This window comes from Novosphingobium sp. FG90, assembly GCF_057808725.1.
Map to the genome: position 1 here is coordinate 57,672 of NZ_JBMDIO010000001.1, position 57,671 is coordinate 115,342.

The 57,671-nt window shown below is 66.8% G+C and carries 48 protein-coding genes (2 of these 48 cut by a window edge); 34 read left to right on the plus strand and 14 right to left on the minus strand.

All coding sequences use genetic code 11. The features are described 5' to 3' along the window. On the minus strand, positions 1–1,001 hold the start of the coding sequence (locus ACODRZ_RS00220) for a PAS domain S-box protein (protein WP_488969012.1). It extends 2,644 nt beyond the left edge of the window; only the first 1,001 of its 3,645 coding nucleotides appear in the window; its start codon is at positions 999–1,001; the stop codon falls past the left edge of the window. Positions 1,002–1,113: 112 nt separating this feature from the next. Next, a complete protein-coding gene (locus ACODRZ_RS00225; protein WP_488969013.1) occupies positions 1,114–2,268 on the minus strand; it encodes a GGDEF domain-containing protein in 1,155 nt (384 codons plus the stop codon). Between the two features lie 258 nt (positions 2,269–2,526). Here ACODRZ_RS00225 and ACODRZ_RS00230 point away from each other — a divergent pair, with 258 nt between their 5' ends. From ACODRZ_RS00230 to ACODRZ_RS00240, 3 genes are all read left to right on the plus strand, one after another. After that, positions 2,527–3,495 (plus strand): BON domain-containing protein, encoded by a 969-nt coding sequence (locus ACODRZ_RS00230; RefSeq protein ID WP_488969014.1) that lies wholly within the window; start codon positions 2,527–2,529, stop codon positions 3,493–3,495. 218 nt (positions 3,496–3,713) lie between these two features. Further along, a complete protein-coding gene (locus tag ACODRZ_RS00235) occupies positions 3,714–5,087 on the plus strand; it encodes an ATP-grasp domain-containing protein (RefSeq protein ID WP_488969015.1) in 1,374 nt (457 codons plus the stop codon). Beyond that, the gene (locus ACODRZ_RS00240) at positions 5,084–5,872 is read left to right on the plus strand and encodes a sulfite exporter TauE/SafE family protein (protein WP_488969016.1); all 789 of its coding nucleotides are present in this window, start codon (positions 5,084–5,086) and stop codon (positions 5,870–5,872) included. The genes ACODRZ_RS00235 and ACODRZ_RS00240 overlap by 4 nt, the downstream gene beginning before the upstream one ends. A 3-nt stretch (positions 5,873–5,875) precedes the next feature. Here the strand turns inward: ACODRZ_RS00240 and ACODRZ_RS00245 are convergent, their stop codons facing one another. Together ACODRZ_RS00245 and ACODRZ_RS00250 are read right to left on the minus strand one after the other, a co-directional pair. Continuing rightward, positions 5,876–6,937: an acyltransferase family protein gene (locus ACODRZ_RS00245; protein ID WP_488969147.1), complete on the minus strand. Its 1,062-nt coding sequence runs from the start codon at positions 6,935–6,937 to the stop codon at positions 5,876–5,878. A 176-nt stretch (positions 6,938–7,113) separates the two neighbouring features. Beyond that, positions 7,114–8,862: an acyl-CoA dehydrogenase gene (locus ACODRZ_RS00250; RefSeq protein ID WP_488969017.1), complete on the minus strand. Its 1,749-nt coding sequence runs from the start codon at positions 8,860–8,862 to the stop codon at positions 7,114–7,116. 137 nt (positions 8,863–8,999) lie between these two features. Between ACODRZ_RS00250 and ACODRZ_RS00255 the strand changes: the two genes are divergently transcribed. Continuing rightward, positions 9,000–9,575: a TetR/AcrR family transcriptional regulator gene (locus ACODRZ_RS00255; protein ID WP_488969018.1), complete on the plus strand. Its 576-nt coding sequence runs from the start codon at positions 9,000–9,002 to the stop codon at positions 9,573–9,575. Here the strand turns inward: ACODRZ_RS00255 and ACODRZ_RS00260 are convergent. Genes ACODRZ_RS00260 through ACODRZ_RS00280 form a run of 5 tightly spaced genes read right to left on the minus strand, consistent with a single transcriptional unit; the run spans position 9,557 to position 14,337 of the window. Further along, positions 9,557–10,429: an acyl-CoA thioesterase gene (locus ACODRZ_RS00260; protein WP_488969019.1), complete on the minus strand. Its 873-nt coding sequence runs from the start codon at positions 10,427–10,429 to the stop codon at positions 9,557–9,559. The genes ACODRZ_RS00255 and ACODRZ_RS00260 overlap by 19 nt on opposite strands. After that, complete coding sequence (locus ACODRZ_RS00265) at positions 10,422–10,841, minus strand: MerR family transcriptional regulator (RefSeq protein ID WP_488969020.1); 420 nt, start codon at positions 10,839–10,841, stop codon at positions 10,422–10,424. The genes ACODRZ_RS00260 and ACODRZ_RS00265 overlap by 8 nt, the downstream gene beginning before the upstream one ends. Further along, entirely contained in the window at positions 10,838–12,544 is a 1,707-nt protein-coding gene (locus ACODRZ_RS00270) for a long-chain-fatty-acid--CoA ligase (protein ID WP_488969021.1), read from the minus strand. The genes ACODRZ_RS00265 and ACODRZ_RS00270 overlap by 4 nt, the downstream gene beginning before the upstream one ends. Beyond that, complete coding sequence (locus tag ACODRZ_RS00275; RefSeq protein ID WP_488969022.1) at positions 12,544–13,842, minus strand: OmpP1/FadL family transporter; 1,299 nt, start codon at positions 13,840–13,842, stop codon at positions 12,544–12,546. Before ACODRZ_RS00275 ends, ACODRZ_RS00270 begins: the two co-directional genes overlap by 1 nt. Before the next feature lie 54 nt (positions 13,843–13,896). Continuing rightward, on the minus strand, positions 13,897–14,337 hold the full coding sequence (locus ACODRZ_RS00280) for a DUF2147 domain-containing protein (RefSeq protein ID WP_488969023.1): 441 nt from the start codon (positions 14,335–14,337) through the stop codon (positions 13,897–13,899). 219 nt (positions 14,338–14,556) lie between these two features. Here ACODRZ_RS00280 and ACODRZ_RS00285 point away from each other — a divergent pair, with 219 nt between their 5' ends. The 3 genes from ACODRZ_RS00285 (at position 14,557) to ACODRZ_RS00295 (ending at position 20,061) form a co-directional block, all read left to right on the plus strand. Then, a complete protein-coding gene (locus ACODRZ_RS00285; RefSeq protein ID WP_488969024.1) occupies positions 14,557–15,693 on the plus strand; it encodes a thiolase family protein in 1,137 nt (378 codons plus the stop codon). Next, positions 15,690–18,014 (plus strand): 3-hydroxyacyl-CoA dehydrogenase/enoyl-CoA hydratase family protein, encoded by a 2,325-nt coding sequence (locus ACODRZ_RS00290; RefSeq protein ID WP_488969025.1) that lies wholly within the window; start codon positions 15,690–15,692, stop codon positions 18,012–18,014. Before ACODRZ_RS00285 ends, ACODRZ_RS00290 begins: the two co-directional genes overlap by 4 nt. Before the next feature lie 256 nt (positions 18,015–18,270). Next, positions 18,271–20,061, plus strand: a complete 1,791-nt coding sequence (locus ACODRZ_RS00295; protein WP_488969026.1) for an acyl-CoA dehydrogenase C-terminal domain-containing protein — start codon at positions 18,271–18,273, stop codon at positions 20,059–20,061. 202 nt (positions 20,062–20,263) lie between these two features. Here ACODRZ_RS00295 and ACODRZ_RS00300 read toward each other — a convergent pair whose 3' ends face one another. Further along, positions 20,264–21,313, minus strand: coding sequence for a Leu/Phe/Val dehydrogenase (locus ACODRZ_RS00300; protein WP_488969027.1), 1,050 nt, complete (start codon positions 21,311–21,313; stop codon positions 20,264–20,266). 135 nt (positions 21,314–21,448) lie between these two features. Between ACODRZ_RS00300 and ACODRZ_RS00305 the strand changes: the two genes are divergently transcribed. From ACODRZ_RS00305 to ACODRZ_RS00330, 6 genes are all read left to right on the plus strand, one after another. After that, positions 21,449–21,910, plus strand: a complete 462-nt coding sequence (locus ACODRZ_RS00305; RefSeq protein WP_008832262.1) for an Lrp/AsnC family transcriptional regulator — start codon at positions 21,449–21,451, stop codon at positions 21,908–21,910. Positions 21,911–21,984: 74 nt separating this feature from the next. Further along, on the plus strand, positions 21,985–23,295 hold the full coding sequence (locus ACODRZ_RS00310) for an MFS transporter (protein ID WP_488969028.1): 1,311 nt from the start codon (positions 21,985–21,987) through the stop codon (positions 23,293–23,295). 199 nt (positions 23,296–23,494) lie between these two features. Then, positions 23,495–24,133: an aldehyde dehydrogenase iron-sulfur subunit PaoA gene (paoA, locus tag ACODRZ_RS00315; protein WP_488969029.1), complete on the plus strand. Its 639-nt coding sequence runs from the start codon at positions 23,495–23,497 to the stop codon at positions 24,131–24,133. Beyond that, complete coding sequence (locus ACODRZ_RS00320; protein ID WP_488969030.1) at positions 24,130–25,080, plus strand: FAD binding domain-containing protein; 951 nt, start codon at positions 24,130–24,132, stop codon at positions 25,078–25,080. Before paoA ends, ACODRZ_RS00320 begins: the two co-directional genes overlap by 4 nt. Further along, on the plus strand, positions 25,077–27,272 hold the full coding sequence (gene paoC, locus ACODRZ_RS00325) for an aldehyde oxidoreductase molybdenum-binding subunit PaoC (protein ID WP_488969031.1): 2,196 nt from the start codon (positions 25,077–25,079) through the stop codon (positions 27,270–27,272). The genes ACODRZ_RS00320 and paoC overlap by 4 nt, the downstream gene beginning before the upstream one ends. A gap of 191 nt (positions 27,273–27,463) precedes the next feature. Next, entirely contained in the window at positions 27,464–28,369 is a 906-nt protein-coding gene (locus ACODRZ_RS00330) for a LysR family transcriptional regulator (RefSeq protein WP_488969032.1), read from the plus strand. 101 nt (positions 28,370–28,470) lie between these two features. Here ACODRZ_RS00330 and ACODRZ_RS00335 read toward each other — a convergent pair whose 3' ends face one another. Further along, positions 28,471–29,457: an aldo/keto reductase gene (locus ACODRZ_RS00335; protein ID WP_488969033.1), complete on the minus strand. Its 987-nt coding sequence runs from the start codon at positions 29,455–29,457 to the stop codon at positions 28,471–28,473. Between the two features lie 205 nt (positions 29,458–29,662). On the opposite strand from ACODRZ_RS00335, the gene fumC reads away from it, so the two are divergent. The 18 genes from fumC (at position 29,663) to ACODRZ_RS00425 (ending at position 49,915) form a co-directional block, all read left to right on the plus strand. Further along, entirely contained in the window at positions 29,663–31,045 is a 1,383-nt protein-coding gene (gene fumC / locus ACODRZ_RS00340) for a class II fumarate hydratase (protein ID WP_488969034.1), read from the plus strand. Between the two features lie 359 nt (positions 31,046–31,404). After that, a complete protein-coding gene (locus ACODRZ_RS00345) occupies positions 31,405–31,578 on the plus strand; it encodes a hypothetical protein (RefSeq protein WP_488969035.1) in 174 nt (57 codons plus the stop codon). Then, on the plus strand, positions 31,575–32,906 hold the full coding sequence (locus ACODRZ_RS00350; protein ID WP_488969036.1) for an AtzE family amidohydrolase: 1,332 nt from the start codon (positions 31,575–31,577) through the stop codon (positions 32,904–32,906). Before ACODRZ_RS00345 ends, ACODRZ_RS00350 begins: the two co-directional genes overlap by 4 nt. Beyond that, positions 32,903–34,258 carry an NCS2 family permease gene (locus tag ACODRZ_RS00355; RefSeq protein ID WP_488969037.1) on the plus strand — a complete coding sequence of 452 codons (1,356 nt, stop codon included), beginning with the start codon at positions 32,903–32,905 and terminating at the stop codon, positions 34,256–34,258. The genes ACODRZ_RS00350 and ACODRZ_RS00355 overlap by 4 nt, the downstream gene beginning before the upstream one ends. Then, on the plus strand, positions 34,258–35,187 hold the full coding sequence (locus ACODRZ_RS00360; RefSeq protein WP_488969038.1) for a 5'-methylthioadenosine/S-adenosylhomocysteine nucleosidase: 930 nt from the start codon (positions 34,258–34,260) through the stop codon (positions 35,185–35,187). The genes ACODRZ_RS00355 and ACODRZ_RS00360 overlap by 1 nt, the downstream gene beginning before the upstream one ends. Positions 35,188–35,197: 10 nt before the next feature. Beyond that, entirely contained in the window at positions 35,198–36,775 is a 1,578-nt protein-coding gene (locus tag ACODRZ_RS00365; protein WP_488969039.1) for a gamma-glutamyltransferase family protein, read from the plus strand. Positions 36,776–36,926: 151 nt separating this feature from the next. Continuing rightward, complete coding sequence (locus ACODRZ_RS00370; protein ID WP_488969040.1) at positions 36,927–38,171, plus strand: allantoate amidohydrolase; 1,245 nt, start codon at positions 36,927–36,929, stop codon at positions 38,169–38,171. Between the two features lie 43 nt (positions 38,172–38,214). Continuing rightward, entirely contained in the window at positions 38,215–39,396 is a 1,182-nt protein-coding gene (locus ACODRZ_RS00375) for a pyridoxal-phosphate-dependent aminotransferase family protein (RefSeq protein ID WP_488969148.1), read from the plus strand. A 118-nt stretch (positions 39,397–39,514) separates the two neighbouring features. After that, on the plus strand, positions 39,515–40,405 hold the full coding sequence (gene puuE / locus ACODRZ_RS00380) for an allantoinase PuuE (protein ID WP_488969041.1): 891 nt from the start codon (positions 39,515–39,517) through the stop codon (positions 40,403–40,405). Then, positions 40,392–40,772 carry an oxalurate catabolism protein HpxZ gene (gene hpxZ, locus ACODRZ_RS00385; protein ID WP_488969042.1) on the plus strand — a complete coding sequence of 127 codons (381 nt, stop codon included), beginning with the start codon at positions 40,392–40,394 and terminating at the stop codon, positions 40,770–40,772. The genes puuE and hpxZ overlap by 14 nt, the downstream gene beginning before the upstream one ends. Continuing rightward, on the plus strand, positions 40,769–41,209 hold the full coding sequence (uraD, locus tag ACODRZ_RS00390) for a 2-oxo-4-hydroxy-4-carboxy-5-ureidoimidazoline decarboxylase (RefSeq protein ID WP_488969043.1): 441 nt from the start codon (positions 40,769–40,771) through the stop codon (positions 41,207–41,209). The genes hpxZ and uraD overlap by 4 nt, the downstream gene beginning before the upstream one ends. After that, positions 41,206–42,651 carry an FAD-dependent oxidoreductase gene (locus ACODRZ_RS00395; protein WP_488969044.1) on the plus strand — a complete coding sequence of 482 codons (1,446 nt, stop codon included), beginning with the start codon at positions 41,206–41,208 and terminating at the stop codon, positions 42,649–42,651. The genes uraD and ACODRZ_RS00395 overlap by 4 nt, the downstream gene beginning before the upstream one ends. Continuing rightward, positions 42,648–42,980, plus strand: coding sequence for a hydroxyisourate hydrolase (gene uraH / locus ACODRZ_RS00400; protein WP_488969045.1), 333 nt, complete (start codon positions 42,648–42,650; stop codon positions 42,978–42,980). The genes ACODRZ_RS00395 and uraH overlap by 4 nt, the downstream gene beginning before the upstream one ends. Position 42,981: 1 nt before the next feature. Next, positions 42,982–44,400, plus strand: a complete 1,419-nt coding sequence (gene xdhA / locus ACODRZ_RS00405; protein WP_488969046.1) for a xanthine dehydrogenase small subunit — start codon at positions 42,982–42,984, stop codon at positions 44,398–44,400. Then, positions 44,393–46,699: a xanthine dehydrogenase molybdopterin binding subunit gene (gene xdhB, locus ACODRZ_RS00410; RefSeq protein WP_488969047.1), complete on the plus strand. Its 2,307-nt coding sequence runs from the start codon at positions 44,393–44,395 to the stop codon at positions 46,697–46,699. The genes xdhA and xdhB overlap by 8 nt, the downstream gene beginning before the upstream one ends. Next, complete coding sequence (gene xdhC, locus ACODRZ_RS00415) at positions 46,696–47,619, plus strand: xanthine dehydrogenase accessory protein XdhC (RefSeq protein WP_488969048.1); 924 nt, start codon at positions 46,696–46,698, stop codon at positions 47,617–47,619. The genes xdhB and xdhC overlap by 4 nt, the downstream gene beginning before the upstream one ends. Beyond that, the gene (gene guaD, locus ACODRZ_RS00420) at positions 47,619–48,908 is read left to right on the plus strand and encodes a guanine deaminase (RefSeq protein WP_488969049.1); all 1,290 of its coding nucleotides are present in this window, start codon (positions 47,619–47,621) and stop codon (positions 48,906–48,908) included. Before xdhC ends, guaD begins: the two co-directional genes overlap by 1 nt. Next, positions 48,905–49,915, plus strand: a complete 1,011-nt coding sequence (locus ACODRZ_RS00425) for an adenosine deaminase (protein ID WP_488969050.1) — start codon at positions 48,905–48,907, stop codon at positions 49,913–49,915. Before guaD ends, ACODRZ_RS00425 begins: the two co-directional genes overlap by 4 nt. A 211-nt stretch (positions 49,916–50,126) precedes the next feature. On the opposite strand, the gene ACODRZ_RS00430 is transcribed toward ACODRZ_RS00425, so the two are convergent. The 3 genes from ACODRZ_RS00430 to ACODRZ_RS00440 all read right to left on the minus strand — a co-directional run bounded on the left by ACODRZ_RS00430 (position 50,127) and on the right by ACODRZ_RS00440 (position 52,256). Then, positions 50,127–50,705 (minus strand): LOG family protein, encoded by a 579-nt coding sequence (locus ACODRZ_RS00430; RefSeq protein ID WP_008832237.1) that lies wholly within the window; start codon positions 50,703–50,705, stop codon positions 50,127–50,129. Positions 50,706–50,707: 2 nt separating this feature from the next. After that, positions 50,708–51,241 carry a phosphoribosyltransferase gene (locus tag ACODRZ_RS00435; RefSeq protein ID WP_488969051.1) on the minus strand — a complete coding sequence of 178 codons (534 nt, stop codon included), beginning with the start codon at positions 51,239–51,241 and terminating at the stop codon, positions 50,708–50,710. 85 nt (positions 51,242–51,326) lie between these two features. Beyond that, complete coding sequence (locus ACODRZ_RS00440; RefSeq protein WP_488969052.1) at positions 51,327–52,256, minus strand: LysR family transcriptional regulator; 930 nt, start codon at positions 52,254–52,256, stop codon at positions 51,327–51,329. A 292-nt stretch (positions 52,257–52,548) separates the two neighbouring features. On the opposite strand from ACODRZ_RS00440, the gene ACODRZ_RS00445 reads away from it, so the two are divergent. The 3 genes from ACODRZ_RS00445 to ACODRZ_RS00455 form a co-directional block, all read left to right on the plus strand. Further along, the gene (locus ACODRZ_RS00445; protein ID WP_488969053.1) at positions 52,549–53,658 is read left to right on the plus strand and encodes a purine nucleoside permease; all 1,110 of its coding nucleotides are present in this window, start codon (positions 52,549–52,551) and stop codon (positions 53,656–53,658) included. Further along, positions 53,655–55,190, plus strand: a complete 1,536-nt coding sequence (locus tag ACODRZ_RS00450; RefSeq protein WP_488969054.1) for an adenosine deaminase family protein — start codon at positions 53,655–53,657, stop codon at positions 55,188–55,190. The genes ACODRZ_RS00445 and ACODRZ_RS00450 overlap by 4 nt, the downstream gene beginning before the upstream one ends. Positions 55,191–55,335: 145 nt before the next feature. Next, a protein-coding gene (locus ACODRZ_RS00455; RefSeq protein ID WP_488969055.1) for a TonB-dependent siderophore receptor crosses the window boundary here: on the plus strand, positions 55,336–57,671 show its 5' portion. It continues 124 nt past the right edge of the window; 2,336 of the gene's 2,460 nt are visible here — the first part of the coding sequence; it begins with the start codon at positions 55,336–55,338; its stop codon lies off the right edge, out of view.

The window sequence follows — 57,671 nt, forward strand, 5'->3', positions numbered from 1 at the left end:
CCTTCGGCCCCGACACGCTGGATATGCGCCCAGGACCGCTCGGTCACCTCGCGGATGATGCCCAGTTCGTAAGGCGTCCAGTGATGGGGCTTGCGATCATGGATGGCCATCAGCGCGATCAGGTGGCCTTCCTTGACCAGCGGCATGCAGATAGTTGCCGCGATGCCGATGTCCTGGAAGGTCTTCGCCTCTTCCGGCGGAATCTCCGTGGCGTTGTCGTTGATGATCAGCGGGCGCCCGGCATGCAGCTCGCTGACGGCGAGCGCTCCGAAGGCGCCGAGGCTGTAGTGCCCGACTATCGATTGAGCATCCTCGGAATGCCAGTTGCCCCTGATGGTGAACCCGTCCTCGTCGGCGTCCATGTCGGCATAGGCGCAGTTGGAGAGGTTCAGGTGCTGCGCCGTCATGCGGGTCGTGATGGCGAGGATCTCGTCGGCCCCGCGGCAATCCGTTATCGCCTGGGCCAGATCATCGAGAAACTGCAGCTTGGTCTCGCTCTCCTGCAGCGCTGCTCTCGCGTGGTGCGCCTCGGTGATCTCGAAGACGACCGCGATCACGCCCGCAGGCCTGCCGTCGTCACCGGGGACCGGCGAATAGTCGAGGTTCAGCCAGATCTGCTCGGGCCGCCCATGTCGGTGCAGCGTCAGCATGTAGTCGCGATAGCTGAGCGTTCCGCCCGCGAGGCCCACTTCCATGACGTTGGCGTTGAACTCGGCGACTTCCTCCCACCCGTCGAGCACCTTTGAACCCAGCAGGCGGCTGTCGCGCCCGCCGGCGAACTCGGCATAGGCATCGTTGTAGAGCATCACGCCTTCAGGCCCCCAGAGCAGCACCAGCGGCACGCGGGACGGCAGCATCATCGCTACGGTGTGGCGCAGGCTGACCGGCCATGTCTCGATCGGGCCGATGGGGGTGGAGGCCCAGTCGTAAGTGGCGATACGACACGCAAGATCGCCTTCGAGTCCCATGAACCCGTCGCCGTTCACTGCGCTGCGTATCATTCCCCTAACCGATCCCTTCGCGTCGGGCCGACCATCCCCGCCCATGCCCCCGTCTGTGCACACGACAACACATCGCGGGGCGAACGGTTCCCCGTCAATGTGAGGTGAGCGGTTATCCTGCGGCGGCGAAAGGGTAAGGCAGAATTTCGGCCCTTGTTCCCGTGGCGGGGATGCGAGGGGCCAGCGAGGCGCGATTGCGCCCCTTGCTCTTCGCATCGTAGAGGCCCCGGTCCGCCCGCAGCATGGCGGGAGACAGGTCATCCGTTCCCGCAGCGACGGGCGCGCAACCGATGCTGAGAGTGCCGCAGTTTTCCGCGCCCTGCCGGATCGCGAAGCCGGCGCAGAGATCTTCGGCGAGGCCAAGGCTGCGGGCCTCGTCCATTCCAGGCAGGAGCACCACGAACTCGTCGCCGCCGAGGCGCGCGCTGATCGCGGACCCGGGCAGGCGCACCGCGAGGAATGCGGCCAGGTCGACGAGCAGGCGGTCGCCGTCCTGATGGCCGAAGCAGTCGTTGATGGTCTTGAAGTTGTCGATGTCGATGAGCAGCAGCGAGCCGCCCTGTTGCTGGATGTCGCGCGTGCGCGCCTCGAACCCGCGCCGGTTGAGCAGGCCGGTGAGAGGATCGCTTTCCGCAAGGCGCGTGACGCGCTCCTCGCGGCGGCGGCGCAGCGCCCCCGCGATCGACATGGCGAGGGCGACTTCGACGAGGATGCCTTCGAACAGCGAGATCGGGATCAGCACGCCGGAGTAGGAGGACAAGTCCACGAACGCGCCCGGCACGAAGGCGCCGCCCGCCTTGACGGCGTAGAAAGAGCCGTGGACCACGAACGTCGCGACGAGGGTGCGTGTCTCCGAACCGGTGGTGCGGCGCGCTTCTAGCAGAACGCCTGCGGCTCTCAGGCAGAACACCGCCACGAACCCGGCGTTGATCAGCGACATGACCTGGTCGCGGTCGCCAAGCCCCGGGATGGCCATCAGCGCCGAGCAGGCCAGCGGTGCGGCGAACCATGAGCGGTTCAGCTTGCGCCGGGCGAACGAGGCGGCTCCGTGAAGGAACATGAAATGCGCCAGCGGGACCATGGAGTTGGACAGCCACACGCCCAGCAGGAAGTCTCCGCTCTGTCGCAGCGGGGCGAGCGTGCAGCCTACGACGATGCACAGGAAGCCGAGTGCGAAGCTCAGGAGGAATCGCTCGCGCAGCGATCTCCATTCTATGAGAAGAAACGTCGCCGCCACGAACGCGATCGCGTTCGAAAGCAGCAGCATCGTTTGCGCGTCAACCGACATGAAGAACCCGGAACCCCCTTGCCCGGGGGGCTTAGACCAATCTCCTAAACAAATGGTGCACGGCCCGTAAACCATCGGTGCCGACGGGCCTGCGATGGACGCCATGCTGGCAGCGCCGGACAGTGGATCGAAATTGCCCGGCGCCGTGTTCAAGTAGCATCGCGCCAGGGAGAGGGCGTTCTGTCATGTCTTGCTCCCGTGCGCCGCGCTGAAAAAAACATGTGAAGGAGAGCACCGATGAATCGACGTGATCCCAATGCCGGCACCGGACAGACCGGCGGCTACCGGACGGATGACGAGGCGTGGGAAGCCCCGCGTCAGGCGAACCAGTGGCAAAGTGACGCCGGAGGTCAGGCCGGTGGCGGCTGGGGCTCCGATAGCGACCAGCGCGCCACTTATCGAACGGAGGAAAGCCGCGGGCGTCGACCGGCGCGCGATTTCGATAATCCTTACGGCGCCACCAATCGGACAAACGCCCGAGATGAGCGGTGGTCCGAGCGCGGCTATCGCGGCAGTCATGGTGCGCGCGGAGACGACAGCGAACGCGGCTACCGTTTCTCGGGCCGCCGCGATGCCGAATACCCCGCCCGCGATTTCGATGCGAGCGCGGGCAACGACTTCTCGAGCTTTACCAGCGAGGATTACGGTGGCCGTGATTTCTACCGCAATCGCAGTGGTTTGACCGGCGGCCTGCATTCGAGCGAGAGCTACCGGCCGAGCTATGGTCCGGGCAGCTGGTCGCGCGGCAACGAATACGGCGACTGGCGCGAATATGGCGAGCGTCGTGGCTTCCTCGAACGCGCGGGAGACGAGATCGCCAGCTGGTTCGGCAGCGAGGATGCGCAGCGCCGCCGTGAACAGGACCATCGCGGGCGCGGGCCTTCCGATTACACACGGTCCGACGAGCGCATCCGCGAGGACGTCAACGATACCCTGACGCACGACTGGCGCGTCGATGCGAGCAGCGTCCGGGTGAACGTGAAGGACGGCGAGGTCACGCTTGAGGGCAGCGTCGACAGCCCGCAGGCGAAGCGCCGGGCCGAAGACCTCAGCGACGGCGTGTCGGGCGTCCGGCACGTTCAGAATAACCTGCGCGTAAGGACGGAAACCGACATTACCGCAGGCACCAGCACGCCGGGATATTCGCACACGGCGACTACGGGAGCGACGACCTCCGGAACAACGACGACCGGCGGATCATCCTGACCTGCAGGCTTGCCTCATCGATATGATGGACTGGAAAAGGGAGCCGGTGCGCTCCCTTTTCTGTTTGCGCGTGCTTCCGCTTGAAGGAGCTTGCGGATCGCCATAGATTTGCAACCATCGCGCTCCAATGCCATTCATGGACCTGAAACCCGGCCGAACGCGCGTGCGAAGGCCATCTGCAAATCTCGCATCACCGCCAAACCGGGGGGCTTATCGCATTGCGCGGCTGGATCCTTTTTCAGCATCAACTAGACCCGGCGATTCCCGAGGTTCCTGAGGTTTTCCGCTTTCAGGAGGCTGCGGGCGCACTCGGCATCGAACTTCACGTCCTGCAGCCCCACAGTTTCGAGCTGGTCGTGGGCACCGTGGGGGACTGGGCGATCAAGTACCAGGGACGCCAGATCGAGAAGCCGGATTTCGTCATCTGCCGGACGGGCGCGGAGACGGATTACTTCACGCTGGCCCTGCTGCGCCACTTCGAGCGGCGCGGGGTGCGGCTGGTCAACGGCCCGGCAACGATCGAGACGGTGTCCGACAAGCTGCACACCCTGCAGACGCTGAACCGTGCAGGGTTGCCGATCCCGCGCACGATGCTGGGCACGTTCCCCATCGATGTCGATCTCGTCGAGCGCGAACTGGGCTTTCCGGTCATCGTCAAGACGCTCAAGGGTACGCGCGGCGCAGGCGTCCTCAAGTGCGAGGACCGCAGCCAGTTCGAGGATCTGGCGGGCCTGCTCGAAAGCGCCGAGGCCAAGGCGGATTTCATCCTCCAGCACTACGTGCGCGCCAGCCACGGGCGCGACGTGCGCGTGCTGGTGGTCGGCGGGCGGGTGATCGCGGCGATGGAGCGCCGCTCGCTGACCGGCGGGTTCAAGTCCAACGTCTCGCTCGGCGGCGTCGGCGTCGCCTACAACCCGCCGCAGGAGATGGCGGAACTGGCGGTGCAGGCGGCCGACGTTCTGGAACTCGACATCACCGGCATCGACATCCTGTTCGACGAGGACGGCTACCGCATCTGCGAGGCCAACTCCGCCCCCGGCTTTCAGGGGCTGGAGCGAGCGACCGGGCTCGACGTGCCGACGGCGATCCTCGAATGGGTGATCTCCACACAGGCCGCCGTGCAGGAAAGCAAGCCCGCCCCGGCCGAGAGCACCGCGCTGGCCGACATGGTCTTCGGTGGCCGCACCGGCCTGCGCGCGCTCAGCGACCGTAATGCCGAATTCCGGCCCTTCGCGAACGCGGTGGGCCTGCGCATGGTGGCGGCGGGGGTGGGCTGTCTGGTGCAGGGCTCGTTCCCGCAGCCGCTGGTCGATCGCCGCAGTCCGACCGGGATCGGCCTTCGTTCGCTGTTCGAGGGGCGCGCCAAGGTGGACCTCACCGGCCTCAACGACCGGGCGCACGAACGCACGCTGATGGTGGTTCTGGCCGTCGCGATATGGGCGGCGGTCATGCCCTGGCTCGCCGGGGCCGAGGCGGTGGTGAGCGGGGTGCTCTCCGTGCTGGCGCTCATCTTCCCGGCGCTGTTCCTGCTGACCTCCCCGGCCGGACGGTTCGGAGCCGGCTCCGCGCGCCGCCGCAGGAGCAACGGATGATCGACTTTTCCGCGATCCCCTGGGCGGCGCTGGCGCCGTTCATCGTCGCCGGGTTCCTCGCGCAGCTGGTGGACAGCGCGGTCGGCATGGGCTTCGGGGTGATCGGCAACTCGCTGCTGATCCTGCTCGGCCTGCCGCCCGCCGGCGCGTCCTCGGTGACGCATGCGGTCGAGAGCTTCACCAGCGGCGTATCTGGCGCGGCCCATGCCTTGCAGAGGAACGTCGACTGGATGCTGTTCGCGCGGCTTGTCATTCCGGGCATCGCCGGGGGGCTGCTGGGGGTGTGGGCGCTCTCGCACCTCAGCCTCTCGATCCTGCGGCCGGTGCTGCTCGTCTATCTGGCGGCGGTGGGCATCTACCTGATCTGGCGCGGAGCGCGGCGGGCGCAGGCCTATCGCCGGATGCGCGGCGTGGGGCCGCTCGGCTTCGTGGCGGGCTTCCTCGATTCCTTCGGCGGGGCATGGGGGCCGGTGACGACGGGGAGCCTGATCGCGCAGGGTATGACGCCGCGCATGGCGGTCGGCACCGTCAACGCCGCCGAGTTCTTCGTGACGGTGACGGTGCTCTCGGCCTTCATCGGCACGCTGGGCCTGCAGTCGTTCTCGATCGCGGCATCCGGCCTGCTGATTGGGGGCGTCGTCGCCGCGCCGATCGGGGCACTGGTGACGCGGCGCGCGTCCTCGCGCGACCTGACCCAGTGGATCGGCGGGGTGATGATCGCGCTCAGCCTCTGGGGGCTGATCTCGCTCGTCTTCGCGCCGATCCCGCTGTTCTCGCGGATGTGAGGGTCAGGCGCGCTTCAGTCGCCCGCCGCTCAGCGTGCCCGCCAGCCCCGGCGCCACCATGAGCAACCCCTTGGCGATGGCCACCACCGCGCCGAGGATCAGGAAGGGCTGGCCGATCAAATAGATCGGATAGAGCGGCGAGCCGAGCTTGCCGGTCAGCTTGCCGACGACCGGCCCCAGCAGCCAGATCAGGATCAGGTGCGCGCAGAAATAGAAGAACATGTACGGCTCGATGCGGCGCAGCAGCGGCGCGGCTCGGGTGGCGACGAGACGCCAGGCCAGCCACCATACCGCCAGCGATGCGGCGACCCGCGCGGCAAGGTCCACCGCCGCCGTCGAGGCATCGTCGAACGGCCGGGCATCGCCGATCGAGACGTAGAGATGCAGCGGCATCAGCGCCACGAAGGGCGCCAGCGCGACGACGGCGGGCCATGCCGCGACCCGCTCGGCAAGATTGGCGCGGCGGGCGATGATGCCGATGGTGAAGAACATCAGGATCGAGGCGCGTAGGATCACCGGAGGGCCGATCCCCAGAATGTGACAGGTCCCCGCCGCCAGCGCCAGCAGCGCCAGCGCCTTCGAGGGCAGGCGCACCAGCAGCGGCGCCAACACCATGCACAGGAACAGGTCGCGCAGGAACGGCATCTGGACGTTGATGTCGGGCGGGCGGGTGACGATGAACAGTTCCTCGACCAGCCAGCGAGCCGACTGCGGCATGGGCGCGGCGAGCCCGAACTGCCATGCCGCGCCTGACACCAGCAGCACCGCCAGCGCGTTCCACAGCACCATCGGCAGCAGGATCGTGCGCGCCTTGCGGGCGACGTGCGGTCCCCATTGCCGCGTGCGCGAGGAGCCCGCGACCAGCCAGCCGGAGATCAGCCCCAGCAGCGGCACCGCGCTGCGCCCGAACCCTTCCATCAGGACCCAGCGCAAGGTTTCCTGCGGCGTGCCGCGCGCCAGATCGAGTTCGTAGCCGGACAATCCCGTCCAGGCATGGACGTAGACGATGCCTGCGATACAGATGACGCGCGCGATGCGGATCGCATCGGAGCGCCGGCTTTGCATGTCGCTATTCGGTTCAGCCAAGCCGTGTCCCGCCCATTATCATCCATGCTCCGTATGTGCTTTTGTCATCATAAAGCCTGCGAGGCGCAGTGGTTGCCTCGCGCAGACGATGCCAAGCCTATGCGTCACGCCGCGCGGGCGGCGGGACGAGCGGAGAGGGGCAAGGGAAAAGGCTTTCAGAACAGCGCTTCGTCGAGCGCCATGACGGTTTCCGGACCGGCGGCGATGCGCGCCGCGTGCACGCCTGCACGGGGCAGCACGTAGCTCGCGTAATAGGCGGCGATGGCGGTGTAGGTATCGCGGGTGCGGGCATCCTCCAGCGCGGGAGCCGCAGCGAGGATGCGCACCCACATCCAGCCCAGCGAGACCAGCGCGAAGAGGTTGAGGTACTCGGTCGCCGCCGCGCCGAGGGTGTCGGCATCACCCGCCGCCGCGGCGATGGTGGCGCTGGCCTCCTCCAGCATGGCGAGGGCGCGGCGCATTTCGGCGGCCAGCAGATCGTCGCCCTGCAGGTCGGCCGCGATGGCGTCGAGGTAGGCGCGCAAGGGGGCGCCGCCGTTCAGCGTGACCTTGCGCGAGACGAGGTCCATGGCCTGTACGCCGTTGGTGCCCTCGTAGATCTGCGTGATGCGCGCGTCGCGGACGAACTGCTCCATCCCGGCTTCGTGGATGTAGCCGTGGCCGCCGAAGACCTGCTGCGCCAGCACCGTCGTCTCGAAGCCGAAGTCGGTGAAAGCGGCCTTCACCACCGGCGTCAGCAGCGCGACGTCGGCAGCGGCGGCATCGCGCGTCGCGGCGTCCGGGTGACGGTCGGCGACGTCCATGCGGATCGCGGTCCATGCGGCGAGGGCGCGTGCGGGCTCAACGAAAGCGCGGCAGGCGAGCAGCATCTTGCGCACGTCGGCATGGGCGATGATCGGCACGGTGCCGGGGCGACCGTCCGAGGCGCGGCCCTGCAGGCGTTCGCGGGCATAGGCGACCGCGTTCTGCGTCGCCGCATCGGCAAGGCCGAGGCCCTGAATGCCGACGAACAGGCGCTCGGCATTCATCATCGTGAACATCGCGTTGAGCCCGCGCCCGGCCTCGCCGACCAGCCAGCCGGTGGCACCGTCGTAGTTCATGACGCAGGTGGGCTGGGCGTGGATGCCCATCTTGTGCTCCAGCGCGCCGACCGACATCGCGTTACGCTCGTCGAAGGCGCCGCTCGTGCCGGGCAGGAACTTGGGGACGAGCAGCAGGCTGATGCCCTTCACTCCGGCCGGAGCATCGGGCAGGCGGGCGAGGACGAGGTGGACGATGTTGTTGCCGAAATCCTGGTCGCCCGAGGATATGAAGATCTTGGTGCCCGTAACCGCATAGCTGCCGTCGCCGCGCGGTTCGGCGCGGGTGCGCAGCAGGCCGAGGTCGGTGCCCGCCGAAGCCTCGGTCAGCGCCATCGCGCCGCACCACTCGCCGGTGACGAGCTTGCCGAGGCAGGTGGCCTTGAGTTCGTCCGAGCCGTGCGCGGCGAGCGCCTCGGCAGCGCCGCGAGTGAGGCCCGGGAACAGGCCGAAGGACAAGTTGGCGGCGGACACCATCTCGTCGAGCATGATCTGGACGGTGCGCGGCAGGCCCTGTCCGCCGAACTCGGGATCGCCCGCAAGGCCGGGCCAGCCCGCCTCGACGAATTCCGCATAGGCTTCCGCGAAGCCCGGGGCGGTCACGACATTGCCATCGACGAGCTTCGTGCCCGCGGCGTCGCCCGGCAGGTTCAGCGGAGCGAGGCGTTCGGCGCACATGCGGCCGGCCATCGTCAGTACTTCGCCTGCCAGTTCGCTCGTCACTTCCTCCAGCCCCGGCAGCGCGGCCATCTGCGCATCGAAGTCGAGCACGTGCTCCAGCAGGAAGCGCATCGTCGCGACGGGGGGCTGGTAGGTCGAGGGCATGATCGTCTCCACGGGGTCTTGCGCGCTTGCGCGGCTTTGCACGTCAATGTACCAAACGATCGTTACAATCAAGGTGGTGGCGCCGTGACCCTTGAATTTCCTTGCCGATCGGGCGGCGGCGCGCCAACGCAGGGCCGATGAACGCACGCCATCCCGACAAGCCGAACCCGTCGCGCGAGGACGAGGTCGTGGCCGCCGCCGCCGCCCTCTTCGCCGAGCGGGGCTATGCCGCGACCAGCGTTCGCGACATCGGCGAGCGGGTGGGCCTGCTGGGCGGCTCGCTCTACCACTACATCAAGAGCAAGGACGCGCTCTTCGTGCGCATCCATGACGCGGCGCTGCAGGCGGCGGAAGACCGCATCCGCGCGGCGATCGAGGGGGTGGAGCAACCCGCCGCGCGGCTGGCCACGGCGTGCCGGGTGCTGCTGGCGATCCAGATCGACCCGGCCTCGCTGACGATGCCGCTGATGAACGACTTTCGCGCGGTGCCCGAAGCCGTGCGCGTGCAACTGGTCGCGCGGCGCGATGCGTTCGAGCTACTGTTCGCGGACCTCGTAGATGCCCTGCCGCCGCAGCCGGGGCGCGACCCGGCGATCTATCGCATCCTGCTGCTCGCCACGCTCAATTCGGCGAGCGAGTGGTATCGGCCGGGGCGCCTCAGTCTCGACGAAGTCGCCGACCAGATTCTCGGGGTCTACGCGGTCGGTTGCTGAGCGGGCACCGCGCGGCAGAGCCCTTCCTGCGCCACGCTGGCGACCAGCGTTCCCGCGCGGTCGTAGAGGGCGCCGCGCGCGAAGCCCCTCGCGTGACCGGCCCAAGGGCTGTCCATCGTGTAGAGCAGCCAGTCGTCCACCGGCGGAGTGGAATGGAACCACACCGCATGGTCGAGGCTCGCCACTTGCAGACCGGGCGAGAAGATCGCCTTCGAATGCGGCAGGATCGCCGTGGATACGAGTGCGAAGTCGCTGGCATACGTCAGGACGACGCGCTTGAATACGTCGTCGCTTTCGACCGGCGCGGCCAGCCGGAACCACAGGAACTGGCGCGGCGTATCCGAGCCTTGCGCGGCGGGCGGGCCGGGCCGGATTTCGAACGCGGCGAGGCGGTCGAGCATGGCCTGCGGGAATTTCTGGCCCGTCGCCGCCAGCGCCGTGACGAGGTCAGGGCACTGCTCGGGGCTCGGCACTTGCGGCATGGCGGCGGCGTGGGCGAAGCCGTCCTCGCGCCGATGGAACGAGGCCGCCAGGTTGAGGATCGGTTTGCCGCCCTGCATCGCCACGACGCGCCGGTTGGCGAAGCTGCCGCCGTCGAAGTCGCGCAGCACGCGGTAGATGATTGGCCGCGTCGTATCCCCGGCGCGCAGGAAATAGGCGTGGAGCGAATGCGCCTGCCGATCGCTGCGCGCAAGATCGCGCGCGGCCGCCGCCAGCGCCTGCGCCACGACAAGGCCGCCGAACACGCGGCCGGGCCGTTCTTCGGAGGCCCCGCCACGGAACAGGTCGGTGTCGATCTCCTCGACTTCGAGGAGGGCGCGCAGTTCGGCGACGGCAGCAACAGGATCAGTCATCGACAGGCCTTAGCGGCGTGCCTTCGAGCCATGCAAGCGCCTGCCGCTCGATGGAGAGCAGTTCGTCCAGCGTCTGTTCGATCGCGTGCTTCTGCTTGCGCAAGTCGGCGATACGCTCGCCGACCTTGGACTTGAGGGCGCGGACCTGTTCGTGATGCTCGGGATCGACGTCGTAGAGGTCGAGGAAATCCTTGATCTCGCGGATCGAGAAGCCGAGCCGCTTGCCGCGCAGGATCAGTTGCATCCGCCCGACCTCGCGGCGCGAATAGATGCGGGTGGTGCCCGCGCGCTGCGGCGCGATCAGGCCCTTGTCCTCGTAGAAGCGCAAGGTGCGCATCGTCACGCCAAGGAGCGTCGCGGCTTCCTGGATGCCGAGCAGTTGCGGCGGCTCGGGGGCGGGCGCGGCGCTCAAGCTGCGTTTCCGCCCGCGCTCTGGCCAGCGCGCTTGGCGGCTTCTTCCGCGACGAGGTCTTTCTTGGACAGCTTGCCTACCATGGTCTTGGGGAGCGAATCCCGGAACTCGATCGAGGCGGGCATCTCGATCTTGTTCAGCCGTTCGCGCAGGAAGTCCAGCAATGTCTCCTGATCGAGCATGTCCCCGCCGTGCAGCACCACGAAAGCCTTGGGGGCCTGACCGCGATAGGCATCGGGGATGCCGATCACGACCGCCTCGGCGACCATCGGATGCTCGTAGAGCGCTTCCTCGATGATGCGCGGATAGACGTTGTAGCCCCCGCACAGGATCACGTCCTTGATCCGGTCGACGAGGAACAGATAGCCGTCCTCATCCAGATAGCCGATGTCGCCGGTGCGCAGGGCGCCGTAGATGAAGGTCTTCTCGGTGTCTTCGGGGCGACCCCAGTAGCCCTGCATGATCTGCGGGCCGCGCGCGCAGACTTCGCCCTTCTCGCCGGGAGCGCAGAGGCGCGTCGGGTCGGAGGGATCGCGGATTTCCAGCGCGGTGCCGGGGAAGGCCGGACCGCAGGAGTTGTCCTTCACCAGCCCTTCGAGCGGGTTGCAGGCGATGATCGGGCTGGCTTCCGACAGGCCGTAGCCTTCGACCACGTTCACCCCGGTCTTCTGCTCGAACTCGCGGCGCACTTCCAGCGGCAGCGGCGCGCCGCCGGAAATGCAGACGCGCACGTTGTCGAATTCGCCGTGAAGCTGCTGGTGGTTGAGCGCGGTGTAGAGTGTGGGCACCCCGAAGAATTGTGTCGGCTTCGTGCGTTTGGCGGTGGCGAGGAAGGACTTCATCTCGAAGCGGGGGAGCAGGATCATCTCCGCTGCCGTGTCGACCGAATAGTTCAGCACCGTGGTCAGTGCGAAGACGTGGAAAAGCGGCAGGACGCCGAGGGTGCGCTCCTGATGCTCGGGCATATGGCCGACATGCGCGATCATCTGCGCCGAATTGGCGGCAAGGTTCGCATGGCTGAGCATCGCGCCCTTGGGCACGCCGGTGGTGCCGCCGGTGTACTGCAGCACCGCGAGGTCGTTGGGGTGGCGTTCGACCGCGTCCGGCTCGGCGTCGCGGGCGATCAGGTTCGCCCAGCGGGCATAGCGCAAGTCGTGCGGCTCATGCGCGATGTCGTGGCGTTTGAAAAGCAGGAAGGCGCGGCGTTTGATCGCGGGCAGAGCGTCGGCGAAGGGGCAGACGACCACGCGCTTGAGGCAGGTCTTGCCGACCAGCGGCTCCAGCTTGGGCAGGCAGAGCGCGAGATCGGTGGCGATCATCACCTCGCAGCCGGAGTCGGTGACCTGATGCGCCATCTCGCGCTCGGTGTAGAGCGGGTTGAAGTTCACCACGACAGCGCCGATCCGCAGAACCGCGAAATAGGCGACCACGTAGTAGGGCGTATTGGGCAGGCACAGGCCGACACGGGTGCCCTTGGTGACGCCAAGGTCCTGCAGGCCGCGGGCGGCACGCTTCGCAAGCGCGCCGATTTCCGAATATGTCCACTTGCGGCCCATGAAGTCGACCGCCGGCCATGCTCCATGCGCTTCTACTGCATGGTCGAGCAGGTCGGTCAGAAGACGCGGCGCGATCGGCGGCATCTCGTCCGTCGTTGAGGAGGCAGTGGCGGAAGCGACCCCGCCGATCGTCGCCGCGTCGATCATTAGAAGTGCATCCTTGCGCCAAGGGAGAAGACAAGAGCGGAAGCGTCCTTCAACTCGCCATTGGTGATCACGGGCGTCTGCACCGCCGTGCCCGCATAGGCAGCGGTGATGCGGTCGATCGGCGCATCCTTGAAGGTGATGTACGAGGCCGCCGCGTCGATGGTGAAGGCCGGGCTCGGCGAATAGCTGGTGCCTGCCGAGAAGTTCCAGCGGTTGCTGTCCGGCACGCGCGCGTCGCGGTTGCCGTCCTGCGTCGGGGTGATGCCGCGCTGGAAGCCGGTGCGCAGGACCCACTGCGGGTTGACCTGATAATCGGCGCCGATCGCCCAGGTCCAGCTGTTGCGGTAGTTCTCGGGGATCGACTGGTTGATCGGCGCGCCGATGTCGATGGTGTCGAACTCGCTCCAGCCCATGCGCACGACCTGCGCGTTGAGGGTCAGGCTCTTGCTCATCTGCGCGCGGGCGCTGCCGATGAACATCCACGGCGTGCTGAACGAAGCCTTGGCGTCGATCGTGCCGTTCTGCGCCGCGAGCGGACCGGCCAGCCCTTCGAGCGTCACCGTGCCATCCAGCTTGTGCTTGATCGAGGACTTGTAGGCGAAGCCCAGCGAGACCGGGCCGTCATGGTACTGCACACCGGCCGACCAGCCCACATCCCAGCCGTTGCCCTTGAGCGTCTGGTGCCCGTCCGCCAGCAGCGGCGACAGGTTGGGGAGGTAGTTGCCCAACGTCGCATCGACATACTCGATGTTCGCCGCGCCGCCGATGTAGAGGCCCTTGGCCAGTTCCACCGCGATCGAGGGCTGGATGTCGTAAGTGCGCAGCTTGGTCTTGTCGGCGCTGTAACGCGCCCAGCTGTCGGCGTCGTAGTCGGTGGTGAACGAATAGGGTGCCGTCAGCGACAGGCCCACCGCCACGCGGCCGAACCCATAGGCGATCGCTCCCGAAGGCAGGTAGCCGTTATCGATCGGGTTCTTCGCCACCGGATTGCCGCCGACCGAGGCCGGGGCCTGCAGCGGCCGCACGATCACGGTGCCGTTGTCCACGACCTTGCCGCGCGGCAGGATCGCGCTGGCGCGCACGGATGCCTCACCGCCCTGCAGGCCCGCGATCGAAGCCGGGTTCCACCAGAGGGAATCGACGCCGGTATCAGCCGCCTCGCCCGAGAAGGCGCGGCCCTGTCCGCGGACGGACTGCTCCTGAAGGTAGAACGCCTGAGCGCTCGCAGATCCGCTCCACGCGAAGGCGACGACGCTGGCCGCGCTCGCAAGGAAGATGCGGTTGTACTTGGTATGCATTCGGTACTCTCCCTAGGTAATTGCTTATTGGCAGCTACTTAACTGCCGCGCGGCTTACTTGATCCGCGTCCATGTCTGGGTTTTGCAAAGAGGCCAGACGATGCAGCCCTTGAGCTTGAGGGTGTCGGCGCCCGCAGGCGTGATCGTGGCCTTGTAGGTGCCGCCGTCTTCCGGGTTGTAGATCGTCCCGCCCGACCAGGCGTTGCCGTCCTGCTTGAAGCCGCCGAGGATTTGGAGCCCCTTGAGGCGGCGGTCGCGCTTCGCTGCGTCCTTGTTGTTGATGTCCTTGAGGTCGGGGTTCTTCAGGATGTTTTCGGAAGACACCAGCTTGCCGCAGATCGAGCCGCCGCAGCGCTCAATCTCGACCACGCCGTGCTTGGCAGGCGTGCGCCACGAACCGGCCAGCGCGCCCGGATCCGCCGCCAGCGCCGGCGCTGCGGCGACTATCGCAGCGCTGGAACCCAACGCCAGCGTTGTCAGTTTAAGGAAGTGCATTTGCGACCTCTCCATCTCTCTCGCCCGGATTTCTAAGCTGGAACCGTGCCCCTGACTTCGCAGGTGACGACCGATCCCGACCGGATGGACTCGGCATATCCCAAAATTTTCTTGACGTATAGGGAAAGATTCGCACCTTAAGGGAAGACGTTCGGGAGAACGAGGATCGCTATGGATTCGGCACTCAAGCCGGCCGGGTCCGCCCATGGAGAGGAATGCATGCAAAGCGTCGTGATCGCGGGCTACGCCCGTTCGCCGTTTCACCTGGCCAACAAGGGCGCACTCGCCCGCGTCCGCCCCGACGACCTCGCCGCGCAGGTGATCCGGGGGCTGATTTCCAAGACCGGCGTGGAGCCCGCCGATATCGAGGACATCATCGTCGGCTGCGCTTTTCCCGAGGGAGAGCAGGGGCTTAACGTCGCGCGCCTGATCGGCCAGATTGCGGGACTGCCGCAGTCGGTCGGCGGGATGACGGTGAACCGTTTCTGCGGCTCCTCGATGAGCGCGATTCACATCGCCATGGGTCAGATCGCCGTAGGGGCTGGCGAGGTGTTCATCTGCGCCGGTATCGAATCGATGAGCCGGGTGCCGATGAGCGGCTTCAATCCGCTGCCGAACCCGGCGCTGGCCAGGTCGACCGCCGCTTACATCGGCATGGGCGAGACGGCCGAAAACGTCGCCACCCAGTATCAGATTTCGCGCGGCGAACAGGAAGCGCTCGCCGTCGAGAGCCAGAAGAAGGCCGCCGCCGCGCGCGAAGCCGGCAAGCTGGCCGACGAGATCGTGCCCATCGAAACCAAGGGCGGCACCGTCAGCGAGGACGGTACGATCCGTCCCGAAACCACCGCCGAAGCTCTTGCTGGCCTCAAGCCCGCGTTCGATGCCAACGGTTCGGTGACGGCGGGCACCTCCTCCCCGCTGACCGACGGCGCCAGCGCGGTGCTGGTGACCACCGAGGAATACGCGCGTGCTCACGGACTGCCGATCCTCGCCCGCATCAAGTCCGTTGCGATCTCCGGCTGCGCGCCCGAGACTATGGGCCTCGGCCCGATCCTCTCGAGCCAGAAGGCGCTGGAGCGCGCGGGGATTTCCGCCAGTGACCTCGACGTCGTGGAACTCAACGAAGCCTTTGCATCCCAGGCACTTGCCTGCATCAAGGACCTGAACCTCGACACCGCCAAGGTGAACATCGACGGCGGCGCGATCGCCATCGGCCACCCGCTTGGCGCGACCGGTGCGCGCATCGTCGGCAAGGCGGCATCGCTGCTCAAGCGCGAGGGCGGCAAGTACGCGCTCGCCAGCCAGTGCATCGGCGGCGGGCAGGGCATCGCCACCGTTCTGGAGGCCGTGGAATGAGCCAGCCGATCAAGAAAGTCTGCGTCATCGGCGCGGGCACCATGGGTGCCGGGATTGCCGCGCAGGTCGCCAATGCGGGCGTCCCGGTGCTGCTGCTCGATATCGTCCCGAAGGACGGTGCGAACCGCAATGCCGTGGCCGAAGGTGCGGTCGCGAAGATGCTCAAGACCGAGCCCGCGCCCTTCATGAGCAAGGCGGCGGCCAAGTTGGTCGAGACCGGCAACATCGAGGACCACCTTGAAAAGATTGCCGAATGCGACTGGGTGATCGAGGCGGTTATCGAGCGCCTCGACATCAAGCAGGGCCTTTACGCGAAGCTTGAGGCGGTGAAGCGCGAGGGGACGGCGGTGTCGTCCAACACCTCGACGATCCCGCTGGCGCAGCTGGTCGATGGCCGGTCCGAGGCGTTCAGGCGCGACTTCCTCATCACTCACTTCTTCAACCCGCCGCGCTACATGCGGCTGCTGGAGATCGTCACCGGGCCGGATACCGATGCCGCTGTCGCCGCGAAGGTCGAGCAGTTCGCCGACGTGGCTATGGGCAAGACGGTGGTGAAGGCCAAGGACACGCCGGGATTTATTGCCAATCGCATAGGCACTTACTGGATTCAGCTGGGCCTCAACGCGGCCTTCGACCAGGGCTTGAGCGTCGAACTGGCCGATGCCGTCGCGGGTAAGCCCATGGGCGTGCCCAAGACCGGGATTTTCGGCCTCGTCGATCTCGTCGGAATCGACCTCATGCCGCATCTGCAGGCCAGCCTGACCTCGACGCTGCCCAAGGCAGACCCCTACCACGCCATCGCGCGCAGCCATCCGCTGATCGAGAAGATGATTGCCGAGGGCTATACCGGCCGCAAGGGCAAGGGCGGATTCTATCGTCTTAACAAGGAGATGGGCCGCCGCAAGGAAACCATCGACCTGGCTACCGGCGAGTACCGCGAGACCATCCGCGCCGCCGGCCCCTCGGGTAAGGCATTGCGCGGCGACCTTCGTGCGCTGGTCGAGACCAAGGGGCCGATTGGCGACTATGCCTGGGCGGTTCTGGGCGGGACGCTGGCTTATGCGGCCTCGCTGATTCCCTCGGCGGCGGACGATGTTGTCGCGATCGACGACGCGATGAAGCTCGGCTACAACTGGAAGGCCGGGCCGTTCGAGATGATCGACAAGCTGGGCGCCGCCTGGCTGGCGCAGCGCCTTGAATCTGAAGGGAAACCCGTCCCGGAAATCCTCAAGGTCGCGGGCGACAGGCCGTTCTATCGCATCGAAAACGGGGTGCGACAGGCACTGGCACCGGGCGGCACCTACGAGGACATTAAACGCCCCCAAGGCGTCCTCAGCCTCGCCGATGTGAAGCTGGCAGGCAAACCACTGCTCAAGAACGCCTCCGCCGCGCTGTGGGACATTGGCGACGGTGTCACCGCGCTCGAATTCACCGGCAAGATGAACGCGCTCGACGGCGAGGTCATGAAGCTGATCGTCGAGGCGATCCCGCTGGTGGCATCGAAGTACAAGGCTCTGGTCGTCTATACCGATGCCGACAACTTCTCGGCGGGCGCCAACCTCGGCCTCGCGATCTTCGCGGTGAACATCGCCGCGTGGAGCGAAATCGAGAAGCTCGTCGCCGGTGGGCAGATGGCGTATAAGGGCCTCAAGTACGCGCCGTTCCCGGTGGTCGGCGCGCCTGCAGGCATGGCGCTGGGCGGCGGGTGCGAAATCCTGCTCCATTGCGATGCGATCCAGGCCCACGCCGAGCTTTACATGGGCCTAGTCGAATGCGGCGTCGGCCTAGTGCCGGGCTGGGGCGGCAATGGCGAACTGCTCGACCGCTGGCAGAGCAATCCGATGATGCCGAAGGGGCCGATGCCTGCGGTGGCCAAGGTGTTCGAGACGGTGTCCACCGCCTCGGTCTCCAAGTCTGCGGCGCAGGCGAAGGAGATGCTGTTCCTGCGCGCCGACGATGCGATCACCATGAACCGCGACCGCCTGCTCTACGATGCCAAGCAGAAGGCGTTGTCGCTGGTCAAGGGTTACAAGCCGCGCGAGGCCCCGCACTTCCGCCTGCCCGGCAAGAGTGGCCGCACCGCGCTGTCGATGGCGGCCGAGGGCTTCCGCAAGCAGGGCAAGGCGACGGACTACGACATGGTGGTGTCGGATGCGCTGGCGACAGTGCTGACCGGCGGCGAGGCCGATCTGGTCGACGTGGTCAGCGAACAGGAACTGCTCAAGCTGGAGCGCGAGGCGTTCATGCGGCTGGTGCGCGAGCCCCGTTCGATCGCCCGGGTGGAGCACATGCTCGAAACCGGCAAGCCGCTGCGGAACTGACGATGGGAGAGGGCGGGATGCAACCCCCAGCGCTCGCCCCCCGCATCGTCACCCTGAACTTGTTTCAGGGTCCATCGGGCCGCTCAACCTGCGGTCGCAGATCGCAAACCGTCAGGGCGGCTGGTGAAGCGACCTTCCGGGGCAAGCGGCGAAATGGACCCTGAAACAAGTTCAGGGTGACGGTGGATTGAACGACGGATTTAAACGCAAGGTCGAAAAGGTGGCAGACCACCCCGACCCGCGAGGAGAGTGACACATGCAAGTCTATGAGGCGCCCCTGCGCGACATGCGGTTCGTGATCCACGAACTCCATCAGGACGACGGCTTCGGCAATCTGGAGGCGCTGGAGGAATTCAGCCCCGATCTGGTCGATGCCGTGCTCGAGGAGGCGGCCAAGGTGGCGCAGGAAGTGCTGCTGCCGCTCAACCGCTCGGGCGACATCGAGGGCTGCACGCTGGAAAACGGCGTGGTCCGCACCCCCAAGGGCTTCAAGGAAGCCTACGACATGTTCCGCGACGGCGGCTGGTGCGCGCTCGCCTCCGATCCCGAATGGGGCGGACAGGGCCTGCCCGAAGCGGTGAACAAGATGACCGAGGAGATGATCTGCTCGGCCAACCTCTCGTTCAGCCTCTACCCCGGCCTGACCCACGGCGGCACCACCGCGATCGAGGCTTATGCCAGCGACGATCTCAAGCAGTTCTATCTGCCCAAGATGGTCTCGGGAGAATGGTCGGGCACGATGTGCCTCACCGAACCGCACTGCGGCACGGACCTCGGCATGCTGCGCACCAAGGCGGTGCCGCAGGAGGACGGCTCGTACAAGCTGACCGGCGCCAAGATCTTCATCTCGGCGGGCGAGCATGACCTGACGCCCAATATCGTCCATCTGGTGCTGGCGCGCCTGCCCGATGCGGCCGAGGGCGTGAAGGGGATCAGCCTGTTCCTGGTGCCCAAGTATCTTCCGAAGGAAGACGGCACGCCCGGTCCGTCGAACGGCGTCTCGGTCGCGGCGATCGAGCACAAGATGGGGCTCAAGGCCTCGGCCACCTGCCAGCTCAACTTCGACGATTCGACCGGCTGGATCGTCGGCAAGCCGGGCAAGGGCATGGAGGCCATGTTCAAGATGATGAACACCGAGCGCGTCTCGGTGGGCGTGCAGGGCCTCGGCGTGGGCGAGGCGGCCTATCAGTCGGCGGTCTGGTACGCGAAGGACCGTCTGCAGGGCCGTTCGCTGTCGGGCGTCAAGAACCCGAACGGCCCGGCCGATCCGATCATCGTCCACCCCGACGTGCGCCGCATGCTGATGACCATGCGCGCCTACAACGAAGGCTGCCGCGCGCTGGGCGGCTGGGTCAGCCGCGCGCTCGATGCCGAGAAGCACGCGACCGATCCGGCGGTGAAGCAGAACGCCGAGGACTTCATCGCGCTGATGACCCCGGTGGTGAAGGCGCTGTTCACCGATCTCGGCCACGAGAGCGCCAATCTGGCGGTGCAGGTCTACGGCGGCCACGGCTACATCGCCGAGAGCGGCGTGGAGCAGTACGCCCGCGATGCGCGCATCGCGATGATCTACGAGGGCACCAACGGTATTCAGGCGCTCGATCTGGTGGGCCGCAAGATGCCGGCGCACATGGGCCGCTACTTGCGCAGCTTCTTCCATCCGGTGTCGGCTTTTGTCGAGGCCAACAAGGCGGATGCCCAGTTCGCGCCGATGATCGCGGCGCTGGAGAAGGCGTTCGGCGCGCTGCAATTGTCCACCGGGACGATCGCGCAGAAGGGCATGAAGGACCCCGAGGAAGCCGGCGCGGCGGCGACCGACTACCTGCGGCTGATGGGGCTGGTGGCGATGGCCTACTGCTTCGCGAAGTCGGCGCTGATCGCGCGCGACAGGCTCGGCGAAGGTGCGGAGGACGCGGGCTTTTACAAGGCCAAGCTGGCGACGGCGCAGTTCTACTTCGACCGCATCCTGCCGCAGGCGACGGCGGCGTTCCTTGCGATCAAGGCGGGCAAGGCGTCGATGATGGCGCTGGAAGACGCGGCGTTCTGATGGGGGAGGGGAGAGGACATCTTCTCCCTCCCCACACCGTTCAGGCTGAGCGGTGTTGAGAGGTGGGCCACCTTGTTCGCGAACCCGTGCAATTGCGCAATGAGCGGTCTACCAAATTCTTCATCATTGCGAGCGTAGCGAAGCAATCCAGAGTTGCGTAAACCGCCCCGGGTTGCTTCCCTGCGCTCGCAATGACGAGGTCTTAGGCCGCGACCGTCTCCGGCCGCATCAATTCCTCGGCCATGCGATCGGCCACGACCGGCGGCGGCAGGCCGTCGCTGGCAGCCGTATCCAGCAGCTCGCGCATGCGCGGACCGATCGCCATTACCCGGCCGCGCACTTCGCTTTCGCTCTCGCCGAGGTATTCGGCCGCGACGTTGATGATGCCGCCCGCGTTGGCGACATAGTCCGGGGCATAGGCGATGCCGCGCTCCATCAGCAGGTCGGCGACATGCGGCGCGGCAAGCTGGTTGTTGGCCGCGCCGCAGGCCACCTTGGCCTGCAGAGCCTCGACCGTCGCGTCGTCAAGCGCGCCGCCCAATGCGCAGGGCGCGAAGACGTCGGCCTCGACGGCGGCGATGCCGCCCACACCCATGATCCGCGCGCCGGTTTCCTCGGCGAGACGGGCGCAGCGCAGCGGGTCGATGTCGGCGACCACCAGCTTCGCGCCCGCGCCGTGAAGCAGCCGCGCCAGCCCCGCGCCGACATTGCCGACGCCCGAGATCGCCACGGTCACGCCCGCAAGGCCGCTGCCGTAGCGGAACTCGACCGCCGCCTTCATCGCCTCGAACACGCCGAGCGCGGTCCAGGGCGAGGGATCGCCGCCCGCAAGACCCGGCAACGCGGTGCGTCCGGCGACATGGCGAGTGTGGCGCGCCACGCATTCCATGTCGGCAACGCCGGTGCCGACGTCTTCGGCGGTGACGTAGCGGCCATCCAGCTTCTCGACCGCCTCGCCGAACGCCTCGAACAGCGCGCGGCGGTCGAAGTTACCGGCCGGACGGCGCAGCACGGCCTTGCCGCCACCGAGCGGCAGGTGGGCCATGGCGTTCTTGTAGCTCATGCCCTCGGCCAGCCGGAAGGCGTCGCGCATGGCGGCTTCGGGGTCGTCGTAGGTCCACAGGCGGCAGCCGCCCGCCGCAGGTCCACGCGCGGTGGAGTGGATGGCGATGATGCCGTCAAGACCGGCGGCTTCGTCGGACAGGCGGACATATTCGATCGGCGGCATCATGCGCCGGGTCTGGGCAACCATCGTCAAGGCTCCATGTGGGAGTGGTGTTAGCGCGTGCATTATGCCGGGAGAGGAAAGGGCGTTCTGACCTTATTTGTAGCGTCCCGCGCAAAATCCGACGCGACGAGGATGTTCGGTCCGTGATATGCGGTGAAAATGACCGGACTTGATCCTTATGAGCGAAAAATTCTCCGCGAACTGCAGCGCGACGCGAATCAGACGACGGCACAGATTGCAGAGCGGGTGGGCCTGTCCCCCTCGCCCTGCTGGCGGCGCATCGACCGGCTGGAGCGTGAGGGCTTCATCCAGCGCCGCGTGGCGATAGTCGATCGGCACAAGGTGGGCCTCAACGCGCATGTCTTCGTGCAGGTGAAGCTCAACGCCCACGGCCGCGCCAACCTCGATGAGTTCGCCGCCAAGATCCGCGAATACCCGGAGGTTCTGGACTGCTACGTGCTGCTCGGCTCGGTCGATTTCATGATCCGGGTGGTCGCGGAGGACATCAGCGCCTATGAGCGCTTCTTCTTCGAGAAGCTGTCCCAGCTTCCCGGCGTTCAGGAAATCACCTCGACGGTCGCGCTGTCGGAGATCAAGGCGACGACTGCGTTGCCGATCTGATGGGGCTTCGACAAGCTCAGCTCACCTTGAGCTTGTCGAAGCCCCGTTGATGGAAAACTGACGAAAGGTTTTGGATGTCGCACCCCCTCTCGATCGAACCCACCCCCGAAGCCCCTGAACTGACGGACAGGATGCGCCTCAAGGCGATCGTCGCGGGCTCTGCGGGCAATCTGATCGAGTGGTACGATTTCTACGTCTACGCCTTCACCGCGCTCTATTTCTCCTCCGAGTTCTTCCCCAAGAGCGACGCGCTGGTGCAGGTCATGGCGACCAGCGGCATCTTCGCCGTCGGTTTTCTGATGCGGCCGATCGGCGGGTGGTTCTTCGGCCGCTATGCCGATCGCCATGGACGGCAGCGGGCGATGGTGGTCTCGGTACTGATGATGGGGGCTGGTGCGCTGCTGATAGCCTTGCTGCCCACTTATGCCATGATTGGCGCGGCGGCACCGGCGCTGCTGCTGGTGGGGCGCATGTTGCAGGGCTTCTCGACCGGAGGGCAGTACGGCACGGCGGCGACTTATCTCAGCGAGATCGCCGGACCCAGGCGGCGCGGATTCTGGTCCTCGTTCCAGTACGTCACCCTGATCGGCGGGCAACTGACGGCAACGCTGGTAATCCTGCTGCTGCAGCACCTGCTGGGCGATGCCGGGATGAAGGCGTGGGGCTGGCGCATCGGCTTCCTGATCGGCGCCGTCGCTGCCGGGTGCATCGTGATCCTGCGCGACCACATGCATGAAACCGCCAGCGCCAGGGACCGCTCCGGCGCCGAGGCCGGGAGCCTTGCCGAGCTGTTCCGCCACTCGACCCGGGCCTTCCTGATCGTCGCGGCGCTGACGGCTGGCGGCAGCCTGATGTTCTATTCGTTCACGACGTATATGCAGAAGTTCCTCGTCCTCACCGTCGGCATGGCCAAGGAGACGGCAACGCTGATGATGACGGCGGTGCTGATCGTGTTCATGATCCAGCAGCCGCTGATGGGGCTGCTTTCGGACCGGATCGGGCGGCGCACCAACATGATCGCCTTCGCCGTGCTGGGCGTCCTGTGCACGGTGCCGCTGTTCAGCACCCTGGCGGTGACGAAAAGCCCGGTGGCGGCCTTCCTGCTGATCGCGGCGGGCCTGACGATCTGCAGTTTCTACACGTCGATCAGCGGGCTGTTCAAAGCGGAGCTGTTTCCCGTCCATGTCCGTGCCCTGGGCGTGGGACTGGCCTATGGCGTGGCCAACGCGATCTTCGGCGGCACGGCGGAGAACGTTGCGCTGGCCTTCAAGCAGGGCGGCATGGAGCACGGCTTCTACTGGTACGTCACGGCGTTTTGCGTGGTGTCTCTGGTTGCCGCGCTCATGCTGCCGGATACGCGCCGGAGCAATCCGCTTGACCGCTGACGATACTATATCCATCCATGCATAATTCAGCGTAGTGTTGAGAGTTATTCAACATCGCATGCAACGTCGATGGAATGGCGCATAGAAACTAAAGGGTCCACACAGTGTTGAAGGGCACACAGGGCATGTCTTCGGCAAGGAGGGCGTGAATCCGGCGATGGCTTTGCCGACGGCGGTCCCGTAACAGGAAGCTTCAACCATGACGGAAGGATACGGAGCGATCTCTCGGCGCGACGTTCTCAAGACCAGTGCGACAGGCGCGGCGATCGCCGGATCGCTCGGCCCCGGCAATGTGGCCATGGCGCAAGGCACGTCTGCCGCGCCGCCGCATGCCGCCGTCAGCCTGAAGATCAACGGCAAGCCGACCCGGCTGGAGCTGGACACCCGCACCACGCTGCTCGACGCCTTGCGTGAACATGTGAAGCTGACCGGTACCAAGAAGGGCTGCGACCACGGCCAGTGCGGCGCCTGCACGGTGATCGTCAACGGCCGCCGCATCAATTCGTGCCTGACCCTTGCGGTGATGCACGAAGGCGACGAGGTCACCACCATCGAGGGCCTCGGCAGCCCCGACAACCTCCACCCGATGCAGGCTGCCTTCGTCGAGCATGACGGCTACCAGTGCGGCTATTGCACGCCGGGCCAGATCTGCTCGGCGGTCGCGGTGCTGGAGGAAATCCGCGCCGGTGTGCCCAGTCACGTCACCGCAGACGTTTCCAAACCCTCGCCGATGACGACGACCGAAATGCGCGAGCGGATGAGCGGCAACATCTGCCGCTGCGGCGCCTACTCCAACATCGCCGAAGCTATGGCGCAGGTCGCAGGAGTGAAGGCATGAGGCCGTTCACCTACGAGCGCGCCACGAGCGCGCAGGACGCCGCCGCCAAGGTCGCCGCGACGCCGGGCGCACGCTTCATCGCGGGCGGCACCAACCTGCTCGACCTGATGAAGCTGGAGATCGAGACGCCGACGCACCTGGTCGACGTCAACGGCCTCGGCATGGACAAGATCGAGCCGATTGACGGCGGCGGCCTCAGGATCGGCGCGCTGGTGCGCAACACCGATCTCGCCGCCGACGCGCGCGTGCGCAAGGACTACGGCGTGCTCACCCGCGCGCTCGTCGCAGGCGCCTCGGGCCAGTTGCGCAACAAGGCGACGACGGCGGGCAACCTGCTGCAGCGCACCCGCTGCCCGTACTTCTACGACGTCAACATGCCCTGCAACAAGCGCAAGCCTGGCTCGGGCTGCGCGGCGATCGGCGGTTTCAGCCGTCCGCTCGGCGTGATCGGCACCAGCGACGCCTGCATAGCCACGCATCCCAGCGACATGGCGGTGGCGATGCGCGTGCTCGACGCCTCGGTCGAGACGATCCGCCCCGACGGCACCACCCGTGCCATCCCCATCGCCGATTTCCACACGCTGCCGGGCCAGACCCCGCACGTGGAAACCGCGCTGGAGAAGGGCGAGATGATCATCTCCGTCGCCCTCCCGAAGCCCAAGGGCGGTACGCATATCTATCGCAAGGTCCGCGACCGCGCCTCCTACGCCTTCGCGCTCGTCTCCGTCGCGGCGGTGATCGGCAAGGACGGCGAGGGCGCCGTCGCGCTCGGCGGCGTCGCGCCGAAGCCGTGGCGTGTCGAAGAAGCCGACGCGCTGCTGCCCAAGGGCTCGAAGGCCGTCGCCGACCGCCTTTTCGCCGGGGCCACCCCGCGCGAGGACAATGCATTCAAGCTGACCCTCGCCCAGCGCACCATCGCGGCGGTTCTTGCGGAGGCAAAGGCATGAAGTTCGACACTCCCGCAGGGACCAATCCGATCGACCGCATGAAGGTCGTCGGCAAGCCCACCACGCGCATCGACGGCCCGCTCAAGGTCACCGGCCACGCGCCTTACGCCTACGAGCATCAGGAACTGCCCGGGAAACCGGCTTACGGCTACGTCGTCGGCTCGGCGGTGGCGAAGGGCACGATCCGCTCGATGGACACCTCGCGCGCCGAACGCGCGGCCGGGGTGATCGCCGTGGTCACCCACCGCAACGCGGGCAAGATCGCGAAGGGCAATTTCAACACCGCGATGCTGCTCGGCGGGCCGAAGGTCCAGCACTACCATCAGGCCATCGCCGTGGTCGTCGCCGAGACGTTCGAGCAGGCCCGCTCCGCCGCCGCGCTGATCGACGTCGATTACGCGCGCGACGGCGGCGCCTTCGACCTCGCCGCCGCCAAAGTCGATGCGCCGGACGCCACCGGCTCCGACGCGCCGACCGCCGTGGGCGACTTTGCCGGAGCCTTCGCCGCCGCGCCGGTGCAGCTCGACCAGACCTACACCACCCCCGACCAGAGCCACGCGATGATGGAGCCGCACGCTACCATCGCCGCGTGGGAGGGCGACAAGCTCACGGTCTGGAGCGCCAACCAGATGGTCGCGTGGGGCGCGGGCGACCTTGCCCGCACACTGCAGATTCCCCCCGAGAACGTGCGCCTGATTGCGCCCTATATCGGCGGCGGTTTCGGCGGGAAGCTGTTCTTGCGTTCGGACGTGCTGATGGCCTCGCTCGGCGCGAAGGCGGCGAAGCGTCCGGTCAAGGTCGCGCTGCCGCGTCCGTTCATGGGCAACAACACCACCCACCGCCCCGCGACGATCCAGCGCATTCGCCTCGGCGCGACGCAGGATGGCAAGCTGACCGCCATCGGCCACGAAAGCTGGTCGGGCGATCTGGAGGGCGGCGGGCCGGAAGGCGCCACGCAGCAGACCAAGCTGCTCTACGCGGGTGCCAACCGCATGACTGCGCTGCGCCTTGCCGTGCTCGACCTGCCCGAAGGCAACGCCATGCGCGCGCCGGGCGAGGCTCCCGGCCTGATGGCGCTGGAAATGGCCGTCGATGAACTCGCCGAGAAGCTGGGCATGGACCCGGTGAAACTGCGCGTCATCAACGACACGCAGGTCGATCCCGAAAAGCCCGAGCGCCCGTTCTCGCAGCGCAACCTTGTGCGCTGTCTGGAAGAGGGTGCCGAGCGTTTCGGCTGGGCGCGGCGCAAGGCGCCCGGTACGGTGCAGGAAGGCCGCTGGCTGATCGGCATGGGCGTGGCGGCGGCGTTCCGCAACAACCTCAACATGAAGTCCGGCGCGCGGGTTCGTCTCAGCCCCTCGGGGCAGGTGACGGTCGAGACCGACATGACCGACATCGGCACCGGCACTTACACCATCATGGCGCAGACCGCGGCCGAGATGATGGGCGTGCCGCTCGGCAAGGTGACGGTGAAGCTGGGCGATAGCTCGTTCCCGGTCTCTGCCGGATCGGGCGGGCAGTGGGGCGCGAACTCCTCGACGGCGGGGCTCTACGCGGCCTGCGTCAAGCTGCGCGAAGCGATCGTGGCGAAGCTGGGTCTCGGCACCGGAGAAGCTACGTTCGAGAACGGACAGGTCCACGTCGGCAACCGCGTCGCCGACATTGCCGACGCGGCGAAAGGCGGCGAGATCGTGGTCGAGGACTCGATCGAGTTCGGCGATCTGGGCAAGAAGTTCCAGCAGTCCACCTTCGGCGCGCACTTCGTCGAAGTGGCGGTGGATCGCTACACCGGCGAGGCCCGCGTGCGGCGCATGCTGGCGGTCTGCGCGGCGGGCCGCATTCTCAACCCCACGGCGGCGCGCAGTCAGGTGATCGGCGCGATGACCATGGGCGTGGGCGGCGCGCTGATGGAGGAGCTGGCGGTCGACAAGCGCTTCGGCTTCTTCGTCAATCACGACCTTGCGGGCTACGAAGTGCCGGTCCACGCCGACATTCCGCACCAGGAGGTTGTGTTCCTCGACGAAGCGGACGACAAGGTTTCGCCGATGAAGGCCAAGGGCGTCGGCGAGCTGGGTCTGTGCGGTGTCGGCGCGGCGGTGGCGAACGCGATCTACAACGCCACCGGCGTGCGCGTGAGGGACTATCCGATCACGCTGGACAAGCACCTCGACAAGCTGGGCGAAGTGGTCTGACAGCAAATTCCTCCCCGAGCTTGTCTCGGGGAAGGGGACCGCCGCGAAGCGGTGGTGGAGGGGGAGTTCGGACAATTCCCCTCCGTCAGCCCTGACGGGCTGCCACCTCCCCGAGACAAGCTCGGGGAGGAATTGAAGCGGCGCGATTTGCGGCCTAGGCTGGGGCCATCATCTTCAGGACACATCCGTAAATGCCCTTCCGGCGTTCCGACCTTGCCGACCTTTCGTACTTCCTCGCCATCGCGCGGCACCGCAACTTCCGCAAGGCGGCGACCGAATTGGGCGTCAGCGCCTCGGCGCTCAGCCATTCGCTGCGCGGGCTGGAGGAGCGGCTCAAGGTCCGCCTCGTCAACCGTACCAACCGCTCGGTCACGCTGACGGCGGCGGGCGAGGACCTGCAGGCCGCCATCCGCGACCCCTTCGCCGCGATCCACGAGGCCGAGGACCTGCTCAACCTCCATCGCGACGCCCCCACCGGCCGCGTGCGCCTCAACGTCCCGGACGAGGCGGCGATGCGGCTGCTGGCGCCGATCCTGCCCGAATTCGTCACGCGCTATCCCGACGTCGAACTCGACATCAGCGTGGACAACACGATGGTGGACGTGATCGAGGCGGGCTTCGATGCTGGCATCCGCTTCGGCGGCACGGTGCCCGAGGACATGATCGCGCAGCGCCTCACGCCCGATTTCCGCTGGGTGGTGGCAGGCGCGCCCGCCTACTTCGAAAGGCATGGCGAGCCGCAGCATCCCCATGACCTGATGCAGCACCAGTGCATCCGCCTGCGGCTCGGCAACGGACGCATGTACAACTGGGACTTCGACCGGGGGGAGGAGTCCCTCGCGCTCGCGGTGCCCGGCGGTATCATCGTAGACAACGGCAGCGTCAGCCGCGCTCTGGCGCTCAGCGGCATGGGCGTGATGTACGCGGCGGAACCGGCGATCGCGCCGCTGCTGGCAGACGGTTCGCTGCGCGCGGTGCTGCAGGACTGGGCTTCGCCGGGGCCGGGCTACTTCATCTACTATTCGAGCCGCCGCCAGGTGCCGAGGGGCCTTCGCCTGCTGATCGACCTGGTCCGCGAGATGAAGCCGCTGGGGTGAGGGCGGGCGAGGGCTTCGACAAGTTCAGGGTGAGCGGGGTCTGGGTAAACCACCGTCTGCCATTCCCGCTCAGGCTGAGCTTGTCGAAGCCCCGTCAGACCTCAGTAATCCTCGGTATCGATCGAGGCGTTCATCATCGGCGAATAGCGGTGGCCGCTGACGGTCTGCTGGTTGATGATCCCGCCTGCGCGCGCGATCACCTCGGCCGGAATGTCGAGCGCCATCGCGGCATGGTTCTGGTCGAAGTGCGCGATGGAGCGGGTGCCGGGGATCGCGTGCAGGTGCTTGCCCTGCGCCAGCACCCAGGCCAGCGCCAGCTGCGCAGGCGTGGCCCCGGCCTCGGCGGCGAGGGCGGACAACTGCTCGATCAGCGCGAGGTTGGCGGGCCAGTGCTCGGCCGAGAAGCGCGGCATGCTCAGGCGGATGTCCTTGGTGCCGAGCTGCTCGGGCGCGGTGATCTCGCCGCACAGCGCGCCGCGTCCGACCGGGGAGAAGGCGACCAGCGCGATGCCGAGTTCGTGCGTGGAGTCCAGCACGCCCAGCTCGACGTTGCGGGTCCAGAGCGAGTATTCGGTCTGCACCGCTGCCATCGGATGCACGGCATGAGCCTCGCGGATGTGCGCGCTCGACCATTCGGAAACGCCGTAGGAGCCGATCTTGCCCGCCTCGATCAACCGCGCCATCGCGCCGACCGAATCCGCGATCGGCGTGTCGCGGTCGAGCCGGTGCATGTAGAACAGATCGACATGGTCGGTGCCGAGGCGCTTGAGGCTGGCATCGATAGAGGCGACGATGCTCTCGGGGCGGCAGTCGGTGCCGCGGCGCTCGCCTTCGAGCACGATGCCGGTCTTGGTGGCGAGGAAGAATTCGTCGCGCCGGTCCATGATCGCCTCGCGCAGCGTCTCTTCGCTGACGCCCATGCCGTAGATGTTGGCGGTGTCGAAGTGATCGCACCCGGCGTCGAGCGCATGGCGGAACAGTGAGACCGCATCCGCGCGGCTGGGCGCCGTGCCATAGGCCCAGGCGATGTTCATGCAGCCGAGGCCGATGGCGGCGACTTCGCGGCCGGCGAGAAGGCGTTTGGTCATGGAATGTCCTGTATTCGGAAGCGGTATCAGGGGAACCGGAGAGGTCGGCCATATCGACGGGTCAGTCAAGCGCGTGGGACGCAGCGGGCTTGCAGAGATTGCATGCGAGCGTGTGCGACTAAGTCGCAATAGCGATGGACAAGAAGGACTTGCACCTTATCTAACTCGCTGACGACATTGCATGAGCGAAGGAGGTTTAAGGTCCATGGAAACCCGCCGCGAATCCGACAGCATCGGTGAAATCGACGTTCCCGCAAGCGCATACTGGGGCGCGCAGACCCAGCGCTCGATCGAGAACTTCCCCTTCGGCGAAACCGAGCGAATGCCGATCGCCATCGTCCATGCCCTCGCGCTGGTGAAGCAGGCGGCGGCGCGGGTTAACCGCAAGCACGGGCTGGACGGGAAGATCGCCGACGCCATCGAAAGCGCCGCGCAGGAAATCGTCTCGGGCAAGCTCGACGACCAGTTCCCGCTGGTGATCTGGCAGACCGGTTCGGGAACCCAGTCCAACATGAACGTCAACGAGGTGATCGCGGGCCGCGCCAACGAGATCCTGACCGGCATGCGCGGCGGCAAGTCGCCGGTCCATCCCAACGACCATGTGAACATGGGCCAGTCCTCGAACGACAGCTTCCCCACCGCGCTGCATGTCGCGGCGGCGCGCGCGGCGAACGACAAGCTCTATCCGGCGCTGGCGCAGCTGCACGCCTCGCTGCACGCCAAGTCCGAGGCATGGAAGGACATCGTCAAGATCGGCCGCACCCATCTGCAGGACGCGACGCCGGTGACGCTGGGGCAGGAATTCTCCGGCTACGTCCAGCAGTTGCATCTGGCGAAGAGCCGCATCGAACCGGCCGTCTCGGGCGAAGTGAGCGCGCTGGCGCAGGGCGGCACGGCGGTCGGCACCGGGCTGAACGCGGTGCCGGGCTTCGACGTCGATGTGGCCGCCGAACTCGCCAGCCTCACCGGCCTGCCGTTCCGCACTGCCGAGAACAAGTTCGAGGCGCTCGCTTCCAATGATCCGCTGGTCCACCTCTCGTCCACGCTGGCGACGCTGGCGGTGGCGCTGACCAAGATCGCCAACGACGTGCGCTGGCTGGGCTCCGGTCCGCGCTCGGGCCTTGGCGAACTGGACCTGCCCGCCAACGAGCCGGGCAGCTCGATCATGCCGGGCAAGGTCAACCCGACCCAGTGCGAGATGCTGACGATGGTGTCCGCACAGGTCATCGGCAATCATCAGGCGGCGACCATCGGCGGTTTGCAGGGCGCGTTCGAACTCAACGTGTTCAAACCGCTGATCGGCGCGGCGGTGATCCGCTCGATCGACCTGCTCTCGGTCGGCATGGTCAGCTTCGCCGAGCGCTGCGTCGATGGCATCGAGCCGAACCGCGCGCGGATCGCCGAACTGCTCGACCGCTCGCTGATGCTGGTGACCGCGCTGGCGCCCGAAATCGGCTACGATAACGCCGCCAAGATCGCCAAGCATGCGCACGTCGAGGGCCAGACGCTCAAGCAGGCGGCGCTGGAACTTGGGCTGGTGGATGAAGCGACGTTCGACCGCGTGGTGCGCCCCGAAACGATGGTGTGATCGGTTAGGGGAGGGTGCTCCATGCTCACCCCCCTATCACTGCGTCACCCTGAACTTGTTTCAGGGTCCATTGCGCGGCCCGCCCGGCGCTGTCCGGCGGTAAACCGACGGCGCCCCTGGCGAACCGACGCTTCGGCACCAACCGCCCGATGGCCCCTGAAACAAGTTCAGGGTGACGAAAGTGGCCAGGGGGCGGGCGGGCAGGCCCTTCCATCACCCGCTCTCATTTTTGCAACGATCCGTTCCGATCATTGCGTTTGATCGCGCAGGTCTGGCAGGGCAGTTAGGACCCGGGTGCGGGGCGTGGACTTTGACGGTCGCGTGGCGCACTCTCCCGATCCTTCCGACCGCGCGAGACAATGGCCGAAAACCCCGCCTCCCCCCGTCCTGAAGTGCCGCAGGGCGATGCGGAGATCGCCGCCGCAGCCGCTGCGCGCGGCTTGCCGATCCTGCCCGAATGCGCGCCTGGCGTTACCGCCAACCTCGCGCTGCTGGCGCGCCATGTCCGCTCGATGCGCGGCGAACCGGCATGAGGACGATCGCGCAAACCGCCGCTGCCGTGCGCGCCGGGACGCTCAGTGCCCGCGGCATGGTGGAAGAAGCGCTGATCGCCCTGGTCGCCGACGAGCATGTAGCCGTCACCCGCGTCCTGCACGACCGTGCCCGTGCCGAGGCCGACGCGGTCGATGCGATGGTGGCCGCCGGGCGCGATCCGGGGCCGCTGGCGGGCGTGCTCTACGGCGTGAAGGACCTGTTCGACCTCGCAGGGCTGCCGACCACGGCAGGCTCCACGATCTACGTCGATGCCGCCCCCGCCACGTCCGACGCCGAGGCAGTGGCCAGGCTCAAGGCGGCAGGCGCGATCTGCCTCGCCACCCTCAACATGGACGAGTTCGCCTACGGCTTCGCGACGATCAACGCGGCTTACGGCACGACCCGCAATCCTCACGATCCCTCCCGCCTCGCAGGCGGTTCCTCGGGCGGCTCGGCTGCGGTCGTCGCGGCCGGGCTGCTCGCTTTCGCGCTGGGATCGGACACCAATGGCTCGATCCGCGTGCCTGCCAGCTTGTGCGGGCTCTATGGCCTGAAACCCACGCATGAGGACCTGCCGCTGGGCGGCGTGTTTCCCTTCGCCGAGAGCTTCGACGACATCGGCCCCTTCACCCGCTCGGTGGAGGACATGGCGCTGGTCTGGCAGGTGCTCGCAGGGCGCGAACCGGCAAGCCGTAGCGAGTTTCGCGTCGCCCGTCTCGGCGGCCGATTCCGCGAGAATGCCGAGGCCGACCAACTCGCCGCCATCGACGCGATCGCCCCCGACGCGCCGCTGGTCGAACTGCCCGAGATTGCCCGCGCGCGCTCCGCCGCGTTCATCATTACCGCTTACGAGGGCGGCACGCTGCACCGTGAAGCGCTGGCCCAAAACGCGATGGGCTTCGACCCGCAGGTCCGCGACCGGCTGTTGGCCGGTGTCTTGCTGCCCGATGCCCTTTACGCAGAGGCACAAGCCTTCCGCGCCGAATACCGCGCCCGGATCGCGGCGCTGGTCGCCGATTACGACGTGCTGCTCGCGCCCGCGACGCCGACTTTCGCGCCGCCGATCGCGGATCCGCGCATCCTGATCGACGGTGCACTGGCTCCGGCGCGGGCGGATCTGGGCATTCATACCCAGCCGATCACGTTCACGGCATTGCCGTCGCTGGCGGTTCCGCTCTACCGGCCGGGCACGCTGCCGATCGGCCTGCAACTGATCGGCGGACCAGGGCGAGAGCCCGACCTGTTCGCCTTCGCCGCCATGCTCGAAGCGAACGGCACGATCGGATTTTCCATGCCGCTGGGGGCGGCTGAAAGGGTACAGGCGTGACGCAGACTGATGCACCGGAGGTCGTGCCTTCGGGCAAGCTCGACCGCTACTTCTCGCTGACCGCACGCGGCACCACCGCGCGCACCGAAGTGCTGGCGGGCATGACCACGTTCCTGACGATGGCCTACATCGTGCTGGTCAATCCGGCGATCCTGGGCAGCGCAGGGATGCCGGTCGCCTCGGTGGCGGCGGCGACGTGCTTTGCGGCGGCGTTCGCCTCGATCCTGATGGGCTTCGTGGCGAACACCCCGCTGGCGCTGGCGCCGGGCATGGGGCTGAACGCCTACTTCAGCTTCACCGTTGTTCAGCAGATGGGCGTGCCCTGGCCGGTGGCGCTGGGCTGCGTGTTCATCTCGGGCGTAGCCTTCCTGCTGCTGACGCTGACGGGCATCCGCCAGCTGATCGTCACCTCGATCCCGCAGTACCTATTCGCGGCGGTAGCCGGTGGCATCGGCCTGTTCATCGGCTTCATCGGCCTCAAGGATTCCGGCATCGTCGTCGCCAATCCGGCGACTTTCGTGGCGCTGGGCGATCTCAAGGCGCCCGGCGCGGCGCTGGCGCTGTTCGGGCTGCTGGTGATCGGCGCGCTGTCGGTGTGGAACGTCCGCGGGGCTATGCTGATCGGCATCCTCGCCACCACCGTCGTCGGCTGGATCGCGGGCATGGTCTCGATCAGCCCCGAGCCCTACTCGCTCTCCGCGCTGACCGGGACGGCGTTCCAGCTCGACCTTGCGGGCGTCTTCGGGCTTTCGGGCAAGCATGGCCTCGGCCTGCTGGAGATCCTGTTCGTCTTCCTCTTCGTCGATCTGTTCGACAATATCGGCACTCTCGTCGCCGTTACCAAGCGTGCAGGGCTGATGGACGCGGCGGGTCGCATCCCGGGGCTCAACCGCATCCTCGTGACGGACGCCGTCGCCACCATGGTCGGCTCGGTGGCGGGCACCAGCACGGTCACCAGCTATGTCGAGAGCGCCGCGGGCGTGCAGGTCGGCGGGCGCACCGGGCTAACTTCGGTGGTCACCGGCGTGCTGTTCCTGGCGATGATGTTCGTCGCGCCTTACGCGCAAGTGATCCCGCTGGCGGCGACCGCGCCCGCGCTTATCATCGTCGGCGGGCTGATGCTGCTGCCGCTGACCGAAGTGGAATGGGAGGACCCGCTGGCGGCGATCCCCGCGTTCCTGACCGTCGCGATGATCCCGCTGACGTTCTCGATCGCCAACGGCCTTGCCTTCGGTATTACCGCCCACGCCGTGCTCAAGATCGTGCGCGGGACGATCACCAAGAAGGACGGCTTCCTGCTGGTGCTTGCGCTGCTGTTCGTCGCCCGCTTCGTGTGGATGGGCGGCGCCTGATGCGCGCCGTCATCGCCTCGGCGTTTGCCCTCGTCGCCACCCCTGCGCTGGCGGACGAGCGGCTCGACCTCACCCCTCGTACCCTGGTGATGACGGCCTATCAGCCCGAATGGAACGCGCTCGTCCATGCAGTGAGCGAGCAGAAAGAGTTCAGCCTCAACGGCTCGACGTACCTGACCGGCATGCTGGAGGGCAAACCCGTCCTCCTGATGCAGAGTGGCGTTTCCATGGTGAACGCGGCGATGAACACCCAGCTGGTGATCGACCGTTTCACCGTGAAGCGCATCGTCTTTTCCGGCATCGCCGGCGGCGTCGATCCCTCGCTGACGATCGGCGACGTCATCGTGGCGGAGGACTGGGGCCAGTACCTGGAAGTCAACTTCGCCCGCAAGGCAGGTCGCAAGGGCTGGAAGTCGCCCGAGGCCGTCTCGCCCGAGGCGCCCGGCAACTGGAACTTCATCTTCCCGCGCGGGGTGACCGTGCCCAATGCCGCGACCCCGTCGAAGCGCTTCTTCACCTTCGCGATGGACCCCGCGCTGCTCGACCTTGCGCGCAAGGTCGCGCCGACGATCGCGATGGAACGCTGCGTCCCGCCGTCGGAGCACCAGCTTCCCGGCAGCGAGCTGTGCCTCGCCAAGCCGCCCAAGGTCGTCGTCGGCGGCACCGGGGTCAGCGCAGGCGTCTATGCCGACAATGCCGAGTTCCGCGAATATCTCTACAAGGCGTGGCACGCCCGCGTGCTCGACATGGAGAGCGGGGCTGTGGCGCAGGTGGCCTATGCCAATCAGGTGCCGACGATCGTGTTCCGGTCGCTGTCGGACCTTGCCGGCGGCGACAAGGACAAGAACATGGAGGACACCTACGAGCGCCTTGCCTCGGTGAACTCCGCCCATGTGGTGCGCGCCTTCGTGGCGGCGCTTCCGGACTGAGAGACTGCCCATGAAGACCGTAACCGCCAGCAACGGCATCGCCACCGCGCCGCACTTCCTTGCCGCGCAGGCGGGCCGCGGCGTGCTTGCCGACGGCGGCAGCGCGGTGGAGGCCTGCGTCGCCATCGCCGCGACGCTGGCGGTTGTCTACCCGCACATGACCGCGATCGGCGGCGACGGCTTCTGGGTGATCCGCGAGCCCAACGGCACCGTGCATTCGATCCACGGCTGCGGCGGCGCGGCGGCGAAGGCGGACCTCTCGCTCTACGCTGGGCTGGAGGCGGTGCCGACGCGCGGGCCTCTGGCGGCGAATACAGTGGCGGGGACGATCTCCGGCTGGGCGGCGGCGCTGGAGGCGGATTACTGCACGCTCCCGCTGGAACGCCTGTTGCGCGATGCCATCCAACATGCCGAGAACGGCGTGGCGGTCACCAAGGGCGGCGCGGGTATCGCGGCGGGCAAGGGCGACGAACTGCGCATCCAGCCCGGCGCCTATGCCGCCACCTTCGAGCCGGAAGGCCGTGCGCTGGCCGAGGGCGACACGCTGCGCCTCCCGGCGCTGGCGCAGACCTTGCGCAAGCTGGCGGCGAATGGTCTGCAGGATTTCTACACCGGCGAACTGGCGGCGCTGATCGCGGCCGATCTGTATGCGCTGGGCAGTCCGGTGTCCGCCGCCGACCTTGCCGCGCACACCGCGACCCGGCCTGAACCGCTGCACACCGCGATCGGCGGGGCGACGCTCTACAACGCGACGCCGCCGACGCAGGGCTTCGCCTCGCTGCTGATCCTGGCGCTGTTCGACCGGCTCAAGGCCGATGCGCCCGAAGGCTTCGATCATATTCACGGGCTGGTTGAGGCGACCAAGCAGGCGTTCCTGCTGCGCGACGTTCATGTGGGTGATCCGGCTTATACCGACTTCGATTTTCAGGCGCTCCTCTCCGACCTCGCCGCGCTGGACGAACTCGCCGCGCGCATCGACCCGGCGAAGGCGCTGGAATGGCCGCAGCCGCCGCAGTGGGGCGATACCTGCTGGTTCGGCGCCGCCGATGCCGAAGGGCGGGTGGCGTCGTGCATCCAGTCCACGTATTTCGAGTTCGGTTCGGGCCTCGTGCTGCCGCAGACAGGGATTACCTGGCAGAACCGGGGCAGTTCCTTCCGTCTTGCGCAGAGCGGTTGGAACGCGCTGAAGCCGGGCCGCAAGCCGTTCCACACGCTCAACCCGGCGCTGGCCGTGTTCGAGGACGGGCGCGTCATGGCATATGGGACGATGGGCGGAGAGGGGCAGCCGCAGACGCAGGCCGCGCTGTTCACCCGCTACGCCCGCTTCGGCATGGACCTGCAGGACGCGATCAGCGCGCCGCGCTGGCTACTGGGCCGGACATGGGGCGACGTCACCACCTCGCTCAAGCTGGAGGATGGCTTTGACGAGGGGCTCTATGCGGAACTGGCCGAGGCCGGGCACGATGTCGAGCGGGTCGGCCCGCTGACCGCGACGATGGGCCATGCGGGCGCGGTGGTGCGCCTTGCGGACGGTTCGTTCGAAGGCGCGACCGACCCGCGCAGCGATGGCGAGGCGGCGGGATGCTGAGGGCCGCGCCTGCCTGCGGGGGCGTCGACAAGCTCAGCCTGAGCGGGATCGAAGCGATGCTTGTCGATTCCGTCAGCTTTCTCCCCACCCCGCTCAGGCTGCGCTTGTCGAAGCCCGGTCACTGCGCTCTCGAACTGCCGGAGTTGCGGCCATGACCGCCCCCGAAACCCCCAGCGGCGCACGCGCCGTGGCGCGCTGCGACGAACTGCGCGTCGCGCCCTATAGCGACATGGAAGGGGGGCTGTTCCGCGCCTACCTCACCCCGGCCTACGACGCCGCGCAGGAGGCCGTGGCCGCGTGGATGGAGGCCGCCGGGATGCGCGTCCACATCGATGCCGCCGCCAATCTGGTGGGCCGCTACGAAGGGCATCTGGGCCATGCTCCGGCGCTGGTGATCGGGAGCCACCTCGATTCCGTGCGCGACGGCGGGCCGTATGATGGGCCGCTTGGCATCATGCTTGGCATCGAGGCGGTCGCCGTACTCCATGCGGAGGGGAAGCGCCTGCCGTTCCCGATCGAGGTCTACGCTTTCGGCGACGAGGAAGGCTCGCGCTTCCCCGCCGCGATGCTGACCAGCCGCGCGGTCGCCGGGACGCTCGATGCCGCCGCGCTCGACATCACCGATACGGCGGGCGTCACTCTGGCAGAAGCGCTGGTGACCACGCCCGACTATCTCACTGCCGCCCGTGCGCCCGATACCACGCTGGCCTATCTGGAAGCGCATATCGAGCAGGGGCCGGTGCTGGAGGCGGACGGCCTCGCGGTCGGCACCGTTACCGGCATCGCGGCGCAGTTGCGCTATGCCGTGACCGTCAAGGGCATGGCCGGACACGCCGGAACCGCCACGATGCGCCTGCGCCGCGATGCGCTGGCGGGCGCTGCGGCGATGGTGCTGGCGGTGGAGCAGATCGCGCGCGCGGACAATTCCGACGTCGTCGCCACCGTCGGCGTGCTGCAGGCCCTACCGGGCGCGCCCAACGTGATCCCCGGCGAGGTGCGCTTCACCATCGACGTGCGTTCGGGCGCGGAAGGCCGCCGCGACGCCGTGGCCGAGGCGATCCTCGCGCGCCTTGCCGAAATCGCCGATGCACGTGCGCTGGATATGGACGTCGCCCTGATCCACGACCTTGCCGCCAGCCCCAGCGATCCTGCGCTCATGGACATCATGGACGCCGCGCTGGCCGCCGCCGGGCAGCCGGTGCGCCGCCTTGTGTCGGGCGCGGGGCATGATGCCATGAACATGGCCGCGCTGTGCCCCACCGCCATGCTGTTCATCCGGTGCCGCGAGGGCATCAGCCATAACCCGGCCGAACATGTGGAGCCTGCCGACGCGGGGATCGCGCTGCAGGTGATGCTCGGCTTCATCGACCGTTTGGGAGAATCCTTTGTCGCTTGATCCGCAGCTCTTCGGAGAGATCGACCCGCCTCAGCGCCTGCTGATGGGGCCGGGGCCGATCAACGCCCACCCGCGCGTGCTGCGGGCGATGAGCGCCGACCTGCTCGGCCAGTTCGATCCCGAGATGACCGGGTTCATGAATCAGGTCATGGCGCTCTACCGCCCGATCTTCGGGACGCAGAACCAGTGGACGATGCTGGTCGACGGCACCGCCCGCGCCGGAATCGAGGCCGCGCTGGTCAGTCTCGTCGCGCCCGGCGATGTGGTGCTGGTGGTGAACTTCGGTCGCTTCGGCCTGCTGCTGACCGAAATCCTTCAGCGCATCGGTGCTATCATCGAGACGGTCGAGGCGCCGTGGGGCGAAGTGGTGCCGATGCAGCGCATCGCCAACGCCATCGCCCGTTGCCATCCCAAGGTCGTTGCGACCATCCACGGCGACACCTCGACGACGATGGCGCAGCCGCTGGAAGGCTTCGGCGAACTGTGCCGCCAGGCGGGTGCGCTGTCCTACGTCGATGCGACCGCGACGATCGGCGGCATGGAACTGGCGGCGGATCGCTGGGATGTCGATGTGGTCACCGGCGGCCTGCAGAAGTGCCTTGGCGGGCCTTCAGGCTCGGCCCCGATCACGATTTCCGACCGCGCCGCCGAGCATATCGGCAAGCGCCGTCATGTCGAGCAGGGCATCCGCAGTGCCGGGATGGTGGATGGCGCTGGGCCGCGCATCTGCTCCAACTATTTCGACCTGGCGATGATCATGGACTACTGGTCCGAGAAGCGCCTGAACCACCATACGGAGGCGACCTCGATGCTCTATGCGGCCCGCGAATGCGCGCGCATCGCGCTGGGCGAGGGGCTGGAAGCGCGCTATGCCCGTCATGCATCGGCAGGCCGGGCGATGACGGCAGGGCTACGCGCGATGGGCCTGACGGTGTTCGGCGACGACCGCTATCGCATGACCAACGTGACCGGCGTGTACATCCCCGAAAGCGTCGATGGCGAAGCCGTGCGCAAGGCCATGCGCGAACTGTTCGAGATCGAGATCGGCACTGCTTTCGGACCGCTGCAGGGCAAGATCTGGCGCATCGGCGCGATGGGTTACAATGCGATGAAGCACAAGGTGCTGCTCACGCTGGCGGCGCTGGAATCATGCCTGCAGATGCAGGGCTTCGTGCTGCCCGTGGGCGAGGCGGTGCCGGCGGCGATCGCGGCGTGGGAGGCGTGAGGGTGCGCGCGCAGCGGGGGCTTCGGCAGGTTCAGCCTGAGCGGCATTCTCTTAAGCGGTTTATCCCCACGCTGCTCGTCCCGAGCTTGTCGAAGGACCGCAACGCCACGGTGCGCCCATGACCCGCGACCTTATCGGCTACGGCCAGACCCCGCCCGATCCGCAGTGGCCGAACGGTGCGCGCGTGGCCGTGCAGTTCGTCGTCAATTACGAGGAGGGCGCCGAGAATTCCGTGCTCAACGGGGACAAGGGCTCCGAGGCGTTCCTTTCCGAGATGGTCGGTGCGGGCAGCCACCCCGACCGGGCAATGGCGATGGAAAGCCTCTACGAATATGGCAGCCGCGCCGGGTTCTGGCGCCTCCACCGCCTGTTCACCGAACGCGGCCTTCCCGTCACCGTTTTCGGCGTGGCCAGGGCCATGGACATGAACCCCGAAGCGGTCGCGGCGATGCTCGCGGCCGACTGGGAAATCGCCAGCCACGGCCTGCGCTGGATCGACTATCAGTACCAGCCCGAAGAGGTCGAACGCGCGCACATCGCAGAGGCCATCGCGCTGCATGAGAAGCTGACGGGTCAGCGCCCGCTCGGCTGGTATCAGGGTCGCACCTCGCCCAACACTGCGCGGCTGGTGGCGGAGGAGGGCGGGTTTCTCTACGATGCGGACAGCTACGCCGACGACCTGCCGTACTGGGACACCAGGTACGGGAAGCCCCAGCTGATCGTGCCTTATACGCTCGACGTCAACGATATGAAGATCGTCGCGCTCAACGGCTTCACCGAGGGCGAACAGTTCTTCCGCCACATGCGCGACACGTTCGACCAGCTGCGCGAGGAGGGCGGGCGGATGATGTCGGTCGGCCTCCACGCCCGCATTGCCGGCAAGCCCGGCCGCGCGCGGTGGCTGGCGAAGTTCCTCGACCATGTCACGGCCAGCGGTGATGCCTGGGTGGCACGCCGTATCGACATCGCGCGACACTGGATGGAGGTGCATCCTTATGCGGATCAATGATCCCGTGCTTCTCGCCGAAGTGACCCACGCCTTCCACGCCTACGAGACGGCGCTGATGGCAGACGACATTCCGGCGATGGACGCGCTGTTCCACGATGCCCCCACCACCAACCGCTACGGCGTGGGTGAAGTGCTCTACGGCATCGCGGAGATTCGCGAGTTCCGCAAGGGTCGCGGCGGCTCCCCGCAGCGGAGGCTGGGGAAGGTCGCGATCACCGTCTACGGCGACAATTTCGCCACCGCCGATGCCGAATTCTTCCGCGAGGGCTCGGACCGCCGGGGGCGCCAGACGCAATCGTGGGTGCGCTTCACCGATGGCTGGAAAGTCGTCTCCGCCCATGTCAGCCTGGAGGGGACCACATCGTGACCGCCCTGTTCGAACACAGCCCCTGGGTGGAAGAGCGCGCCGATGCGAGGCCCTCTTCGGGTGATCGTCATGCTGACCTGATGGCGGTGATGTATGCCGCCGCTCCGGACGAGCAACTCGCCCTTATCCGCGCGCATCCCGAGCTTGCGGGCAAGGCCGCCATCGACCGCACCCTGACCGAAGCCAGCACCGCCGAACAGGCCAGCGCCGGCCTCGACCGCCTGACGCCTGACGAATATGCCGAATTCCACCGTCTGAACGCCGCTTACCGCGCGGCGTTCAACTTTCCTTTCATCATCTGCGTGCGCCTGACCGACAAGGCTGGTATCCTCGCCGCGATGGAACGCCGTCTCGCGAATGACTGCGAGACCGAAGTGGCGACCGCGCTGGAGCAGATCGGTGAAATCGTCCGCCTGCGTCTGGAAGACATGACATGATCGATGCGATAGGCCTCCCTGCCCTTGAGGCGCAGCTTGCCCGCGAACTGGAGCTGATCGGCTTCGCCCGCCCGGAATGGGTGCGCCCGCGGGACCTCGATGGAGTTGCGGTGCTTGACGTCGCGGTGATCGGCGGCGGTCAGTGCGGCCTCTCCGCCGCGCTGGGCCTGCGGCGTGAGGGCGTCACCAACGTGCGCGTCTTCGACGAGAACGAGGCGGGCTACGAAGGACCCTGGGAAACCTACGCGCGCATGGTCACGCTGCGCACGCCCAAGCACCTCAACCCGATCGACTTCGGCGTGCCCTCGCTGACTTATCGCGCCTGGTGGGAGGCGCAGCACGGGAGTGCGGGCTGGGAGGCAATCGACAAGATCGCGCGTGGTGACTGGATGGAGTATCTGCGCTGGTATCGGCGCGTGCTCGACCTGCCGGTGGAGAACGGCGCGAAGCTGGAACGGATCGAGCCGCTGCCCGATCTCGGCGTGCATCGCCTGCACTTCGCTGGCGGCATGGTGGAACATGCGCGCAAGGTGGTGCTCGCCACCGGTATCCAGGGCGGCGGGGAGTGGCACACCCCGGCGATGGTCAGCGACAACCTTTCCCGGCACCTATGGGCGCACACGAGCGAACCTATCGATTTCGCGCGGCTGCACGGCAAGCGCATCGGCGTGCTGGGCGGCGGGGCATCGGCCTTCGACAACGCCAACTTCGCGCTGACGCAGGGCGTCGCGACGGCGGAAGTGTTCATGCGTCGCAAGCAGCTGCCGCGCATCAACCCGATCCGGTTCATGGAGCGCGTGGGTTTCACCGCCCGCTATCCCGCCTTGGACGATGCGACCAAGTACGCCGCGATGGACGCCTTTCTCGGCCACAACCAGCCGCCGACGAACGACACGTTCGAGCGCGCGGCATCGTGGCCCGGCTTTGCGCTGCACCTTGGCGCGCCGTGGCTCGACGTGAAGGAGCATACCAATGAAGCCGGGAATCTGGTGCGCGTCACGACGCCGCAGGGCATCCATGATTTCGACTTCGTCGTGATCTCCACCGGGCTGCTCAGCGATCCCGGGCTGCGGCCCGAACTGGCGCAGATTTCCGACCTTATCGCCCGCTGGCGAGACCGGGTGACGCCGCCAGGCAAGCCCAATGCGCTGATCGATGCGCACCCGTATCTCGGTAGTGCCTTCGAGTTCCTGCCGCGCGACGGGGTGGACGGCGCGCCGCTGCACGGGCTTTTTGCCTTCAACTATTCGGCGCTGGTCAGCCTGGGCCTCTCCGCCTCTGCGCTGTCGGGCCTGCACAATGCGCTGCCACGGCTGGTCAGGGGGGTCGCCGACCAGCTCTTCCTCGACGACCGGGAGGCTCTGGTGGCCGACTTCCTCGATTATGACGAACACGAGTTCCTTGGCGTATGGCCGCGTGCCGAAGAGGAGGAGGTCGCATGAGCAGCCTTTCCACCCATGTCCTCGATACCACGCATGGTTCCCCCGCAACGGGTATCTCGCTGTGCCTGGAGACCGGATCGGGCACGATCCTGTTCACCGGCGAGACCAATGCCGATGGCCGTTGCCCAGGACTTCCGGCGCTGCCGACCGGGTCCTATCGCCTGACCTTCGCGGTTGCTGCCTACTTCCGGGGCAAGGGCGTCAAACTGCCCGAGCCGCCCTTCCTCGACCATGTGTCGATCGATTTCGGCATCGCCGATCCGGACGGACATTATCACGTGCCGCTGCTGGTCTCCCCCTTCGGCTATTCGACCTACCGGGGCAGCTGACATGACGGTGCGTTTCCTTCTCGATGGCGAAGTGGTCGAACTGGACGCGGTCGATCCGACCGCGTCCGTGCTCGATCACTTGCGCTACTCCATGCGTCGTACTGGCACCAAGGAGGGCTGCGCCGAAGGTGATTGCGGGTCCTGCACGGTGCTGGTCGGTTCGCTGGAGGGACAGGGCATCGCATGGCGCGCGGTCAATTCCTGCATCCAGTTCCTGCCGATGCTGGACGGCAAGGCGGTAATGACCGTGGAGAGCCTCAAGGACGCCGATGGCGCGCTCAATGCGTTGCAGGAGACGATGGCCTGCAACGGCAGCTCCCAATGCGGCTTCTGCACGCCGGGGTTCGTCATGTCGCTGCATGGCCGCACCATCGGTGCGCGCGGTTGCGATCTGCCCGTCGAGGACGTGATCGCGGGCAACTTGTGCCGCTGCACCGGCTATGGTCCGATCATAGAGGCGGGCGAGGGCGCAGCTCCTTTCGGGCAGGATGACACTGCGGTGGTCGCCGCTCTCAAGGGTCTGGAGGGCAGCACTTCGGGAGAGGGGCAGGGCCGCCGTTGGTTCGCGCCGCGCTCCTGCGATGAACTGGCTGCGCTGCTGGCAGAGCATCCCGACGCCCGCATGGTCGCAGGAGCTACGGACGTCGGCTTGTGGGTGACGAAGGGCCTTCGCGACCTTGGCACCGTGATCTTCCTCGGCGGCATCGCCGAACTCGCAAAGATCGAAGAGACTGATGACGCGCTGACCCTCGGCGCGGGCGTGCGCTATGCCGATGCGCATGCAGCGATGGCGCGGCTGCACCCGGACCTTGGCGAACTGGTGCGCCGCATCGGCGGGCTGCAGGTGCGCAACGCGGGGACCGTGGGCGGCAACATCGCCAATGGGTCGCCGATCGGGGACGGCCCGCCGGCGCTCATCGCGCTGGGGGCTCGGTTGACCCTGCAGAGTGCGACGGGGCGCCGGACGATGCCGCTGGAGGACTATTTCGTCGCTTACGGCAAGCAGGACAGGCAGCCCGGCGAGTTCGTCGAATCCATCCATATCCCGCGTCCTCCGAGGGATGCGGTGGTGCTGATCTCCAAGCTCTCGCGCCGGTTCGACAGCGACATCTCGGCTGTCTGCGGTGCCTTCGCGTTGCGCGTCGAGGCGGGTGTGATCCGTGAGGCGCGCGTCGCGTTCGGCGGCATGGCGGCAACCCCGAAGCGGGCCGCCGGGTGTGAGGCGGCCCTGATCGGCCAGTCCTTCGCGGAAACCACGATAACGGCCGCTGTCGAGGCGCTGAAGGTGGATTTCGAACCGCTGACCGACGTGCGCGGTTCCTCCACCTATCGCATAGAGGCGGCCGCGAACCTGCTGCGCCGCCTCTGGCTGCGTTCGCAAGGCGTGGCGACTTGCGTGCTGGAGGCGGTCGATGGCTGAGCGTGATCCCGCCTGGAAGGTGCTGCCCAAGCCCTCGCATCCGCACGACAGCGCGCGCCTCCATGTTGCGGGCGAGGCGCGCTATGCGGACGACCTGACCGAGCCGGTTGACATGCTGCACCTCGCCTTCGGCCAGTCGAGCGAGGCTCGGGCGCGCATCGTCTCGATGGATCTGTCCGAGGTCCGCGCGTCTCCCGGCGTCGTCGCAGTCTATACTGCCGCCGACATTCCCGGCGCGAACGACGTCAGCCCTGTCGCGGGCGACGACCGGCTGCTCGCCGATGGGGAAGTCATCACCCATGGACAGGCGGTGTTCCTCGTCGCCGCGACCAGCCAGCGCGCGGCCCGCATCGCCGCGCGGCTTGGCCGCATCGCATATGAACCGCTTCCTGCCGCCTTGACCGTGGCCGATGCGCAGGCTGCCGGATCGCACATCGAGCCCGCGCAGCGCATGGCACGGGGCGATGCTTCTGCCGCGATGGACGCAGCGCCGCACCGCCTTTCGGGTCGCTTCGCCATGGGCGGGCAGGACCACTTCTACCTTGAAGGCCAGGTCTCGGTCGCGACGCCGGGCGAGGATGGGCAGGTCCATGTCCTGTGCTCCACGCAGCATCCAAGCGAAGTCCAGCACCTCGTCGCCCACATGCTGCACGTTTCGTCCGCCGACGTGACGGTCGAGGTGCGGCGCATGGGCGGCGCCTTCGGGGGCAAGGAGACGCAGGCTGCGCTGTTCGCCGCCGCCGCCGCGCTGGTGGCGAGCAAGACCGGCCGTCCCGCCAAGTTCCGCTGCGACCGTGACGACGACATGGTCATGACCGGTAAGCGTCACCCCTTCGAAGTGACCTACGAGGTCGGCTTCGACGGGGAGGGTCGCCTGCTGGCGCTGTCGCTGCACCTCGCGTCGGCCTGCGGGGCGACAGTGGACCTCTCGCCCGCGATCAATGACCGTGCGATGTTCCATTCGGACAACTGCTACTTCCTGCCCGACGTCGAGGTCATGTCCGAGCGGTTGAAGACCAACACCGTCTCGGCCACCGCCTTCCGGGGCTTCGGCGGGCCGCAGGGCATGCTGGCGATCGAGCGGGTGATCGACGACGTGGCGATGGCGCTCGGCCGTGACCCGCTCGATGTGCGGGTGCTGAACCTTTATGGGCCGAGGCGAGAGACGACCCCTTACGCGATGACGGTAGCTGACAACGTCGCACCGCAAATCATCGCCCGGCTGCGCCAGACCTCGCGCTACGACGAGCGGGCGAAGGCGGTCGAGGCGTTCAACGCCGCCAACCCGGTGCTCAAGAAGGGTATCGCGCTGACACCGGTGAAGTTCGGCATCAGCTTCACCACGACCCATCTCAACCAGGCGGGTGCGCTCGTCCACGTCTATGCCGACGGCTCGATCCAGGTGAACCATGGGGGCACCGAGATGGGGCAGGGGCTCTACACCAAGGTCGCGCGGGTCGTGGCCGATGTCTTCGCGGTCCCGATGGAGACCATCCGCATCACCGCGACCCGTACCGACAAGGTGCCCAACACGTCCGCCACGGCGGCAAGCTCGGGCGCGGATCTCAACGGCATGGCGGCACACAACGCGGCGATGACGATCCGCGACCGGCTGACCGAATTCCTTGCCCGTACCTACGGACTGAATGAGGGGGAGGTGCACTTCACCCCCGGCGGCGTGATCGTCGGCGCGGAGACGCTGGATTTCGCGCAAGTCGCGCGCAAGGCGCACATCGGGCGCGTGTCGCTATCCTCCACCGGATACTACGCGACACCGGGGATCGAGTACGACCGCTCGGTCTTCAAGGGGCGCCCGTTTTACTACTTCGCCTATGGCGCCGCAGTGAGCGAGGTCGTGGTCGATACCCTGACCGGCGAGCACAAGGTGCTGGCGGTCGACATCATCCATGACGTCGGCCGTTCGCTCAACCCGGTGATCGACAAGGGCCAGATCGAGGGTGGCTTCATCCAGGGGCAGGGCTGGCTGACGACCGAGGAACTGGTGTGGGACGGCAAGGGCCGCTTGCTGACGCACAGCCCCGCGACCTACAAGATCCCCACCGCTTCCGACCGCCCCAGGCATTTCACCGTGACCTTGTGGGACGGCGAGAACGTCGAGCCGACCATCAACCGCTCCAAGGCGGTGGGCGAGCCGCCGTTCATGCTGGCGATCTCGGTGTTCTCGGCACTGAACCGCGCCGTCGCTGCGACCGTACCCGCCAAGCGCGCGCTGCCGCAACTCGACGCGCCCTGCACGCCCGAGCGTATCCTCAAGGCGATCGCGGCGTTTTCGGCATGACGCAGTGGATCGGCTGGTTGCGGCGGCTGGACCGGACGGTCCCGACCGCGATGGTGTCCGTGCTCGCCAGCGAGGGATCGGCCCCGCGCGGCGCGGGCACGCGGATGCTCGTTACCGCGCAGGGACAGGAAGGCACCATCGGCGGTGGCCAGCTCGAATACCGGGCGGTGGAGCAGGCGCGCGCGATCCTCGATCATGCGCCGGGCACGTGGCGGGTGCAGGATTACCCCCTCGGCCCTCTGCTGGGACAGTGCTGCGGGGGCAGGGTGCGCGTGCTGGTGGAGCATCTCGATACGGATGCGCTCGACTGGCTGCACGATGCCGAACCGGGGCGGATGCTGGCGACCAGTTTTGCCGAGGCTACGCTGATGCGCCGCGTGTTCGAGCGCGAGACGGCGACCCGCCAGTCCGCCCGGGGCGACAAGCCGGAAGTCGGCGCCCGGATCGTCGAGCCGGTGGGCGAGCGGCCGCGTCCGGTCTACCTGTTCGGCGCGGGCCATGTCGGGCAGGCCATTGCCCGACACATGACCGGCCTGCCGCTCCAGCTCGCCTGGTTCGACACCCGGCCCGAGCAGGCGCATATCGACGGCGTGACCCTGGTGCCCGAGGAAGAGATCGCGCACTGCGTCGCCGAGGCCCCGGCCGATGCGGCAGTGCTGATCCTGACTCACGATCATCCGCTGGACTATCACCTGACATTGGCGGCGCTGGGCCGGATCGATCCGGTGGCGTTCGTCGGCCTGATCGGTTCTTCTACCAAGATCGCCCGCTTCCGCTCGCGGCTCGCGGCCGATGGAATTTCCCCGCAGGCGCTGGAGCGCCTGACCGCGCCGATCGGCGTGCCCGGCGTCACCGGCAAGGAGCCGGACGTGATCGCCATCGCGGTCTGCGCTCAGCTTCTGCAATTGAGAGGGTATTGATGATCCGCGTTTTCCGCGCCGAAATTCTTTCGGTAGCGCAAGATCCACGCGATTGGGTCGAGGCCGTGCGCCACGAGCCCGATGGTCTGCTCGTCGTCGAAGACGGCGTGGTCATCGCGCGCGGCCCTTACGCCGAGCTGGCCGACAGGTATCCCGAGCCCGAAGTGCTTCCCGGCCTCGTCGTGCCCGGTTTCATCGACGCCCACGTCCACTACCCCCAGACGGACCGCATCGCGTCCTACGGGGAACAACTGCTCGACTGGCTCGACAAGCACATCTTCCCGGCGGAGAAGGCTTTCGCCGACAAGACCCACGCCGATGCCGTCGCGGCGTTTTTCCTCGATGAACTGCTGCGCAACGGCACTACCAGCGCGCTGGTCTATCCCACCGTCCACGAACAGTCGGTCGATGCCCTGTTCGAGGCCGCGCTGGAGCGGCGGATGCGGATCGTCTCGGGCAAGGTTCTGATGGACCTCGGGTCGGAGGGGCTGAAGGACACCGTCGCCTCCGGCCGCGCGCAGACCGAGGCGCTGATCCGTCGCTGGCGGGGGCGCGGGCGATTGGGCTATGCGGTGACGCCGCGCTTCGCGCTCGCCTCCAGCGATGCGCAGCTTGCGGACGCGGGTGCCTTGCTGGCCGAGCATCCCGACGTGCTGATGCACACCCACTTGTCGGAGAACCTCCACGAAGTCGCCGCCGTCGCCGCGCGGTTCCCGGACAGCGCCGATTACCTCGACGTTTACGACCGCTTCGGGCTCGTCACCTCGCGTTCGGTCTTCGCGCACGGCATCCACTTGTCCGACCGGGCCTGCACCCGCCTGCACGAGAGCGGTGCGGGCGTCGCGGTCTGCCCGTCCTCCAACCTGTTTCTGGGGTCCGGGCACTTCAACTTCGGGCAGGCGGACCGGCATGCCTTGCGGCTGGGCCTCGGCACTGACGTTGGCGCGGGGACGTCGTTCTCGATGCTGCGAACCGCCGGGTTCGCCTATCAGGCGGCGCTGGCCCGCGAGGACCGGCTCGATCCGTTCCGTGCGCTCTATCTCGCCACGGCGGGAAGCGCTTCGCTGCTGCACATCGCCGACCGTGTGGGCGCGCTGGAAGTGGGGCAGGAGGCGGACTTCGTCGTGCTCGACAGCGCCGCCACGCCGCTGATGGCGCGACGCACGGCCAGGGAAAACGGGGGCGCGGACCTTGCCACGCGGCTTTTCGCACTCCAGATCCTCGGCGACGAGCGCGCCATTTCCCGTACTTACCTACTGGGCGAATGCGCGTACAAAAGGACACCATGACCGATCTTGCCCAGTTTATCGCCGGCCTGCCCAAGGCCGAACTGCATCTCCACATCGAAGGTAGCCTCGAGCCCGAACTGATGTTCGCGCTGGCGCAGCGTAACGGCGTCGCCATCCCATACGCCTCGGTGGAGGAGGTGCGGGCCGCCTACGATTTCTCGAACCTGCAGGACTTCCTCGACATCTACTACGCGGGCGCCGACGTGCTGCGGACCCGCGCCGATTTCCACGACCTCGCGATGGCTTACTTCACGCGCGCGGCGTCGGACGGGGTGGTCCATGCGGAGATCATGTTCGATCCCCAGACCCACACCGACCGGGGCATCCCCTTTGCCGAGGTGATCGAGGGGATGCTGTCCGCGATGGCCGCCGCCGAAGCAGAATTCGGCCTGACCTCGCAGCTGATCCTCTCGTTTCTGCGGCACTTGCCGGAAGAGGCCGCGTTTGCGACCTTGGAGATGGCCGAGCCCTGGCTGGAGCGGATCACGGCGGTCGGGCTCGACAGTTCGGAAGTCGGTCATCCGCCCGCCAAGTTCGCCCGCGTCTTCGCGGCGGCGCGCGAAAAGGGCCTCAAGATCACCGCCCATGCGGGAGAGGAAGGTCCACCCGCCTACGTTCACGAGGCGCTCGACCTGCTCGGCGTCGACCGCATCGACCACGGCAATCGCGCGCTGGAGGACGCGGCGCTGGTGTCGCGCCTCGCGGCCGAGGGAATGACGCTGACGGTCTGTCCGCTGTCGAACCTCAAGCTCTGCGTGGTGAAGGACCTTGCCGACCATCCGCTCGACCGGATGCTGGCGGAAGGGCTGAAGGCGACGGTGAATTCGGACGATCCGGCCTATTTCGGCGGCTACGTGGCCGACAATTACCGGGCGGTCGCAGAGGCGAGGGGGCTCTCTCGCGACGATCTGGTGACCTTGGCGCGCAACAGCTTCACTGGCTCGTTTCTGCCGCCCGAGGCCGTCGCACGGCATGTCGAGCGGTTGGAGGCTTACGCGGCGGGGTGAGCCGTCAGGGGGTATGCGTTGCCCTCCACGCATCGTCACCCTGAACTTGTTTCAGGGCCCATCGGGCAGCGTATTCCATCGGATCAGTTCGCCTCCGCGCTGGCGGTTTGCAGCCGAAAGCGCGGATGGTGAGGCACTATGGACCCTGAAACAAGTTCAGGGTGACGCCAGGGTTACGGGGCGGGCCGAATTTCTCGGCCCGCCGCTGACCTCAAACGTCCTGCGCTCCGAGCCAGTGCTCGTTTTCAGGCGGGACGAAGTTGACGATACGGTCGATCATCGCCTCGGGGTCCTTCTCGACGATCAGCATCGCGCGGTGGCGCGGCTGGAGGAAGCCTTCTTCCACCACGTTGTCGATGAACTGGCCCAGCCCCGAGTAGAACCCGTTGACGTCGAGCAGGCCCACCGGCTTGTTGTGATAGCCGAGCTGCGTCCAGCACCAGGCTTCGAACATTTCCTCGAACGTGCCGATGCCGCCGGGCAGGGTGACGAAACCGTCCGAGAGGTTGGCCATCATCGCCTTGCGTTCGTGCATGGTCTTGACGACGTGAAGCTCGGTGATGCCCTGGTGGTCGTGCTCGCGCGCGCGCAGGGCCTCGGGGATGACGCCGATGACTTCGCCGCCCGCCGCGCAGGCCGCGTCCGCGACCACGCCCATCAGGCCGACCATGCCGCCGCCGTAGACGAGGCCGATGCCGCGCTTGGCCAGCAGCGTGCCGAATTGGTGCGCAGCCTCGCGGTAGAGGGGATTAACGCCCGCCGAGGAGCCGAGATAGACGCAGATCCGCATGATCAGCCAAGCCTCTCGGGAACCGAGCGTGCTTCCTCGACGATGGCGTCCTTGGTGCCGACCGATTCCCACGGGAACACGAACCAACGCTTGTCCTCGTCACGGTCGATGGCATCGACGTAGAGTTCGGCGACCGCCTTGGAGCGGGTGTTGTTGATCAGCACCGCGAAGCGCAGGTTTTCGGCGTCGCAGCCATTGTCGCCCAGTAGGTTGCGGATGTACTCGATGGTGCCGCCGCTGTCGTTGATGTCGTCGACGAAGAGCAGGCGCTTGCCCTCGGCGGTCATCCCGGCGACCTTGCCCAGCAGTTCGTCGGCGAAGCCGGGAACCTTGGCCGAGTGGTCGATCGACAGCATCGGCACTTCCAGCTGGTGCGAGATGTAGACCGCCGGCACGAGGCCGCCGCGGCCGACGCCGATGATGAATTCGGGCTGCCATTCGCCGCCCGCGATCTTGCGCGAAAGCACGCGGACCTTGGCGAGGAAGTCCTCGTAGTATTCGAGGTAATGCAGTTGGGGTTCTTCGGTCTGGCTCATGCGGAGCGAATCCTGTCCGGCGATGTCGGGAAAGTTCCGCGAATATCGCCTGCCTGCTGTCAGGGCAATCGCCTGTCGGCCCGTTTTACCCGCCGGGCCGCATCGATTCGAGATAGCTGAGCTTCGAGAACCCGTTCTCGATCTCGCTCAGCACGATCCCTGCGGCGTAGGAGGGTGTGCGCGCCGAGTTGGTGCAGAGCGCCAGCGTCATCGGCCTGAGCATGGCGTCTGAAATGCGGGTAAAGGCGAGCTGTCCGGCCTGGACTTCGGTAATCACGTCCAGTGAGGAGAGGATGCCGATGCCCAGGCCTTCCTGCACCAGCGAGGTGATCATCTGGATGTTGTCGGACGTAGCCTTGCGGTCCATCTCCATGCCGGTCGCGCCTTCGAGAACGGCAATCTGCTGGCTCACTGCGAGCGGTTCGGAAGGCAGGATCAGCGGCAGGCCGGTGCAGGCCGTGAAGCGCGCCTCGCCCTGCTGGCCGAGCGGATGGTTGGCGGGCGTCACGAAACCGAGCACGACTTCGACGAAGGAACGCACGTTGAGGTCGCGGTAGCTCTGTGGCTCGAACATGATGCCGAAGTCGGCATCGCCGTTGGCCACGGCCTTGCGGACCTGGTCGTTCTCCAGCACTTTAACGTCCACGGTGATGCCGGGGTAGCGCTCGTTGATGGTGCGGATGGCGGCGGGGATGTGCCCTTTCGCCAAAGCCTCGATCACCGCCATCTCCACGTGACCGCGTTTGAGCCCGCGCAAGTCCTCTATCTGCGCGCGGATGTCCTGCATGTTCTTCTGCCAGCGGTTGCCCGCCGCCATCATGATCTCTCCCGCCGCCGTCAGGCGCAGGCCGGTGGGCAGGCGCTCGAACAGAGGTGTGCCGATCTCCGCCTCGACGTTGAGGATCTGGCGGGCGATGGCCGAGGCCGAGACATTGAGTTCGTCGGCGGCCTTGCGGATCGAACCGTGGCGGCCGACGACCATGAAATAGCGCAGAAAACGGGAAAAGGCGGGCATGGCGACTTTAGACCTGCTCTAATTTTTGCAACGGACCGTGGGATTCATTGCGTTTGCTAGCACTATCTCCTGTGCCGTACCACCGCTAGCAATACCGGAAGGTGCGATCCGACGAACGCGATTTCCCGATCCTCTCCCTACAGGGGGATCGTCGGTCGCCGGAGCCGCACTTTTGGTAAGGGGGCGCGCCGGTGCCGGGTGAATCCACCGAACCTGCGCGGGTGCGCCCCCCGTTCTCGGGGTTCTAGTTACAATGATTGCTTATCGATCCGGCCGCCCCTTGAGGGCTTCCTTGCGTGCGCTGGCGCTTGCTGCAGCAGCGGGCCTGCTTGCGCCCGTCGCTGCGGCAGCGGCGGAGCCTGCGCTGCCGGAAATTCCCAAGGTCACGCCGATTCCGGTGAAGGTCATCGTCGTCGCCACCTTCGAGCCGGGCGAGGACAAGGGCGATGCCCCAGGCGAATTCCAGGCCTGGGCCGAGCGCGAGCATCTGGACGAGGTGATCCCGGTCAAGGGCACGCTTCACCCGCTGCGCCGCAATGCGGACGGGCTCTATGGCATGGTCTGGGGCAGCCCGGACACGATGATCGGCAGCGTGTCCGACCAGCTGACCGCGCTGCTGATGGACCCGCGCTTCGATTTCACGAAGACGTACTGGCTGTTCACCGGCATCTCCGGCGTCGATCCGCAGCTCGCCTCGGTCGGCAGCGCGGCGTGGTCGCGCTGGGTGGTCGACGGCGACAAGCTGCGCGAGTTCGACGACCGCGAAGTGCCAAAGGACTGGCCTTATGGCCTGTTCGCGATCGGCGCCGACAAGCCGAACACTCTGCCCGGAGCCACCCAGGACTTCGCGGGCTTCACCGATACCCGTAAGCTGGCGATGTCGGCCGAGCTTAACCAGGGCCTCGCCTATTGGGCCTATGAGCTAAGCAAGGATGTGAAGATCCCGGACTCGCCCGAGCTTCAGGCCGACCGCGCACGCTGGAAGGGCTGGCCCAATGCCCAGAAGCCGCCGTTCGTGCTGATGGGCGAGACCTTGGGCGGCCTGCGCTACTGGCACGGCCCGAGCCGCACGCAGTGGGCGCGCGACTGGGTCAAGCTGTGGACCGGCGGCAAGGGCCGCTTCGCCATGACCAACATGGAAAGCCAGATCCAGCAGGGCTCGATCCTGATCGCGGCCAAGAATGGTCTGGTCGATGCGAACCGCGTCATGGTGCTGCGCACCGGCTCCAACCCCTCGATGCCGCCTCCGGGCGTCTCGGCGGTCGAGAGCGTCGCCAACGAAGGCGCAGGCCAGAAGGCCGCGTTCGAGGCGAATTACCTCGTCGGCGCGCCGGTCGTGCACGAACTGCTCAAGCACTGGGACAAGTACGAGGCTACCGTGCCGAAGGCCCCCGTACCGTGAGGCGCCTCGTTTCCACCCTGCTGACGACGCTGGCCTTGCCTCTCGCGGCTCCGGCCGCGCATGCGGACGAGGCGGCGGCGTCTGCCATGCTCGACGAAATGGCGAGCAATGCCGGTCGGCTGCGCGTGTTCCTGCAGGCGATGCCCAAGGGCGGCGATCTGCACAACCACCTCGGCGGCTCGGTCTATGCGGAGGACTTCCTCAAAGTCGCCGCCGCCAAGGGCATGTGCGCGGACGAGGGGATCACCCGCATCGTGCCGGGGCCGTGTCCCGCCGAACTCCAGATCGGCCCGATGGCCGAGAAGGACCCGTTCACTTATGCGAAACTGATCGACGCGATCTCGACGCGCGGTTTCCAGAAGGGCATCGGTCCGGCGCTGGTTTCCGGCCACAACCAGTTCTTCTCCAGCTTCCGCAAGTTCGGTCCTGCGGCGGATGGCGAGGACGCGCGCTGGCTGGCCGACGCCTTCGCCAGCGCAGGCCGCAACAACCTCGTCTACGTCGAACTGATGCACAATCCGGACAGCACGACGCCATTCATGCTGTCCGCGCCCGATGTTCCGCTCGACGTCGACGGCATCGCCGCCGCCTACAAGCGCGACCTTCCGGCGGCTCAGGCGTTGGTCGCGCCGGCTATCGCGGAAGTGGACGAGGAGGAAGCCTTCGCGAATAAGCGCCTCGGCTGCGGCACGAAGGCGGCCGATCCGGGCTGCGGCGTCGCGATGCACTACATCTACTCGGCCATGCGCGGATTGCCGCCGCAGGTCGTGTGGCGCTCGATGCTCGCGGGCTTCGTGCTGGCGGACAAGGACCCGCGCTTCGTCGGCGTCAACATCGTCATGCCCGAGGACGATCCGGTCGCCCTGCGCGACTACGACCTGCACATGGCGATGTTCCGCTTCCTCGAGGCGAAGTATCCCAGGGTCAACGTCACCATGCATGCTGGCGAACTGGCGCTCGGACTGGTGCCGCCCAAGGATCTCGAGGACCATATCGGCAAGGCCGTCGCCTCGGGCGCCAAACGCATCGGCCACGGCGTCGACATTGCCTATGAAGTCAACGCCCCGGAAACCCTTGCCCGCATGGCGCGGGAAGGCATCGGGGTGGAGATCAACCTCACCAGCAACGCCGTGATCCTTGGCGTGGAGGGCGGCGTCCATCCGTTGCACCTCTACCGCTCGATGGGTGTGCCGGTAATGCTTTCGACCGACGACGAGGGCGTACTGCGTTCCGACATGACCAACGAGCATGTCCGGGCGGTGCAGCAACAGGGGCTGCACTACGCCGACCTCAAGGAACTGGCGCGCAACAGCCTGGAATATTCCTTCGCACCGGGCGCGAGCCTGTGGGTGGATCGCCGCTATGGTCACGCGGTCGCGCCGTGCGCGACGGATTTCGCGGCCGGGTCCTGCAAGGCATTTCTCGCAAAGAACGAGAAAGCCACGCTGCAAGTGCGGCTGGAAATGAACTTCGATCGGTTCGAGCGCTCGCTCGACCGGTTCAAGGGCAAACAGGGCGTGGCGGGGGACTGAGTTCTCCGCCGCGATCACGGATGCTTGCCGTCGAAGCAACGGCGCACCGGAAAAGGGAACTGCACGAGGAAGTGCGGGAGAGGAGGGACACAACAGCACACGGCGGGCGGCTGGGACCGGTCCCGTCGGATCAAGGGGGCATACCATGAGGGATATGATCCGTTTCACTGCGCGCAAGACAGTATTGGCCGCGAGCGCGCTGCTTTGTTGCACTGCACTGACGACACCGGCTTTCGCGCAGGCGGCCGCCGATGAAACCAGCGAGGACGGCAAGGACATTGTCGTCACCGGTTCGCTGGGCGCTCTGCCGATCGAGGGTGTCGGTTCCGTCTTCGGCTTCGACAAGACCGTGACCGAGACGCCGCGCTCGGTTTCCACCATCAGCGCCGAGCAGATGGAACGCTTCGGCATCACAGACATCTACGATCTCGTCGCGCAGTCGCCGGGAACGTTCACCAACTCGTTCTTCGGCGTCGGCGGTGCGCTCGACATTCGCGGCACTCCGGGCGAAGTCTACTTCCGCGGCATGCGCCGTCTCGACAACCCCGGCAACTACCCGACCCCGATCGCCGCGTCCGAGCGTATCGACATCGTGCGCGGTCCGGCCTCGCCGATCTACGGCCCGTCGAAGACCGGCGGCTACATGAACTTCGTCCCCAAGTCCGCCCGCGTGCAGGGCGGGTCGTACATGTCCAGCCCGGAAGGCAAGATCTCTTTCACCGGTGGCAGCTGGAACAAGGCCGACATGCAGGCCGAAGTACGCGGTCCCGGCAAGATCGGTACGCAGGAATTCGGGTACAGCCTCTACGCCGAGGTCGAGGATTCCGGCAGCTACTACGAGAACATGTCGACCAAGCAGACGATCCTGCAGGGCGCTTTCGACACTGACCTCACGCCCAGCCTGCGCCTTGAGTTCGGCGGCATGTACCAGCGCTATCGCGGTCAGCAGAATGGTGGCTGGAACCGCCTGACGCAGGACCTGGTGGACAACGGCACGTACATCACCGGCTCGGCGATCTCGCTCGACACGAATGGTGACGGCCAGATGTCGCAGCAGGAAATCAACGAGGCCTTGCCGGGTGGCCTGTCGATCTTCGGCGGTTTCGCCTGCGGTGGCGGCGTCTTCGCTAGTTCGATCACGGACGCCTGCTTCACCAATCCCGAAGACGGCACGATCAATCCTAATACGATCCTCAACCTGCAGAACGTGGGTACGACCAAACTTAGCCGTCGCAAGACCCTGACCGGCAAGAACGATCGCCTCGACAACAACGGGACCACGTTCTACGCCGACCTCATCTGGACCGGCCCCGGCGACATCGAGATCAAGAACCAGGCGTTTTACGACAGCTACGAGAACATGAACGAGAACGCCTACGGCTTCTCGCAATTCCATGACTCTTACGTCTTCGAGGACAAGATCGTCATCTCGAAGACGATCGAGAACGACGTTGGTAAGTTCGCCTTCCAGCTCTCGCCCTCGATCCGCTACACGCACTTCAAGCACGGCGAGGACTTCAACTACGAATACTTCCACCGTGTCGACCTGAGCGTGGGCTATACGCCAGCCAGCGACCGCCTGCTGTCGACCGAATGCGACTGCGACTACACCAGCTACGTCTCGGGCCACTACACCGACCTTGCCTTTGCCGGCCTCGTCGATCTCGATTTCAAGTTCGGCCTCGATATCACGCTGGGCGCGCGCTACGACCGGATCAAGGGCGTCTCCAACTACAACATCGCCAAGATGGAAGAGGACCCGGGCTTTGCGGGGGCCAAGGATACCAAGGGTGCATGGTCGTGGTCGGCAAGCGCCAACTACAAGCTTCCCTTCGGCATCATTCCCTACGTCACCGCCGCACGCCAGTCGGTCGTGATCGTCGGGCAGGGCGCAGAGCTTGACCCGGCCAACCTGCAGGCCGGCACCTGGATATCGGCCTCGAAGCTCTACGAAGGCGGGGTGAAGGGCAGCTGGCTCGATGATCGCCTCTACGCGGCGGTTTCGGTCTACAAGCAGAAGCGCACGGATTACTCCTCGCAGTCGATCACCGTGAACCAGGCGGTCGAGACCAAGGGCCTGGAGGCCGAGATGCGCTGGGCGGTGGACGACCACCTGCTCATCACCGGCGGCTATACCCGTACCAAGGTCTATAACCTGACCGCGCTGCAGGACGGTACGCTGTTCAGCTTCTTCGGCATCGAGGATCTGGTCAACGTCTCGAACCCGGCGCTTTACCTCGGCGGCCAGCCGATCGGTCTGGTTCCGATCACCTCGAAGAGCGATGCGCGCCGTGCGGGCATCCCGACCAACCTGTACTCGCTGACCGCGACTTATGCGTTCGACAACGGCCTTGCGCTGTCGGGCAGCATGGTTTCGGTGGACTCGGTCTATTCGGGCCAGTCGCAGGCGGTCAAGCTCCCGGCATACACCAAATTCGACGCGGGGCTTACTTACGAGACCGGCCCGTGGCTGTTCCGTGC

Bases quoted from the DNA above. Each gene is read 5' to 3' on its own strand.
- ACODRZ_RS00225 (WP_488969013.1), bottom strand. From the start codon at position 2,268: ATGCTGCTGCTTTCGAACGCGATCGCGTTCGTGGCGGCGACGTTTCTT.
- ACODRZ_RS00230 (WP_488969014.1), top strand. From the start codon at position 2,527: ATGAATCGACGTGATCCCAATGCCGGCACCGGACAGACCGGCGGCTAC.
- ACODRZ_RS00240 (WP_488969016.1), top strand. From the start codon at position 5,084: ATGATCGACTTTTCCGCGATCCCCTGGGCGGCGCTGGCGCCGTTCATC.
- ACODRZ_RS00245 (WP_488969147.1), bottom strand. From the start codon at position 6,937: ATGCAAAGCCGGCGCTCCGATGCGATCCGCATCGCGCGCGTCATCTGT.
- ACODRZ_RS00250 (WP_488969017.1), bottom strand. From the start codon at position 8,862: ATGCCCTCGACCTACCAGCCCCCCGTCGCGACGATGCGCTTCCTGCTG.
- ACODRZ_RS00255 (WP_488969018.1), top strand. From the start codon at position 9,000: ATGAACGCACGCCATCCCGACAAGCCGAACCCGTCGCGCGAGGACGAG.
- ACODRZ_RS00260 (WP_488969019.1), bottom strand. From the start codon at position 10,429: ATGACTGATCCTGTTGCTGCCGTCGCCGAACTGCGCGCCCTCCTCGAA.
- ACODRZ_RS00270 (WP_488969021.1), bottom strand. From the start codon at position 12,544: ATGATCGACGCGGCGACGATCGGCGGGGTCGCTTCCGCCACTGCCTCC.
- ACODRZ_RS00275 (WP_488969022.1), bottom strand. From the start codon at position 13,842: ATGCATACCAAGTACAACCGCATCTTCCTTGCGAGCGCGGCCAGCGTC.
- ACODRZ_RS00280 (WP_488969023.1), bottom strand. From the start codon at position 14,337: ATGCACTTCCTTAAACTGACAACGCTGGCGTTGGGTTCCAGCGCTGCG.
- ACODRZ_RS00285 (WP_488969024.1), top strand. From the start codon at position 14,557: ATGCAAAGCGTCGTGATCGCGGGCTACGCCCGTTCGCCGTTTCACCTG.
- ACODRZ_RS00290 (WP_488969025.1), top strand. From the start codon at position 15,690: ATGAGCCAGCCGATCAAGAAAGTCTGCGTCATCGGCGCGGGCACCATG.
- ACODRZ_RS00295 (WP_488969026.1), top strand. From the start codon at position 18,271: ATGCAAGTCTATGAGGCGCCCCTGCGCGACATGCGGTTCGTGATCCAC.
- ACODRZ_RS00300 (WP_488969027.1), bottom strand. From the start codon at position 21,313: ATGGTTGCCCAGACCCGGCGCATGATGCCGCCGATCGAATATGTCCGC.
- ACODRZ_RS00305 (WP_008832262.1), top strand. From the start codon at position 21,449: ATGACCGGACTTGATCCTTATGAGCGAAAAATTCTCCGCGAACTGCAG.
- ACODRZ_RS00310 (WP_488969028.1), top strand. From the start codon at position 21,985: ATGTCGCACCCCCTCTCGATCGAACCCACCCCCGAAGCCCCTGAACTG.
- paoA (WP_488969029.1), top strand. From the start codon at position 23,495: ATGACGGAAGGATACGGAGCGATCTCTCGGCGCGACGTTCTCAAGACC.
- ACODRZ_RS00320 (WP_488969030.1), top strand. From the start codon at position 24,130: ATGAGGCCGTTCACCTACGAGCGCGCCACGAGCGCGCAGGACGCCGCC.
- paoC (WP_488969031.1), top strand. From the start codon at position 25,077: ATGAAGTTCGACACTCCCGCAGGGACCAATCCGATCGACCGCATGAAG.
- ACODRZ_RS00330 (WP_488969032.1), top strand. From the start codon at position 27,464: ATGCCCTTCCGGCGTTCCGACCTTGCCGACCTTTCGTACTTCCTCGCC.
- ACODRZ_RS00335 (WP_488969033.1), bottom strand. From the start codon at position 29,457: ATGACCAAACGCCTTCTCGCCGGCCGCGAAGTCGCCGCCATCGGCCTC.
- fumC (WP_488969034.1), top strand. From the start codon at position 29,663: ATGGAAACCCGCCGCGAATCCGACAGCATCGGTGAAATCGACGTTCCC.
- ACODRZ_RS00345 (WP_488969035.1), top strand. From the start codon at position 31,405: ATGGCCGAAAACCCCGCCTCCCCCCGTCCTGAAGTGCCGCAGGGCGAT.
- ACODRZ_RS00350 (WP_488969036.1), top strand. From the start codon at position 31,575: ATGAGGACGATCGCGCAAACCGCCGCTGCCGTGCGCGCCGGGACGCTC.
- ACODRZ_RS00360 (WP_488969038.1), top strand. From the start codon at position 34,258: ATGCGCGCCGTCATCGCCTCGGCGTTTGCCCTCGTCGCCACCCCTGCG.
- ACODRZ_RS00365 (WP_488969039.1), top strand. From the start codon at position 35,198: ATGAAGACCGTAACCGCCAGCAACGGCATCGCCACCGCGCCGCACTTC.
- ACODRZ_RS00370 (WP_488969040.1), top strand. From the start codon at position 36,927: ATGACCGCCCCCGAAACCCCCAGCGGCGCACGCGCCGTGGCGCGCTGC.
- ACODRZ_RS00375 (WP_488969148.1), top strand. From the start codon at position 38,215: ATGGGGCCGGGGCCGATCAACGCCCACCCGCGCGTGCTGCGGGCGATG.
- puuE (WP_488969041.1), top strand. From the start codon at position 39,515: ATGACCCGCGACCTTATCGGCTACGGCCAGACCCCGCCCGATCCGCAG.
- hpxZ (WP_488969042.1), top strand. From the start codon at position 40,392: ATGCGGATCAATGATCCCGTGCTTCTCGCCGAAGTGACCCACGCCTTC.
- ACODRZ_RS00395 (WP_488969044.1), top strand. From the start codon at position 41,206: ATGATCGATGCGATAGGCCTCCCTGCCCTTGAGGCGCAGCTTGCCCGC.
- uraH (WP_488969045.1), top strand. From the start codon at position 42,648: ATGAGCAGCCTTTCCACCCATGTCCTCGATACCACGCATGGTTCCCCC.
- xdhA (WP_488969046.1), top strand. From the start codon at position 42,982: ATGACGGTGCGTTTCCTTCTCGATGGCGAAGTGGTCGAACTGGACGCG.
- xdhB (WP_488969047.1), top strand. From the start codon at position 44,393: ATGGCTGAGCGTGATCCCGCCTGGAAGGTGCTGCCCAAGCCCTCGCAT.
- xdhC (WP_488969048.1), top strand. From the start codon at position 46,696: ATGACGCAGTGGATCGGCTGGTTGCGGCGGCTGGACCGGACGGTCCCG.
- guaD (WP_488969049.1), top strand. From the start codon at position 47,619: ATGATCCGCGTTTTCCGCGCCGAAATTCTTTCGGTAGCGCAAGATCCA.
- ACODRZ_RS00425 (WP_488969050.1), top strand. From the start codon at position 48,905: ATGACCGATCTTGCCCAGTTTATCGCCGGCCTGCCCAAGGCCGAACTG.
- ACODRZ_RS00430 (WP_008832237.1), bottom strand. From the start codon at position 50,705: ATGCGGATCTGCGTCTATCTCGGCTCCTCGGCGGGCGTTAATCCCCTC.
- ACODRZ_RS00435 (WP_488969051.1), bottom strand. From the start codon at position 51,241: ATGAGCCAGACCGAAGAACCCCAACTGCATTACCTCGAATACTACGAG.
- ACODRZ_RS00440 (WP_488969052.1), bottom strand. From the start codon at position 52,256: ATGCCCGCCTTTTCCCGTTTTCTGCGCTATTTCATGGTCGTCGGCCGC.